This window comes from Streptomyces sp. NBC_00086 (genome assembly GCF_026343255.1).
In the GTDB taxonomy this organism is placed as follows: Bacteria; Actinomycetota; Actinomycetes; order Streptomycetales; family Streptomycetaceae; genus Streptomyces.
In genome coordinates, this window is sequence record NZ_JAPELZ010000001.1 from 343,935 (window position 1) to 399,547 (window position 55,613).

At 72.8% G+C, this 55,613-nt stretch carries 49 protein-coding genes (2 of these 49 cut by a window edge); 18 read left to right on the forward strand and 31 right to left on the reverse strand.

Annotated features, from left to right (window positions below; all coding sequences use genetic code 11):
- Positions 1-948: the 5' portion of a cytochrome P450 gene (locus OG276_RS01530; protein WP_266901885.1), read on the reverse strand. The gene continues 246 nt to the left of window position 1, outside the view; 948 of the gene's 1,194 nt are visible here — the first part of the coding sequence; its start codon is at positions 946-948; its stop codon lies off the left edge, out of view.
- Positions 949-1,061: 113 nt separating this feature from the next.
- Here OG276_RS01530 and OG276_RS01535 point away from each other — a divergent pair, with 113 nt between their 5' ends.
- A complete protein-coding gene (locus OG276_RS01535) occupies positions 1,062-1,826 on the forward strand; it encodes a dienelactone hydrolase family protein (RefSeq protein ID WP_266901887.1) in 765 nt (254 codons plus the stop codon).
- Between the two features lie 96 nt (positions 1,827-1,922).
- Here the strand turns inward: OG276_RS01535 and OG276_RS01540 are convergent, their stop codons facing one another.
- Both OG276_RS01540 and OG276_RS01545 read right to left on the reverse strand, forming a co-directional pair.
- Positions 1,923-3,668 (reverse strand): Ig-like domain-containing protein, encoded by a 1,746-nt coding sequence (locus OG276_RS01540; protein ID WP_266901889.1) that lies wholly within the window; start codon positions 3,666-3,668, stop codon positions 1,923-1,925.
- A gap of 47 nt (positions 3,669-3,715) precedes the next feature.
- A complete protein-coding gene (locus OG276_RS01545) occupies positions 3,716-4,795 on the reverse strand; it encodes a hypothetical protein (protein WP_266901891.1) in 1,080 nt (359 codons plus the stop codon).
- 258 nt (positions 4,796-5,053) lie between these two features.
- Here OG276_RS01545 and alc point away from each other — a divergent pair, with 258 nt between their 5' ends.
- Positions 5,054-6,226: an allantoicase gene (alc, locus tag OG276_RS01550; RefSeq protein WP_266901893.1), complete on the forward strand. Its 1,173-nt coding sequence runs from the start codon at positions 5,054-5,056 to the stop codon at positions 6,224-6,226.
- A 57-nt stretch (positions 6,227-6,283) separates the two neighbouring features.
- Here the strand turns inward: alc and OG276_RS01555 are convergent, their stop codons facing one another.
- On the reverse strand, positions 6,284-6,694 hold the full coding sequence (locus OG276_RS01555) for an organic hydroperoxide resistance protein (protein ID WP_266901895.1): 411 nt from the start codon (positions 6,692-6,694) through the stop codon (positions 6,284-6,286).
- Positions 6,695-6,821: 127 nt separating this feature from the next.
- On the opposite strand from OG276_RS01555, the gene OG276_RS01560 reads away from it, so the two are divergent.
- On the forward strand, positions 6,822-7,295 hold the full coding sequence (locus OG276_RS01560; RefSeq protein WP_266901897.1) for a MarR family winged helix-turn-helix transcriptional regulator: 474 nt from the start codon (positions 6,822-6,824) through the stop codon (positions 7,293-7,295).
- Here OG276_RS01560 and OG276_RS01565 read toward each other — a convergent pair.
- The 5 genes from OG276_RS01565 to OG276_RS01585 form a co-directional block, all read right to left on the reverse strand.
- On the reverse strand, positions 7,258-7,974 hold the full coding sequence (locus OG276_RS01565) for a cytochrome b/b6 domain-containing protein (RefSeq protein ID WP_266901899.1): 717 nt from the start codon (positions 7,972-7,974) through the stop codon (positions 7,258-7,260). The genes OG276_RS01560 and OG276_RS01565 overlap by 38 nt on opposite strands.
- Positions 7,958-8,623 (reverse strand): molybdopterin-dependent oxidoreductase, encoded by a 666-nt coding sequence (locus tag OG276_RS01570; protein ID WP_266912457.1) that lies wholly within the window; start codon positions 8,621-8,623, stop codon positions 7,958-7,960. The genes OG276_RS01565 and OG276_RS01570 overlap by 17 nt, the downstream gene beginning before the upstream one ends.
- 240 nt (positions 8,624-8,863) lie before the next feature.
- Complete coding sequence (locus OG276_RS01575) at positions 8,864-10,225, reverse strand: FAD-dependent oxidoreductase (RefSeq protein WP_266901901.1); 1,362 nt, start codon at positions 10,223-10,225, stop codon at positions 8,864-8,866.
- Positions 10,226-10,329: 104 nt separating this feature from the next.
- A complete protein-coding gene (locus tag OG276_RS01580) occupies positions 10,330-10,659 on the reverse strand; it encodes a hypothetical protein (RefSeq protein WP_266901903.1) in 330 nt (109 codons plus the stop codon).
- 71 nt (positions 10,660-10,730) lie between these two features.
- A complete protein-coding gene (locus OG276_RS01585) occupies positions 10,731-11,558 on the reverse strand; it encodes a hypothetical protein (RefSeq protein ID WP_266901905.1) in 828 nt (275 codons plus the stop codon).
- Between the two features lie 100 nt (positions 11,559-11,658).
- On the opposite strand from OG276_RS01585, the gene OG276_RS01590 reads away from it, so the two are divergent.
- Together OG276_RS01590 and OG276_RS01595 are read left to right on the forward strand one after the other, a co-directional pair.
- Positions 11,659-12,192 (forward strand): HAD domain-containing protein, encoded by a 534-nt coding sequence (locus OG276_RS01590; RefSeq protein WP_266901907.1) that lies wholly within the window; start codon positions 11,659-11,661, stop codon positions 12,190-12,192.
- A 196-nt stretch (positions 12,193-12,388) separates the two neighbouring features.
- Positions 12,389-13,111 (forward strand): HNH endonuclease family protein, encoded by a 723-nt coding sequence (locus OG276_RS01595; protein WP_266901909.1) that lies wholly within the window; start codon positions 12,389-12,391, stop codon positions 13,109-13,111.
- A gap of 33 nt (positions 13,112-13,144) precedes the next feature.
- Here OG276_RS01595 and OG276_RS01600 read toward each other — a convergent pair whose 3' ends face one another.
- The 4 genes from OG276_RS01600 to OG276_RS01615 form a co-directional block, all read right to left on the reverse strand.
- Complete coding sequence (locus OG276_RS01600) at positions 13,145-14,302, reverse strand: hypothetical protein (protein ID WP_266901911.1); 1,158 nt, start codon at positions 14,300-14,302, stop codon at positions 13,145-13,147.
- Positions 14,303-14,458: 156 nt separating this feature from the next.
- Positions 14,459-14,992 (reverse strand): GNAT family N-acetyltransferase, encoded by a 534-nt coding sequence (locus tag OG276_RS01605; RefSeq protein ID WP_266901913.1) that lies wholly within the window; start codon positions 14,990-14,992, stop codon positions 14,459-14,461.
- Positions 14,993-15,062: 70 nt separating this feature from the next.
- Positions 15,063-16,079, reverse strand: coding sequence for an isopenicillin N synthase family oxygenase (locus OG276_RS01610; protein ID WP_266901915.1), 1,017 nt, complete (start codon positions 16,077-16,079; stop codon positions 15,063-15,065).
- 62 nt (positions 16,080-16,141) lie between these two features.
- Positions 16,142-17,224, reverse strand: a complete 1,083-nt coding sequence (locus OG276_RS01615) for a GNAT family N-acetyltransferase (protein ID WP_266901917.1) — start codon at positions 17,222-17,224, stop codon at positions 16,142-16,144.
- A gap of 193 nt (positions 17,225-17,417) precedes the next feature.
- Between OG276_RS01615 and OG276_RS01620 the strand changes: the two genes are divergently transcribed.
- Positions 17,418-18,173: a VOC family protein gene (locus OG276_RS01620; RefSeq protein ID WP_266912459.1), complete on the forward strand. Its 756-nt coding sequence runs from the start codon at positions 17,418-17,420 to the stop codon at positions 18,171-18,173.
- A gap of 25 nt (positions 18,174-18,198) precedes the next feature.
- Here OG276_RS01620 and OG276_RS01625 read toward each other — a convergent pair whose 3' ends face one another.
- The 3 genes from OG276_RS01625 to OG276_RS01635 all read right to left on the reverse strand — a co-directional run bounded on the left by OG276_RS01625 (position 18,199) and on the right by OG276_RS01635 (position 21,886).
- Positions 18,199-19,401 (reverse strand): IS110 family transposase, encoded by a 1,203-nt coding sequence (locus tag OG276_RS01625; RefSeq protein ID WP_266912461.1) that lies wholly within the window; start codon positions 19,399-19,401, stop codon positions 18,199-18,201.
- 288 nt (positions 19,402-19,689) lie between these two features.
- Positions 19,690-20,733 carry a PHP domain-containing protein gene (locus tag OG276_RS01630; protein ID WP_266912463.1) on the reverse strand — a complete coding sequence of 348 codons (1,044 nt, stop codon included), beginning with the start codon at positions 20,731-20,733 and terminating at the stop codon, positions 19,690-19,692.
- A 76-nt stretch (positions 20,734-20,809) separates the two neighbouring features.
- The gene (locus tag OG276_RS01635; protein WP_266901919.1) at positions 20,810-21,886 is read right to left on the reverse strand and encodes a hypothetical protein; all 1,077 of its coding nucleotides are present in this window, start codon (positions 21,884-21,886) and stop codon (positions 20,810-20,812) included.
- 184 nt (positions 21,887-22,070) lie between these two features.
- On the opposite strand from OG276_RS01635, the gene OG276_RS01640 reads away from it, so the two are divergent.
- The 3 genes from OG276_RS01640 to OG276_RS01650 are packed head-to-tail and all read left to right on the forward strand — an operon-like array spanning position 22,071 to position 25,518.
- Positions 22,071-22,583, forward strand: a complete 513-nt coding sequence (locus tag OG276_RS01640) for a DinB family protein (protein WP_266901921.1) — start codon at positions 22,071-22,073, stop codon at positions 22,581-22,583.
- Entirely contained in the window at positions 22,583-24,379 is a 1,797-nt protein-coding gene (locus OG276_RS01645) for a carboxylesterase/lipase family protein (RefSeq protein WP_266901923.1), read from the forward strand. The genes OG276_RS01640 and OG276_RS01645 overlap by 1 nt, the downstream gene beginning before the upstream one ends.
- Positions 24,376-25,518, forward strand: a complete 1,143-nt coding sequence (locus OG276_RS01650) for a serine hydrolase (protein ID WP_266901925.1) — start codon at positions 24,376-24,378, stop codon at positions 25,516-25,518. The genes OG276_RS01645 and OG276_RS01650 overlap by 4 nt, the downstream gene beginning before the upstream one ends.
- Before the next feature lie 32 nt (positions 25,519-25,550).
- On the opposite strand, the gene OG276_RS01655 is transcribed toward OG276_RS01650, so the two are convergent.
- Positions 25,551-27,074: an MFS transporter gene (locus OG276_RS01655; RefSeq protein WP_266901927.1), complete on the reverse strand. Its 1,524-nt coding sequence runs from the start codon at positions 27,072-27,074 to the stop codon at positions 25,551-25,553.
- A gap of 57 nt (positions 27,075-27,131) precedes the next feature.
- Positions 27,132-27,689, reverse strand: coding sequence for a TetR/AcrR family transcriptional regulator (locus tag OG276_RS01660; RefSeq protein WP_266901929.1), 558 nt, complete (start codon positions 27,687-27,689; stop codon positions 27,132-27,134).
- Positions 27,690-27,851: 162 nt separating this feature from the next.
- Between OG276_RS01660 and OG276_RS01665 the strand changes: the two genes are divergently transcribed.
- On the forward strand, positions 27,852-28,025 hold the full coding sequence (locus tag OG276_RS01665) for a DUF6126 family protein (RefSeq protein WP_266901931.1): 174 nt from the start codon (positions 27,852-27,854) through the stop codon (positions 28,023-28,025).
- A 28-nt stretch (positions 28,026-28,053) separates the two neighbouring features.
- Here the strand turns inward: OG276_RS01665 and OG276_RS01670 are convergent, their stop codons facing one another.
- Complete coding sequence (locus OG276_RS01670; protein WP_266901933.1) at positions 28,054-28,314, reverse strand: DUF6158 family protein; 261 nt, start codon at positions 28,312-28,314, stop codon at positions 28,054-28,056.
- A gap of 113 nt (positions 28,315-28,427) precedes the next feature.
- Here OG276_RS01670 and OG276_RS01675 point away from each other — a divergent pair, with 113 nt between their 5' ends.
- The gene (locus OG276_RS01675; RefSeq protein ID WP_266901935.1) at positions 28,428-29,033 is read left to right on the forward strand and encodes a TetR/AcrR family transcriptional regulator; all 606 of its coding nucleotides are present in this window, start codon (positions 28,428-28,430) and stop codon (positions 29,031-29,033) included.
- 296 nt (positions 29,034-29,329) lie between these two features.
- On the opposite strand, the gene OG276_RS01680 is transcribed toward OG276_RS01675, so the two are convergent.
- Together OG276_RS01680 and OG276_RS01685 are read right to left on the reverse strand one after the other, a co-directional pair.
- Positions 29,330-30,244, reverse strand: coding sequence for a LysR family transcriptional regulator (locus OG276_RS01680; protein ID WP_266901937.1), 915 nt, complete (start codon positions 30,242-30,244; stop codon positions 29,330-29,332).
- A gap of 312 nt (positions 30,245-30,556) precedes the next feature.
- On the reverse strand, positions 30,557-32,797 hold the full coding sequence (locus tag OG276_RS01685; protein ID WP_266901939.1) for an MMPL family transporter: 2,241 nt from the start codon (positions 32,795-32,797) through the stop codon (positions 30,557-30,559).
- Between the two features lie 175 nt (positions 32,798-32,972).
- On the opposite strand from OG276_RS01685, the gene OG276_RS01690 reads away from it, so the two are divergent.
- Together OG276_RS01690 and OG276_RS01695 are read left to right on the forward strand one after the other, a co-directional pair.
- Positions 32,973-34,145, forward strand: a complete 1,173-nt coding sequence (locus tag OG276_RS01690) for a sensor histidine kinase (protein ID WP_266901941.1) — start codon at positions 32,973-32,975, stop codon at positions 34,143-34,145.
- A complete protein-coding gene (locus OG276_RS01695) occupies positions 34,120-34,782 on the forward strand; it encodes a response regulator transcription factor (RefSeq protein ID WP_266901943.1) in 663 nt (220 codons plus the stop codon). Before OG276_RS01690 ends, OG276_RS01695 begins: the two co-directional genes overlap by 26 nt.
- A 41-nt stretch (positions 34,783-34,823) precedes the next feature.
- On the opposite strand, the gene OG276_RS01700 is transcribed toward OG276_RS01695, so the two are convergent.
- Together OG276_RS01700 and OG276_RS01705 are read right to left on the reverse strand one after the other, a co-directional pair.
- Positions 34,824-35,225 (reverse strand): hypothetical protein, encoded by a 402-nt coding sequence (locus tag OG276_RS01700; RefSeq protein WP_266901945.1) that lies wholly within the window; start codon positions 35,223-35,225, stop codon positions 34,824-34,826.
- A gap of 336 nt (positions 35,226-35,561) precedes the next feature.
- Positions 35,562-38,762 carry a TIM-barrel domain-containing protein gene (locus tag OG276_RS01705; RefSeq protein WP_266901947.1) on the reverse strand — a complete coding sequence of 1,067 codons (3,201 nt, stop codon included), beginning with the start codon at positions 38,760-38,762 and terminating at the stop codon, positions 35,562-35,564.
- A gap of 236 nt (positions 38,763-38,998) precedes the next feature.
- Here OG276_RS01705 and OG276_RS01710 point away from each other — a divergent pair, with 236 nt between their 5' ends.
- From OG276_RS01710 to OG276_RS01720, 3 genes are all read left to right on the forward strand, one after another.
- Positions 38,999-40,333 (forward strand): chloride channel protein, encoded by a 1,335-nt coding sequence (locus OG276_RS01710; protein WP_266901949.1) that lies wholly within the window; start codon positions 38,999-39,001, stop codon positions 40,331-40,333.
- 298 nt (positions 40,334-40,631) lie between these two features.
- On the forward strand, positions 40,632-40,784 hold the full coding sequence (locus OG276_RS01715) for a hypothetical protein (protein WP_266901951.1): 153 nt from the start codon (positions 40,632-40,634) through the stop codon (positions 40,782-40,784).
- Between the two features lie 122 nt (positions 40,785-40,906).
- Positions 40,907-42,022: an esterase family protein gene (locus OG276_RS01720; protein WP_266901953.1), complete on the forward strand. Its 1,116-nt coding sequence runs from the start codon at positions 40,907-40,909 to the stop codon at positions 42,020-42,022.
- On the opposite strand, the gene OG276_RS01725 is transcribed toward OG276_RS01720, so the two are convergent.
- The 3 genes from OG276_RS01725 to OG276_RS01735 all read right to left on the reverse strand — a co-directional run bounded on the left by OG276_RS01725 (position 41,994) and on the right by OG276_RS01735 (position 44,431).
- On the reverse strand, positions 41,994-42,296 hold the full coding sequence (locus tag OG276_RS01725; protein ID WP_266901955.1) for a hypothetical protein: 303 nt from the start codon (positions 42,294-42,296) through the stop codon (positions 41,994-41,996). The genes OG276_RS01720 and OG276_RS01725 overlap by 29 nt on opposite strands.
- A gap of 153 nt (positions 42,297-42,449) precedes the next feature.
- Entirely contained in the window at positions 42,450-43,118 is a 669-nt protein-coding gene (locus OG276_RS01730) for a response regulator transcription factor (protein WP_266901957.1), read from the reverse strand.
- Positions 43,115-44,431 (reverse strand): sensor histidine kinase, encoded by a 1,317-nt coding sequence (locus tag OG276_RS01735; RefSeq protein WP_266901959.1) that lies wholly within the window; start codon positions 44,429-44,431, stop codon positions 43,115-43,117. Before OG276_RS01735 ends, OG276_RS01730 begins: the two co-directional genes overlap by 4 nt.
- Positions 44,432-44,642: 211 nt before the next feature.
- Here OG276_RS01735 and OG276_RS01740 point away from each other — a divergent pair, with 211 nt between their 5' ends.
- Positions 44,643-46,856 (forward strand): MMPL family transporter, encoded by a 2,214-nt coding sequence (locus tag OG276_RS01740; RefSeq protein WP_266901961.1) that lies wholly within the window; start codon positions 44,643-44,645, stop codon positions 46,854-46,856.
- Between the two features lie 75 nt (positions 46,857-46,931).
- On the opposite strand, the gene OG276_RS01745 is transcribed toward OG276_RS01740, so the two are convergent.
- The 5 genes from OG276_RS01745 to malX all read right to left on the reverse strand — a co-directional run bounded on the left by OG276_RS01745 (position 46,932) and on the right by malX (position 54,161).
- Positions 46,932-48,737: an ABC transporter permease/substrate binding protein gene (locus OG276_RS01745; protein ID WP_266901963.1), complete on the reverse strand. Its 1,806-nt coding sequence runs from the start codon at positions 48,735-48,737 to the stop codon at positions 46,932-46,934.
- Entirely contained in the window at positions 48,737-49,810 is a 1,074-nt protein-coding gene (locus OG276_RS01750; RefSeq protein ID WP_323182302.1) for a glycine betaine/L-proline ABC transporter ATP-binding protein, read from the reverse strand. Before OG276_RS01750 ends, OG276_RS01745 begins: the two co-directional genes overlap by 1 nt.
- Positions 49,811-49,992: 182 nt before the next feature.
- Entirely contained in the window at positions 49,993-51,090 is a 1,098-nt protein-coding gene (locus OG276_RS01755) for a SigB/SigF/SigG family RNA polymerase sigma factor (RefSeq protein WP_266901965.1), read from the reverse strand.
- Positions 51,091-51,278: 188 nt separating this feature from the next.
- A complete protein-coding gene (locus OG276_RS01760; protein WP_266901967.1) occupies positions 51,279-52,547 on the reverse strand; it encodes a MalY/PatB family protein in 1,269 nt (422 codons plus the stop codon).
- A gap of 3 nt (positions 52,548-52,550) precedes the next feature.
- Positions 52,551-54,161 (reverse strand): maltose/glucose-specific PTS transporter subunit IIBC, encoded by a 1,611-nt coding sequence (gene malX / locus OG276_RS01765; protein WP_266901969.1) that lies wholly within the window; start codon positions 54,159-54,161, stop codon positions 52,551-52,553.
- A 204-nt stretch (positions 54,162-54,365) separates the two neighbouring features.
- On the opposite strand from malX, the gene OG276_RS01770 reads away from it, so the two are divergent.
- Positions 54,366-55,613: the 5' portion of a S8 family peptidase gene (locus OG276_RS01770; RefSeq protein WP_266901971.1), read on the forward strand. It continues 309 nt past the right edge of the window; only the first 1,248 of its 1,557 coding nucleotides appear in the window; its start codon is at positions 54,366-54,368; its stop codon lies off the right edge, out of view.

The following is a 55,613-nucleotide window of genomic DNA, read 5'->3' on the forward strand; positions in this document are numbered from 1 at the left end:
GCGGTCGGCGCCGGCCAGGGAGACCAGCACGGTGGCCCCGGCCGGGATGGTGGTGCCGCCCAGGTCCAGGGCTTCGCGGGCGTAGCGGTACGTGGTGTGCTGCACGGGGCCGTCGTAGCGGAGCATCTCCTCGACCGCCCCGTCGAGCAGTCCGTCCAAGTCACTGCGCAGTGCGGCCAGTTGTTCCGGGTGGGCGAGCAGGGCCCGTACGCCGTTGGAGATGAGGTTGACGGTGGTCTCGTGGCCCGCGACCAGCAGCAGGAAGGCCATTCCGATGACCTCGTTCGAGGACAGCGAGTCGCCGTCCTCGTCGCTGGTCCGGATCAGCGCGCTGAGCAGGTCCTCGCCGGGTTCCTTGGCCTTGGCCTCGATGAGCTCCGCGAGGTAGATCCCCAGCTCCCGGTGCGCGGTGCTGTTCGAGTCGCCCGAGGTGGGGGCGACGATCTCGTTGGACCAGTACCGGAACCGGGCCCGGTCCAAGTCGGGGACGCCGAGGAGCTCGCAGATCACGGTCATCGGGAGCGGGAAGGCCAGGGAGTCGATCAGGTCGCCGCCGCGCTGCGGCCCGGCGGCCATCGCGTCGAGCAGCTCGTCGGTGATCTCCTGGACGCGCGCCCGCATGCCCTCCATCCGGCGCGCGGTGAACTCCCGTGCGACCAGGCGCCGCAGCCGGGTGTGGTGGGGCGGGTCGGATTCCAGCATGTTGGAGTTCACGGCATTGAGCTGGGCGTCCGGGAAGTTGCCCGAGGCGCGCCAGTCCTTGGACAGGGCCGGGTGGTTGAGGGCGCGGCGCGCTTCCTCGTGCCCGACGATCATCCAGCTCGGCTCGGCCTCGTCGGGGGCGAGGACGATCCGGTGGACGGGCCCCGCCGCACGCATCCTCTCGTAGAACGCATACGGGTCGGCATCGAACTCTTCCGCGCTGGCACTGATGTCCACTACTGGCATCGGACCACGGTACGCCCCCAGTTGGGGACGGGTGAGGGCGGTTTCCGGACACCCCGGGACAAGAGCCCGATCACGGTAGTCTGCGGCCTTCCATACGAAAGAGGGGGACGGCCATGACGACCGCATGCGAGGTAGTCCGGACGACGGTTGACGTCGTCACTCGGGACGGCACCGCCGATGCCTATCTGGCCCGGCCCGACGGCGAAGGCACGTACCCCGGGGTACTGCTGTACGTGAACGCCCTGGGGATCCGCCCGCACATCAAGTCGGTGGCGGACCGGATCGCGGCGGCCGGCTACGTCGTCCTGATGCCCAACCTCTTCTACCGCCACGGGCGCGCACCGGTGTTCGAGCTTCCGGAGTTCGTGGACTTCGTCCGGCAGCCCGAGCTCTTCGACCGGGTCGGCCCGGTCCTGGACTCGCTGACCGCCGAGCTGGCGATGCGCGATGCCGAGGCCTATCTGGAGCGGCTCGCGGGCCTCCCGGAGGTCGCCGCCGGGCCCGTGGCGATCACGGGGTACTGCCTGGGCGCCCGGCTGGCCCTGCTCACGGCGGGCACGTACCCGCAGCGGGTGGCGGCCGCGGCCGGTTTCCACGGCGGGTTCCTGGCCACGGACGCGGCGGACAGTCCGCACCTGGTGGCGCACCGGGTCACCGCCGAGCTGTACTTCGGCCACGCGGACCAGGATCCGACGCTGCCGGCCGAGGAGGTCGACCGGCTGGACAAGGCCCTCTCCGCGGCGGGCGTCCGTCACCGGGCGGAGGTCTACGAGGGCGCCGCGCACGGCTACACCCTGGCCGACACGAGCTCCTACGACGTGGCCTCGGACGAGCGGCACTGGTCCGCGCTGTTCGCGCTGCTGGACCGGACGTTCTGAGCGCCGCGGGCCCGGCGTGCTGCCGGGCCCGCGGTGCCACGGGCTGTGGTGCTACGAGCTGTGGTGCGATGTGGCTGCGGCGCTACGCGGCCGCGGTCACCGGCACTGGCCGGACCGGGGTCCGACGACGGTGGTACCGGTGACGCGCGGCGCCGGTTCGTTGGCCTCGCAGCGCAGCGGTCCGAAGACCTGGGCGCCCGAGAGCTCGACGCCTCCGGTGTTGGCTGCCAGGGTGACCGGACCGGTGAACGCGTTGCCGGAGCAGACCGGGGCCGCGCCCGCGTCCCCGGCGGAGCCGATCACCACGGAACCGCTGGTGTTCCGTACGCCGACCGGGCCGGTCAGCGTGGATCCGCAGAGGGACACGGCCAGCGCCCCGTCGGCGGAGAACGGACCGGTGACGCGGCCGTCCGACACGGACAGCGCGCCGCCGGGCCGGACGGTGAGCGGACCGCTCTGGCTTCCGCCGGAGGCGATGCAGAGCGATTCCCCGGCCGCCACGGTCAGCGGCCCCCCGTGGTCGGTCGTGATGCAGGGCCGGCTGAATCCGACGGTGATCTCGGCCGGTTCACCGGTGGAGCTGCCCGTGTGGTCGGCGTCCGGGGCGTACGTGGCGCTGATCCGGTGGGTGCCGGGGCGCAGGGCGCTCGTGGTGAAGCGGGCCTGTCCCCCGTCGAGTGCGACGGTGGCGAGCGGGGTCGTCCCCTCCGAGAAGGTGACGCTGCCGCCCGGGGCGGCGGCCTGGTTCTCGGAGCCCGTCACGGTCGCGGTCAGGGCGACGGCATGCCCGAACAGCGGTGTGGTGGTGTCCGTGGTGAGGGTGGTCGACGTCCCGTAGCGGAAGGAGACGACGGCCTTGCCGTCGCCGTGCTGGACGCCCGACTGCAGGGAGGCCTCGGAGACACCGAGCTCGGCCCCGGCCGCGTAGCCGCTGCCGCCACCGCCGCCCGCTCCGTAGAGGTTGCCGGGGTTGCCGCCGCCGGAGCCGCCGCCACCGCCGCGCCAGCCGCCGCCACCGCCTCCGCCGCCGTTGCCGCCGCGGCCGCCGTTGCCCCCGGTGCCGCCGGAGCCGGGGTTGGGCTGGCCGGTGTGCTGGTCGATGTCGCTCGCGTTGCCTCCCCCTGCGCCGATCGGGTTGGTACGGGTGCCGGTGCCGTGCTGGGTCTGGGTTCCGCCGGTGCCCCCGGCGCCGGATCCCTCGGGGCCGCCGCCCTCGCCGCCGTTCTCCCCGGCGGGCCCGCCGCCGTGGCCGCCGCGCAGCAGCGGGCCGCCGTTGCCGGCGCCGCCTCCGCCGCCGGCGACCAGGATCCGGCCGGCCGGGCCGAAGTCGCCGGTGCGCAGGTCGGAGGCGCCGCCGCCGGAGCCGCCGCCACCGTGGGCGCCGCCACCGCCGGTGCCGTGGCCGAAGCCGCCGGGCCGGGCGTACTCACCGCGCCGGGAGGTGCCGGAGCTGCCGACGCCTCCCCGGGTGAGCTGGATCGTCTGGCCGGCGGTGACGGCCAGGTTCGCGCGGGTCAGGCCGCCGAGGCCACCGGGTGCTCCCTCGTTCGGGGGGTTCGGGGTGACGAATCCGGCCGCGCTGCCGCCCTCGGCTCCGTAGAGGTCGACGGTGAGGAGGCTGACCCCGGCGGGCACGGTGAAGACGTCCGTGCCCGCGGTGGCGTACGTACAGGTGGGCGGCGCGCTGGTGAAGACGCCCGCCGGGCCGCAGGGGCCGGACGACGCGTCCGCCGGGTCGGCGGCCGCGGTGAGGGGTACCACCAGGGCGGCGAGGAGTGCGGCCGCTCCGAGGACGAGTGCGGTCCGGGAGGCGGGGAGGGAGTGGGATCTGATGCGGGTCATGGTCCTGATCGGTGTGGTGGTGATGGGGCGGGGGTCCCTCATGCCGCTCAGACGCCGTCGTCGGCGCACAGCGCCCAGGCTTCGGTGTAGGTGTTGGGGGAGCTTCCGCCGCCGGTGTGGGTGTAGGCCGTCCAGTAGGCGGCCGTGGTGGTCCCGTCGCCGACCAGGGTGCCGCCGGAGGTGCTGGGGTAGCTGCCGTTGAGGTGGTCGCCCGGCGAGCCCGGTCCGGTGAAGGCGGTGGTCGTCACGCTGCCGCCGCTGATGGCCGCTCCACCGCTGATCAGCTTGCCGTCGTCGCCGCCGCAGCCGACCGTCGCGGTCTGGCCCGACGTGGCCGCGGTCGGGCCGCTGACCTCGCTGTAGCGGACCTTGACCGTGGCGCCGCTGATGTCGATGTTGTTGCCGCTGCAGATCGCGTAGGCGTACGTCGTGTTGCCGGTGCCGCCGCCTCCGCCGTTCCAGCCGACCGCGGTCCAGGAGTCGGGGTTCGTCTCGCCGTCGGCCGCCGCCTTCTGGCCGTAGGCGTGCCCGGCGTCGTTGAAGGTGGGGAAGGACGCGATCGGCTTCAGGCTGCCGACGTCGGCCGGGGTGATCCGGGCGCCGCCGCCGAGGAGGCGGGTGTTGGCCGGGCAGGTGGCGGTGACGAGGCCCACCGTGGAGGACGCGGTGGGGCCGGCGACCTTGTTCATCACCACCTGGGTGTGGTTGATGAGGTTACTGGTGAAGCACATGGCGTAAGGGGTGCTGGAGAACGAGGCGTTGACCGCTCCCCCGCTGCCGCCGATGCCGAGCCAGTGCGTCACGTCGGTGCCGACGACGCCGGTGGAGCCGGTGTACTCGGTGCTGCCGTCGGGGCTGGGCGAAGTGCCGTTCACCTTGTTGCCGTTGGAGGACGTCCCGGTGCCGATGGCCTGGTTGATCCCGCCACCGGATATGAGCCCCGAGGAGCAGTCCGCGTGGGTGGAGATCTCGGAGAAGGCCGATGCGGGCCCGGAGGTGGCCCCCGGAGTCTTCACCGTCACACCGACGGTGTTGGCGTAGGCCGATCCCGGCACCAGAAGGGCCAGCAGGGTGCCGATGACCAGTGACTTTCCTGCGACGGCGCGCCGCAGAACTGTCTTTGGCATGTATTTTTCTCCCTCATCCAGAGTCGCGCATGCGGACTGTAACAGTCCTTTTGGCGAGCATCTACAGTGGGAACGAGCTGTCTCACCTAGCAGATAAGGGGTTTATCCAGACCGACCCCTCCGCCTGCACCTTTCAGTTCTTCTGAAGGGAATGATCGAAAACAATCGATGGACCTGAGCAATCCCGGTGGGCGAGAGTCGAGGCATCCCCCCAAGCCCCAACTCCCTTTCTCCACAACGGAAAGCAGGCTTCCGCGCATGCAGCTCCCGACCACCGACTCCTCGACCACCGACTTCGCCGCCGCGCCCTACGTGTCGGGCGACCCGTACGCCGACTACCGGGGCGGCACCTTCGAGTTCTCCCACCTGACCGACCTCGCCGACCGGCGGCTCGGCGCGGGGGTCATCGCCACCAACGACGAGTTCTTCGCCGAGCGGGAGAACCTCCTGCTCCGCACCCCGGCCGTCTTCGACGTGCACGACTACGGCAACAAGGGCAAGGTGATGGACGGTTGGGAGACCCGGCGGCGGCGCGGGGCGGGCGCGGACGAGCCGTTCCCGACGGACTCCGATCACGACTGGGCGCTGATCCGCCTCGGCTCCCCCGGTGTCATCCGCGGGATCGTCGTCGACACCGCACACTTCCGCGGCAACCACCCGCAGCAGGTCAGCGTGTGGGCGGCCGCCTTCGAAGGGACGCCCTCGACCGCCGAGCTCCTCGAACGGGCGGACGCCTGGGAGGAGATCGTGCCCCGCACTCCGGTGCGCGGCCACGCCGCGAACGGGTTCACGGTCGCGTCCGGGCGCCGCTGGACGCACCTGCGGATCAACCAGCACCCCGACGGCGGCATCGCGCGGCTGCGGGTGCACGGTGAGGTCCTGCCCGATCCGGAGTGGCTGGCCCTGCTCGGCACGGTGGACGTGGCCTGCGTGGTCAACGGCGGGGTCGTGGAGGAGGCCTCGGACGGCTTCTACTCCTCCCCCGGGAACACGATCATGCCCGGGCTGTCGCAGAAGCAGGACGACGGCTGGGAGACGCGCCGGCGCCGCGACAAGGGGAACGACTGGATCGCGTACCGGCTGGCCGGGCAGTGCGAGATCCGAGCGGTGGAGGTGGACACCGCGAACTTGAAGGGAAACGCGGCCGGCTGGGTGTCGCTGTCCGTCAAGGACGGCGCGGACGGCGCATGGACGCAGGTCATCCCGCGCACCCGGCTGGAGCCCGACAGCCCGCACCGGCTCCCCCTCGCCGCGCCGGTCCTGGCCACGCACGCCCGGATCGACGTCTACCCGGACGGGGGATTCGCCCGCCTGCGCCTGCACGGCCGCCTCACCGACGCAGGAGCGGCCGCCCTCACGGCCCGCGCGGCGCGGGCGGCAGGGACGGCAGGGACGGCAGGGACGGCAGGGGCGGCGCCGACGGAGCTCTGACGGCAGAGGGCGGCGGCCCCGGGATACCACCCGGAGCCGCCGCCCTCGATCACCGGACTACTCGACGACGAGCTCGACGGGGATGTTGCCGCGCGTGGCACGGGAGTAGGGGCAGACCTCGTGCGCCTGCTTGACCAGCAGGGTGCCGGTCTCGCCCATCAGGTTCTCGGGGAGCTCCACGCGCAGGACGACGGCCAGCCCGAAGCCCGCGCCGTCCTTGCCGATGGAGACCTCCGAGGTCACCGAGATCTCACTGGTGTCGACCTTGGCCTGGCGGCCGACCAGCCCGAGGGCGCTGGCGAAGCAGGCGGCATACCCGGCCGCGAAGAGCTGCTCGGGGTTGGTGCCCAGACCGTTGCCGCCGAGGGCCGGCGGCATGGCCAGCGCCAGGTCGATCTGACCGTCGGAGCTGACGGCGCGGCCTTCGCGGCCGTTGGCGGTGGCGACAGCGGTGTAGATCGCGTCCATCTCGGGGGTTCCTCTCAAGGGGCGGAGGCGGGGCCGTCGACCGACGACCTCGCTCCATCAATATGGCACACAATTCAGTTGTGCACAATTTAGTTGCCGACACGACACCCCGGGTACACTGGCCCCCATGACCGAGCAACCGACCGACGCCCTCCCCGACCAGGACTTCCTGCGCCTCGACGGCCAGATCTGCTTCGCCCTCGGCGCCGCGAACCGCGCCTTCGGCGGGCTCTACCGCGTCGTCCTGAAGGACCTCGGGCTCACCTACCCCCAGTACCTGGTGATGCTGGTGCTGTGGGAGCACGGCGAGATGCCGGTCAAACAGCTCGGGCAGCACCTGCGGCTCGACTCGGGCACGCTCTCCCCCCTCCTCAAGCGGCTGGAAGCGGCGGGCCTGCTCGTGCGCGAGCGCAGCGCCGCCGACGAACGGTCCGTGCACGTACGCCCCACCGAGGCCGGTACGGCCCTGCGCGCCCGGGCCGTCGAGGTGCCGCGGCGCATCGCGGTCGCGACCGGCTTCGAGCTCGGCGAGATCAGGGAGCTTCAGGACCGCCTGCGGCGGCTCACCGCCGCCCTGGACGCGGCGGTTCCGCCGGAGTAGGCCGTACGGCCCGCTCGGCGGATGATCCGTCCGGGCGCCACAGGGGGTGCTCGCGCCGGGCCCAGTCGGCGGCCACCGAGCCCGTGCGCATGCCGCGCCGGGCCTCCGGATCGCCGAGGGCCATCACGACGTGGCCCACGACGGCCACGGTCATCGCGAGGGCCAGCCAGTCGTGGACGAAGGTGGCCCCGGTCCGCCAGGGCAGCGGCGTCAGCCCGGTGAACCACATCAGCAGACCGGTGCCGAGCATCACGAGGGCGGCACCGGCGCTCCAGCTCGCGTAGAGCTTCTGCCCGGCGTTGAACTTGCCCGCCGGGCGCGCACCGGGCCGGTGGTCGCGGCGCAGGGCGGAGCGCAGCCAGGTGCGGTCGTGCGGGCCGAAGCGGTTCAACCGGCGCAGGTCCCCGCGGAAGGCCCGGGAGCCGAGCCCCAGCAGGGCGGGGGCCGGGATCAGCAGTCCGGACCACTCGTGGACGGTCACCACGAGGTGGCGGCGGCCGACGAGTTCGGCGAGGGGCGGCAGGTAGAGGCAGGCGGCGGTCGCCAGACACACCCCGGTCAGGAGGGCGGTGGCCAGGTGGACCAGTCGTGCGGCGGGGCCGAACCGGCCGACGCGGGCGGGATGTTCGGCTCCGGGATCCGCGGCCGCTCCGGCCGGGAGTTCAGACGGTCGGGGCATCGTCGCGTCCGTTCGACTTGCCGACCCAGGCGTCGACGTCGTAGCCGAGTTCCTCCCAGTAGCCGGGCTGCACGTCCCGGGTGAGGGTGATGCCCGACAGCCATTTCGCCGACTTGTAGAAGTACATGGGAGCCGCGTAGAGGCGGGCCGGACCCCCGTGGGCGTGGCTGAGGGGCTTGTCCTGCATCTTCAGGGCGACCATGACGTCCTCGCGGCGGGCCTGCGGGAGCGTGAGGCTCTCGGTGTAGGTGCCGTCGAAGCAGGTGAAACGGATCGCGCGGGCCTCGGGACGGACCCCGGCGGCGTCCAGGAGCCGGAAGAGCGGGATGCCCTCGAAGGGGGTCGCGGGGACGCGCCAGCCCGTCACGCACTGGACGTCGCGGACGATCCGGGTCTGCGGCAGGGCCCGTAGTGCGTCGAGGGTGTACGCGGCCGGGCGCTCGACCAGGCCGTCGACGGTCAGCCGGTAGTCGGCCGGGCCGCGTTCGGGGACCGAGGAGGCGACCGAGTAGTACCGGAACCCACCGCCACCCGGCAGCAGTCCGGTGAGCCCGGTGGGGTCCTTGCTCGCGGCCGCGCCCAGTACGGCGTCGAACCCCGACTGGAGCTTCGGCGCGAGGGCCAGCCCGAGGGCGCCGAGCCCCACCATGCCGAGGAGAACCCGCCGGCCCACGGGGGCACCGAGGCCGTCGGGGTCGGGAGCGGGGTCGGGGCCGGTTTGCTGATCTGCTGTGCTCACGTGCCGATTCGACCACCTGCACCGCCCCGGCGGCCAGGGTCCGGGCCCGCCCGTCAGACTTCCGTAAGACGCGCCCGCACGCCCAAGCCCGCACAGCCGTACGGCCGGTCCCGCGCCAGGCGGGACCGGCCGTACCGCGGGGGGACCCGACTAGGCCCCGCTCGCCTTGAGCATGTCCTCGCGCTCGACGAGCTTCACGCGCTCGCGGCCCTGCGGCTCGCCCAGCGCCTTCTCGGCGGCGTCGAGCTTGTACCAGCCCTCCCACGTCGTGAAGCGGACCTCCTTCTGCGCGAGGAAGGTCTCCACCGCCTCCGGCTCGGGAGCGGCCGGCGTCAGCAGGCGGCCGTCCGCGTGGTCGGCGAGCAGGTTCGCGACCGTCTCGTTGGCGTCGCCCTTGGTGTGGCCGATCAGGCCGATGGGCCCGCGGCGGATCCAGCCGGTGACGTACGTGGACGCCAGGTGCGCGCCGGCTTCGATGACGCGGCCGCCCTCGTCCGGAACCGTGCCGGAGTCGACGTCCCACGGCAGCTTGGGCAGCTCGTCGGAGAGGTAGCCGACGGCGCGGTAGACGGACTGGACGTCCCAGTCGGTGAACGTGCCGGTGCCCTTGACATTGCCGGTGCCGTCGAGCTCGGTGCGCTCGGTGCGCAGGCCCACGACCTTGCCGTCCTCGCCGAGGATCTCGGTGGGCGACTCGAAGAAGTGCAGGAAGAGCTTGTGCGGGCGCTCGCCTATGTCGCGGATCGCCCAGTTCTCCAGGGTCTTGGCGACCATGTCCGCCTGCTTGTTGGAGCGGCGGGTGGTGATCGAACCCTCGTCGTAGTCGATGTCCTCGGGGTTGACGATGACCTCGATGTTCGGCGAGTGGTCCAGCTCGCGCAGCTCCATGGGGCTGAACTTGGCCTGCGCGGGGCCGCGGCGGCCGAAGACGTGGACTTCGAGGGCCTTGTTGGCCTTGAGGCCGTCGTAGACGTTCGCCGGGATCTCGGTCGGCAGCAGCTCGTCGGCGGTCTTGGCGAGGATCCGGGCCACGTCGAGGGCCACGTTGCCGACGCCGAGGACGGCGACCTTCTCGGCCTCCAGCGGCCAGGTGCGCGGCACGTCGGGGTGGCCGTCGTACCAGGAGACGAAGTCGGCGGCGCCGTAGGAGCCGTCGAGGTCGACGCCCGGGATGGTGAGCGCGCGGTCCGCGGTGGCGCCGGTGGAGAAGATCACGGCGTCGTAGAAGGAGCGCAGCTCGTCGAGGCCGATGTCGTTCGGGTAGTCGACGTTGCCGAAGAGACGGACCTGCGGCTTGTCGAGCACCTGGTGCAGGGCGGTGATGATGCCCTTGATGCGGGGGTGGTCGGGAGCGACGCCGTAGCGGATCAGGCCGAAGGGGGCCGGCATCCGCTCGAAGATGTCGATGGACACACCCGGCTCGGAGGCCGCCTCGGACTTCAGCAGGGCGTCGGCGGCGTAGATGCCGGCGGGGCCGGCACCGACGATTGCTACCCGCAGGGGGCGAGGCATGGCTGGGTTCCCTTCGAACGACGAAAGACTCGATCAAGGGAACCCTAAGCTAAGGGCAGCCTAACCCGGCACCCACCCCTGGGTTATGCCCCCATAACCCGGCCTTATGACTTCCCCAAGCTCTGCTTGGAGTCGGCGTGGGCCTCGCGGGCCGTGAGCTGCCCCTGGACGAAAGCGTCCGTATCGGGCGAGTACGGACCACCGTGGTCGAAGAGCAACTCCGTGATGCGCCGCCATTCCGCGACGGCGGCACGGGTCGCGGCGTCGGCGCCCTCCAGGTCGCCCGAGGCCTCCACGGCGGCGGCCTCGGCGGCTTCGAGCGCCTCCTGGGTCTGGTGGTGGGTCAGGCCGGTGGCCTGCTCCCGCACCCGGGCGCGGGCCGCGCGCTCCGCGTCGGAGGGGATGTGCGGTTCGTTGGCGGCGTCGTCGGTCACGGCGGTTCTGCCTCTGCTTCCTGATTCGGGGATCGTGGTGAACGGGCCTTGCGGGCGGAGCCCGCCCGGGGTCACCAGGTGTCGGTGACGGTCACGGGGAACTCCCCGCGCGTACGAACCGTGACGTTGCCCGCATCCGTGCCCCCGTACACCTCGTGCCGCCAGGCCGCGAAGACCCGTACCACCCTGCGGGCGTCGTCGCCGCGGCCCTTGCCCACCGAGCGGGTGGTGAAGGTCACCTCCGCGACGCCCCTCCCGCGCTCCTTGCGGACGAGCACCTCGCCCATGCCGTCCGCGGGAATGAACGTGTCCTCGTCCGTGCGGTGCCGCGCGTAATAGGCGACGAAGTCCCGCTTCATGTCGAACCACCCGGCCGCGCCGCACGGACCCGCGCCATTGGTGGCGCGGCCGGGTCCGGAGCTGCCGTCGGTGGGCGGGTCGGGCGCGCCGGAGTCCTGATCCGTGGGCGGACCGGCAGGGCCGCCCGTCTCCTGATCGGTCGGAGGGCCGGCGTAACCGCCCGTCTCCTCGTCCGTGGGCGGGCCGGCGTAGGCGCCCGTCTCCTCATCGGTCGGGGGACCGGCATATCCGCCCGTCTCCTCATCGGTCGGGGGACCGGCGTAACCGCCCGTCTCCTCGTCCGTCGGCGGGTCCGCGTATCCGCCCGTCCGCTCCTCCGTCGGGACGTCGGGCGCGGCAGTGGCGCCGCCCGCGCCCGCGTCCGTACCCGTCGTCCCGTACAGATCGCAGCGCTCCGGGCCGGGAGCCGCCACGGGAGCGGCGGGCCCGGCCGCCTCCCCGGCCCGTACGGTGCCGCAGGCCGCGAGTCCGGCGCACAGGAGTACCGCCAGCCCTGCCAGGGCCGTCCGTCCGGTCCGGGATACCTCAGTCGTCGTCATGTCTTCTCCCCCTCCGCCCGTGTAGAGGGCTCCGCGCGGGGCCCGGTTCCCTCGGGGCCGCCGTTCCCGCAGATCCGGGGAGCTGGTATCGCTGTGCCGCATGACGAACCCTCCGGCTCCCCCGATCCCCCTCGCGGCGCGGCCCGTCCTCTTCCTCGACGTGGACGGACCCCTCATCCCCTTCGGGTCCGCGCGGAGCTACCCGGCCTACGAGTCCCCCGGCGCGCCGGCCGGGGCCGACGGGCACCCCCTCCTCTCCCGGCTCGATCCCGCCCTCGGGCCGCGACTCGCCGCTCTGCCGTGCGAGCTCGTCTGGGCCACGACCTGGATGGACGACGCCAACGCCTGCGTCGCCCCTCGGCTCGGGCTGCCGGACCTGCCGGTGGCGGACTGGCCCGAACCCTCGGCCGGGGACCTCCGGAGCGGCACCCACTGGAAGACCGCCGGCCTCGTCGCGTGGGCCGCGGGCCGGGCGTTCGCTTGGGTCGACGACGAGATCGGCGACGCGGACCGCCGTTGGGTGTCCGCCCACCACCCCGGCCCGGCCCTCCTCCACCGCGTCGACCCCCAAGTCGGCCTTGGCGAGCGCGACTTCGCCGCCCTCGACATCTGGCTGCGCGCCCACACCTCCTGAGCACGGGCGGCGGCCTCCGCCCCTCCCCTGAACCGGCCGCCCATCGCCGACCGCCGCGACACGTCACCGGGCGCACTCCCGGAGAGCGTTCGCCGCACGCCGGGCCAACATGCCTGGCATCGACGCCCGTCCGGCATGGGTAGTCTTCCCGGGACACAGAGTGCGGCGGGTTCGGGGTGGGGTCATGGAGCGTCAGATGCGTGTGCCCGGTGCGGTACTGGCGGCCGTGCTGCTGCTGGCCGCCGCCGGCTGTTCCGGGGCGGGCGGCGGGACCGGGGCGGGTCCCGGCGACGACCCGAAGCCGGGCGGCGCCACACCCCCCACGTCATCCGCTCCCGCCGACGGGAAGCCCCCCTCCGGCGACGTCCTTCCCGGCATGGTCGGCGCCTCGGTGGCCCGTACCCAGCTGGCCGCGCTGAAGGTGGCCGCGCCGGGAACCATGTCCGGCTACAGCCGGGACAAGTTCACGCACTGGGCGGAGCAGGGCGACAAGTGCGACACCCGTGAGGTCATCCTCCAGCGGGACGGCGCGAACGTCACCCGCGACTCCGAGTGCAAGGCCGTGTCCGGCACCTGGACGAGCCTGTACGACGGGGTCGTGGTCACCGAGGCCAAGAAGATCGACATCGACCACATGGTGCCCCTCGCCGAAGGCTGGCGCTCCGGTGCGGCCGGCTGGGACGCCGCGAAGCGCAAGGCCTTCGCGAACGATCTGACGCGCCCTCAACTGCTGGCGGTGACCGCCTCCTCGAACCGATCCAAGGGCGACCAGAGCCCCGATCTGTGGCAGCCGCCGTCGAAGGCGTCCTGGTGCCAGTACGGGCGGGCCTGGACGACGGTCAAGTCCACGTACGGCCTGACCGTCACCGAGCCCGAGAAGAAGATGCTCTCCACCATGCTGGACACGTGCGCGGGCTGACGCCGCTCACCCGACCGTTCACCTCGCGACCGTTCACCCCAGGACCGCGATGCCCAGGGGACGCGACCCCGCCGCGAGCCGTCGGCTGTCCCCGCTGTCGAGGTCCACGACCGTGATGCCGTTCCAGTAGCCGTCGCGGGTGAAGCCCCCGGTGACGTAGGCCGTCCGCCCGTCCCGGGACACGGCCACGTCCTCGTGCGGCCCGTCCAGCGGGTACACCCGCTCCGAGCCGTCCGGGGAGCGGACCGTGAGGGAGGGCCCCTTGCCCTCGCCCGGTTCCACCGCCCCCGTCCCGACCACCAGCAGCCGGCCGTCCGCCGTGACCGCGGCCCCGTGCTGGTGCGTGTCGGCGGTCATCTCCTCCACCGTGGTGCGGCCCGTCTTCGGATCCACCACCGCGAGCCGCTCGCCCTCGAAGGGGAGCAGCAGCATCCCGTCCGCCGGCCGTACGACGGCGTAGTGCGGCTTCAGCCAGGAACCGAGCCCGCCCTCCGTCCCGTACGGGGCGACCTCGATGCGGCGCGGCGGCGCCGATCCGGCAGGGCCGCCGGATCCGACCGGCACGACGGTGACGTCGAAGGAGTCGTGGCCGGTGACGTACACCTGTGAGCCGTCGGGCGAGACGTCCACGTCGAAGGGCCGCCGCCCCACCGGGACCACTGCCGTGACCGCGCTCTTCGCCGTGTCGACGACCTCCAGCACGCCGGTGGTCCCGGGCACGTTGACCCCGACGTACGCGTGCGCGCCGTCAGGCGAGAGCGCGATGCCCATGCCGCCGCCCCGGTACTCGCCGTCGGTCACGGGCCCGGTGCCGGTGGTGCGGTACGGGATCAGGGCCAGCCGGGTCCGCGTCCGCGTGTCCACGACGGCGACCCCCTCGGCCGTGGCCACCCAGGCCCGGCCGTCCGCGCCGACCGCCAGGCCGTACGGGGCCCTGCCGACCGGCACCGAGCCGACCGCGCCGCGCCGCGGGTCCACGAAGGTGACGGTGTCGGCCCCGAAGTCGGCGACCAGGAGGGTGCCGCCCGGAGTGGTCGCGGCCGTCGGAAGCGGGGAGGCCGCGGGGGCGGCGGCCGGAGGCGCCCCGGGGGTGGAGCAGGCCCCCAGCAGCAGGGCTGCGGCGAGGGCCGCGAGGGCGGTACGGGTTCCCCGTACGCGGCGGCGCGGGTGCGGGCGGTCGTGCTGCGGCATGGGCGTGGCCCCTCTCGGTTCCGGGGGCGGGGCCGGTGGTGCGCCCGCTCCCCCGTACCCATCCTCACCTCGCGGGGCCGCCTCGCCGCTCGGCCCGGCGGCCGACAGCGGGGTCGGCCGATCGGTCGATGCGGGGACGCGCCCGGCAGGGGCGGATCAGCCCTCGTACTCCGTCAGGTCGATCCCGTGGAGGTTGAGGAGCGCGTGGGTCTCCGGGTGGTTGATGTCCTTCTCCGCGGTCATGCCCAGCTTGCGGATCACGTTCTCGGACTCGTCGTTGCCCGCCCGGTTGATGGCGACGACCCGGTCGAGACCCCGCTCCTGCAGGGCGAACTCCAGGGTGGCGTGCGCGGCCTCGGAGCCGTAGCCCTGACCCCAGAAGGATCGGCCGAGCCGCCAGGTGATCTCGGCCGCGGGCAGGACCTCGGGCAGCCACCACGGCATGGAGAGGCCGACGGCTCCGATCAGCTCGCCGGAGGCCAGCAGCTCCACGGCGAAGATCCCGAAGCCCTCCTCGTCCCACTCGTCCTCCCACCGCTCGATGGTCTCGGCGGTCTCCTCCATGTCGAGGGTCTCGCCGTCGCCGATCCAGCGCATCACCTCGGGGTCGGCGAGGATCTCCGACAGGGGGACGAGGTCGTCCTCGGACCAGCGGCGGAGGAGGAGGCGGGGGGTGCGGATCTCGGTCATGCCTCCCATCCTGCCGAACGCGCCGGACATCGCGTAATCGGGTCCCCCGCCGGGCCACCGGCGGGCCCCGCTAGGCCTCCGGAACCGCCTGACCTGCCACCGGATCCCCCACCGGACCTCCCACCGGGACGGTGATCGCGTCGAGCTGCGCCCGCAGGTGGACGTGCGAGTCGACCGGCTCGTGCATGATCCGTCCCAGCGGCGCCGGGAGGGATTCCACCCGGGTGTGCGGATCGCACTCGTAGAAGTAGACGAGCGAGAGCAGCTCCTCGGCGGGCGCGTCGGAGGGCGGCGGCAGCACCCGGTGACGGCCGGCCCGCCACCGGTCGCCCGTCCAGCGCGCCATCAGGTCCCCGATGTTCACGGTGAGCGCGGCCGGATCGTACGGAGCGTCCTGCCAGCCCTCGGCGTCGGTGTGGATCTGGAGGCCGCCCGCGCCCTGCTGGCGGTCCAGGACGGTGACGGTGCCGAAGTCGGTGTGGGCGCCGATGCGGAACTGGCCCGGCAGCGGCGGCCCGACGATCTCGGTGCCGGGGTACCAGTTGACGTTGAACCCCCAGGTGGGGTGGCCGGTGTGGCGGGTGAAATGGTCCGCTCCCAGGCCCAGGGCGCCGGCCAGCAGCTCCAGCAACTCGTCGGAGAGGGCCCGCATCGCGGCCAGGTACTCCGCCACCAGCGGTCGCAGTGCGGGCACTTCGGCCGGCCACGCGTTCGACCGGAACCACTCGGCGTCCACCGAGGCGTTCCCGGTCGGCTCCTCCGCCGCCCAGGACCAGGATTCCTTGAGGTCCGGCGGCGAGGCCGCGCCCTCCGCGTAGCTGTTGGCCTCGGCGCCCGGGCCGAGCCAGCCGCGGCCGCCGACCGCGACGGCGTACGGGGCCTTGGCGGCGGCCGGGAGCCGGAAGAAGGTCCGCGCCGCCTCCCGGATCCGCCCCGGCAGCTGCGGATCCACTCCGTGCCCGGTCACCAGCAGGAACCCGGCCACTTGGAGCGCCTCATCGACGCGGGAGGCCACCTGCCGGCGCGCCTCGGGCCCGCCGGAGCGCCACGGGCCGAGATCGATCACGGGGACCTGCGAACTCACCACGGGGGGACCTGCTTTCCGGCTCGGGGCGCCCGTCCACGGCCCGGGGCGTCTCTCGGGCAGCACTAGGCCGGGCTCAGGGTGTACCGGACCGTGCCTTCCCCGGAGCCCGCCTCCGTGAAACCGGCCCGTCGCAGCACGCCCCGCGAGGGGGCGTTGGTGTCGTCCGCCTCGGCCGCCAGCAGGGTGCAGCCCGGCTGCGCGAAGGCCCAGCCGGAGAGCGCCTTCGCCGCCTCGGTGGCGTAGCCGTTGCCGCGCGCCGACGGGACGAGGTCGTAGCCCAGCTCGGCGCGGCCGTCGGCGTCCGGGGCGGCGTGGAAGCCCATCCCTCCGATCGCCCGCCGGTCGCCGGCCCGGATGATGGCGTACGGGCCCCAGCCCGGCCGGTACGTCCCTTCCTCGCGCGCCTCGGCCGTCCGGCCGGCGGCGTACCGCGTGCCCTCGCCGGGTCCGTCCTCGGCCCAGACGAAGCCTCCGGTGCCGCCCGCGTGCAGGTCGGCCGCCACGTTCGGGCTGATCTCACAGAGCAGTACGCGCTCGGCCCGGACGGGTTCGAAGTACCAGCGCCAGATCGTCTGCCGGGACCGGCCGGGCAGTTCGCCCCGGCCGGTGGCCCACAGCAGGGTGCGCCAGGAGTCGTCGGCGTCCCCGTGCGGGAGGTGCGGGAAAAGGCGGTCCAGGACCAGGGCGGGCAGCTCGGGGCCGGGCCGCCAGTCGTGCACGCCGAGGCCGCCGAGCACGTCGTGGGTGTGCAGCAGCGTCTCGATGACGCCCATCGCGGCGAAGCCGCCGGCGTCGGCCATTCCCGCCGGATGCCACGCGCGGACCTCCGGTCCGGCGAGGGGCACGACGGCGGACAGGAAGCGGCCGGAGGCGGTGATCATGTCGAGCACCCCGGCCGGGGTGGTTCCCTCGTCCGCCCGGACCTCCAGGGGGACCCACGTGTCGGTGGCGCGCACCGCGAGCTGCGCGGCGTAGGAGACCAGGTCCTCGGCCACGTGCACCGCGGTGTCGTAGCAGCTCCAGTCCAGCCCGGCGGCCGGGGTGCCCCAGTCGCGGTGCGCCACCGCACCCAGTGCTTCGGTGGCGAGCGACACCGCCAGCTCGATGTCGGCGGCGGTCGCGGGGGAACCCTTGTAGATCATCATCCGGCAAACCCTAGTGCTGTGGCCGGAAAGGGGATATCCGCGCCCCGGTGGCGCGCCTGCGCGGCCGCGCCGTGGCCGGGACGCTACTGCTTGTGCTCGGACGGCGCGCTGACCGCGCCCCGGTGAAGGGCGGAGCAAAACGGTGGAGATTTCGACGAGGGACGTCTTCGGGGCGCCGTGCTGGGTGAGCCTGATGGCCCGGGACCTGGGCGCCGCGCAGCGGTTCTACGGTGAGGTCGCGGGCTGGCGGTTCCGGCCCGCACGGCTCGGCGAGGCCTTCACCGTGGCCGAGCTGGACGGGATGCCGGTGGCCGGGATCGGGGCGCTGGCCGGGGATCTGGCGGTGGCCGTGGCCTGGACCCCGTACTTCGCGGTCGACGACGCCGACGTGGCGGTGGACCGGATCCGCGAGCGCAGCGGCACGATCGCCGTCGGCCCGGTCTCCTTCGAGTCGGGGGGCCGCGGGGCGCTGGTCGCGGACCGGGACGGGGCGGTGTTCGGGATCTGGGAGGGCCAGGTCTCCTCGGGCTGGCGGGTCGGGACGGGACAGGCTCCGGCCTGGCTGGAGCTGCGCACCCGGGACGCCTTCGAGTCGGCGATCTTCTACGGGGAGGTCCTGGAGTGGGCCACCGGCCGAGCCGGCTGCTGCGAGGTGGCGTACGAGGAGGACCGCGTCGTGCTGCGCCAGGACGGGGAGCCGGTGGCGCGCCTCGACAGCGGTCCGGTGGAGCCGGGCTCCTACAGTCCGTACACCCGGCCGCGCTGGCACGTGCACTTCCGGGTGCCCGCGCTGGAGCCGGCGGTGGCGGCGGCGGTCGCGCTGGGCGGCCGCACGGTGTCCGAGCCCGGGTCGAGCGAGACGGAGCGGTGGGTGGCGCTGCGCGATCCGGACGGGGCGCTGTTCACCCTCACCGCGTCCCGTACGGACGGCGGGGCCGACGGGGGCTGACGGGGGGGTGCCCCTATGGGTTTGGTCAAGCTGATGGGGCGGGTTGGGGTTCGTAGAAGGTGCCGTCTCGGAGCATCGCGAAGAGGACGTCGGCTCGTCGTCTGGCGAGGCAGAGGAGGGCTTGGGTGTGGTGTTTGCCCTGGCTGATCTTCTTGTCGTAGTAGGCCCGGGAGACCGGGTCGGCCAAGGCGGCGAACGCGGAGAGGAAGAAGGCCCGTTTGAGCTGCTTGTTTCCTCTCCGGGACGGTTGTTCGCCGCGGATCGAGGACCCTGAACTGCGGGTCGCCGGGGCGAGCCCGGCATAGGCGGCGAGGTGGGCGGCGGACGGGAAGCTGGATCCGTCGCCGACGTCGATGAGGATGCGGGCTCCGGTCCTGACGCCGATCCCCGGCATGGACGTCAGGACCTTGGAAAGAGGGTGGTTCTGCAGCAGTTCCTCGATCCGGGCGGCGATGAGTTTGCGCTGGTCAAGCACCGCTTGGAGCGAGCCGGCGAGGCTCGGGACGATCAGTGCGGCCGCGTCCGTGCCGGGCACGACGACGGTCTGTTCGTTCAGGGCGGTGAAGATGTCCTCGATCAGCCGCTCTGCCATCCGCGGTGCCTTCGGGCGTATCAAGGTCACGAGCCGGCGGCGTCCGGCCTTGCGGATCTGTGCCGGGGAACCGAACTGGTCGAGGAGCCTGAGCACGGCCGGGTGCTGGATGCGCGGGCCCAGGATCCGTTCCAGAGACGGGTGGATCTGCGTGAGCAGGCCCCGCAGCCGGTTGCTGATCCGGGTTGCCTCACCGGCCAGATCGTCGTCGAATCCGACGATCATCTCCAGCTCGGCGATGGTCTCGTCCTCGAGGTCCACCGAACGGAGCGTGTGAGGCATGACGCGGGCCGCGTCCGCGATGACGAACGCGTCGCGGGCATCGGTCTTGGCCTCGCCGGGATAGAGATCGGCGATCCGCCTCATCGTCAGTCCGGGCAGATAGGCGACCGGGCAGCCCATGTCCCTTGCGACCGCGAGCGGCAGGGCTCCGATGGAGGCCGGCTGGTCGACCACGACGAGCACGGTCCCGTGCTTGGCCTGCAGTTTCCCGAAAACCTCGCGGAGCTTGGGTTCGCTGTTGGGCAGCCGTTTGTCGAAGGCCTTCTTCCCGGCCGGCGTGACGGCGGTGGCGTGGTGTTCGCCCTTGCCGACGTCCAGGCCGAGGAAGGCGCCGATGCCGCTGATGTCGATCACACGCGTCCTCCGGTCGTCCTCTTCGCCCGGCCGTCCCACGGCACCGATCGCCACATCCACATTACGAAGAGCCTCCCGACCTGCGAAGAAGTCGGTGGTCATGCCCCTAATCAGCGGTCTGTCGATGCCTCCGGAGCCGGTGACACCACCCCCCAAGACATGAGATCGACAGGGGGAGAAAGTCATGCCAACTCCGGAGGCCGGGCGCCCCGTTGCGGGGCAAGCAAAACGGTAATGGGGGGACGGACAGATCTGCCGGGCCTGCCGGATCCACCGGGCCTGCCGGATCTACGGGGCCTGCGGCGTCCGGCGGGTCCGGGTCCAGTCGACGAGCTCGTCCTCGGACCAGGTGTTGACGACCCGGTCGGCGCTCACCCCGCATTCCAGGGCGCGTTCGCAGCCGAGCGTCTGCCAGTCGAGCTGTCCCGGGGCGTGCGCGTCGGTGTCGATCGCGAAGAGGGTGCCCGCGGCCACGGCGAGCCGCAGCAGCCGGCGCGGCGGGTCGAGCCGCTCGGGCCGGCTGTTGATCTCCACGGCGGCGCCCGACTCGGCGCAGGCCGCGAAGACGGCCTCGGCGTCGAACTCCGACTCCGGCCGGGTCTTGCCCGTCACCAGCCGCCCGGTGCAGTGGCCGAGGACGTCGAGGTGCGGGTTGCGCACGGCGGCGACCATCCGCCGGGTCATGGCGCGGGCGTCCATCCGGAGCTTGGAGTGGACGGAGCCGACCACCAGGTCCACCTCGGCCAGGAGTTCCGGTTCCTGGTCCAGCGACCCGTCGTCGAGGATGTCGCACTCGATGCCGGTGAGCAGTCGGAACGGGGCCCAGGTCGCGTTGAGTTCGGCGACCGTGCGCAGTTGCTCCCGCAGCCGCTCCGGGGAGAGTCCCCGGGCCACGGTCAGACGGGGCGAGTGGTCGGTGAGCACCGCCCAGTCGTGCCCGAGGGCGGCCGCGGCCCGGGCCATCGCCTCGATGGTGCTGCCGCCGTCCGACCAGTCGGAGTGCAGGTGGCAGTCGCCGCGCAGGGCGGCGCGCAGCGCGAGGGCTTCGGGGCTGGGCGGTGGGCCCACGGGGTGGGCCGCGGCCTTCTCCTCCAGCCCCTGCAAGTACGCGGGGGTCGTTCCGCCGAGGGCTTCGCGGACGACCTGGGCGGTCTTCGGGCCGATGCCCTTGACGGCTTCGAGGGTGCCCGCTCCGACCCGTTCGGCGAGCTCGCCCTCACCCATCCGGCCGATGGCGGCGGCCGCCGTGCGGAAGGCCTGGACCCGGTAGGTCGGCTCCTGGGCGCGTTCCAGCAGGAAGGCGATCCTGTCCAGCGCGGCCACCGGGTCCATCGCGTGTCCCTCCACGAAGCGGCGAAACGACGGAGAGGGGGCCGGGTCGCTGACCCGCGCCCCCTCTCCGCCCGGGTCAGGCGCCGTCGGCCGGGTCGGCCGCCGGACGGTACTGCAGGGCCAGTCCGGCGAGTACGGCGCCAGCCGCCGCGCTCAGCACCGCCGTGATGCCGGCCCACTCCAGGGAGCCGCCGACCGCGCCGCCGAGCGGGTCGAATCCGGCGACGCCGCCGGCCACGTGGAGCCCGGCCACACCGAGCGCGACCACCGCGCCGGCCCGCCACGCGCCGGCCGTGTCCCGTACCGCCAGCAGGGCGCCGGCGGTCAGGCAGAGCAGGGTGACGGCCAGGGCGAGCAGCCCGCCGGGGTCGCCGGAGCCGAGGGCCGCCAGATCACCGGGGACGTGCAGCGCACCGCAGAGCAGCAGTGCGAACGCCACCGGCCAGCGCAGTATGTGGCGCAGCGCGCCCTTGCCCGGCCGTGCCGCGCCCCGGGCCGGGGTCTGCGACGGGCCCCGGGCCGGTGCCTGGGCCTGGGGCTGCGGTGCGGGCGGGCGGACCGGGGTCCGTTCCCGCTCCGCCGGCTCGGGGCGGGACTGCGGGGGCTGTTCACCGGTGCCGAGGATGCTGACGAGCAGGGCCACGTCCTCGATGGGCCGGCCGAGGGCGGCGGCCCGCAGCGTGATGTCGGTTTCGACCCGCTCGTGCGGGGGCTCGCCCAGCAGGGTCACCATCTCGCGGACCTCGTGGACGGGCCGGGCCACGGCGGCCGCGCGCAGCGCGGCGTGCCCGGGGTTGGGGACCTGCCCGGATTCCTTGAGGAGGTTCACCAGGTCGGTGACCTCCCGGACCGGACGGCCGGTGGCGGCGGTCTCCAGCACGGTGCGGGCGGTCGCCCCCGCGGGCCGCGGTCCGGGGTCCGGGCCGGGTGCGGCGCCTGCCCCGTGACCGGCCTGGGCCTCGGGAGCGGTCCCGGACCGGGGGCCGGACTGGGCGCCGGACTGGGGAAGCGACTGGGGACCGGACTCGGGCTCCGGCTCGGGGCCGAAGTCGAGGCCGTCCGTGCCGGGGGCCGGCGGCCGGACGTCCGTGGGGTCGGGGAGCCGGCGCGGTTCTTCGTACTCCGTCGCGGCGAGCGTGATCGGGTCATTCATGGAAAGCTCCGTTCGCCGACGCGCGGGTCTACACATCGCGCGCCGGTCATCGTGCGTCATGGGAAGCGCACGCTTTGTTACATTCAGCGGCACCCGGCCGCGCTGCGCCATTCGGGGCGGGCAAACGGGGGTCCCCCGCGGTGCCGCGGGCCCTGCCGGCGCCCGCCGTGGGCATGGTGGGGGCATGAAGGGTACGGAGGTACTGGCCGACGCGTTCGGCCGGATCCGGGGCGTGGTGCACGAGGCCGTCGAGGGGCTGGAGCCCGGACAGCTCGATGCGCGGATCGACCCCGGCGCGAACTCGATCACCTGGCTCGTCTGGCACCTGACCAGGATCCAGGACGACCACGTGGCCGACGCGGCCGGCTGGGAACAGGTCTGGGACGCGCAGGGCTGGGAAGAGCGGTTCGGGCTGGCCCTGCCCCCCGGCTCGACCGGCTACGGGCACACCGCCCGCGAGGCGGGCGCCGTCCGGGTCGGCTCGGGGGAGCTCCTGCTGGGGTACTTCGACGCCGTCCACGCGCAGACGGAGCGGTTCCTGCGGGGGCTGTCCGCCGCCGACCTGGACCGGGTGGTCGACGAACGGTGGGATCCGCCGGTGACCCTCGGGGTGCGGCTGGTCAGCGTGATCGGCGACGACCTCCAGCACGCGGGGCAGGCGGCCTTCGTCCGGGGCGTGCTGACGAGGGGCCGCTGATGGTGTCCGCGGGAGCCCTGCTGCTGGCCCTCCTCCTCGCGGCCGCCGCCCCCGCTGCCACGCCCCCAACCGCCCCCTTCCCCTCCCCCTCCCCCGGCCCCGAAGCCGCAACCGGGGCCCGCGCCTGGGCCCGGGCCGGCTCCGCGCCGCTCGACCGAGCCCGGGCCGACGGGACCGGCCACCGCTCGGGTGCGGGTGTCGACGCCGGTACAGACGCCGACGCCGGCTCAGGAAGCGGCACCGGCACCGGCACCGCCGAACGGCCCGTCGTCGACACCGACCGGGGAGCGGTGCGCGGGCGGAAGGCCGCCGGGTACCTCACCTTCGAGGGCATCCCGTACGCCGCCCCGCCGACCGGGCCGCTGCGCTGGCGGCTCCCGGAGCCCGCCGCGCGCTGGACGAACGTACGGGACGCCGGTGCGCCCGGGGCCCGTTGCGTGCAGCTGCCCGCGGTGGGACCGGGCGGCCCGAGCGGCTCGGAGGACTGCCTGTTCCTCAACGTGACGGCTCCGGAGCCGGCGGCCCGGGACACCTCCGGCCGGCCCGTCATGGTCTGGTTCCACGGCGGCGGGTTCATGAACGGCGCCGGGGACCTGTACCGGCCGGGCCGGCTGGCTTCGGCGGGCGGGGCCGTGGTCGTCACGGTCAACTACCGGCTCGGGATCTTCGGGCTCTTCGGGCATCCCGCGCTCCACGGCGCCCCCGACTTCGCGCTCGCCGACCAGCAGGCCGCCCTGCGCTGGGTGCGGGCCAACGCCGCCCGCTTCGGCGGCGATCCCGGCAACGTCACCGTCTTCGGCGAGTCCGCCGGCGCCCTGAGCGTCTGCATGCACCTCGCTTCCCCGGCCTCGGCCGGTCTGTTCCACCGGGCGATCGTGCAGAGCGGCTCCTGCTCGCTCACCGTCCCGGCACACTCGTGGCTCCCCGCGCTGCCCGCCTACGAGCCGTTCGTGCCGGAGCCGCGCACCGTGGCCGAGGGGGTCGCCGCGGCGGCCCGGCTCGGCTGCGGCCGGCCGGCGGACGAGGAGGTACTGCGGTGCCTGCGCGGCCTCGCCCCCGAGGCCCTGGCCACACCCGAGCTCATGCTGCGCTTCTCCGCGGTGTCCCACGGCACCCCGCTGCTCCCCACCGAGCCCCGACGGGCCCTGGAACGCGGGGAGTTCCACCGGGTCCCGGTGATGCAGGGCTCGACCCGCGACGAGATGCGGATCTTCCTCGGGCAGACCCTGACCGCCTACCCGGTCGCCGATCCGCGGGCCTACCGGTCCCGGCTGCGCGCCGCGTTCGGGGCGCGGGCCGGGCTCGTCGAGGCCGCCTATCCGGTGACGGCCCATCCGACTCCCGCGCTGGCCTTCGCCGCCGTGCTGACGGACGCCTCCTTCGTCTGCCCGCAGCTGCGGGACAGCCGTGCGCTGGCGCGGCACGTGCCGACGTACGACTACGGGTTCGACGACCGGAGCGCACCTGACTTCGCCTCACTGCCGCCGGTGCCGGGCTTCCCCCTCGGGGCCTCTCACGGGTCCGAGCTGCCGTACCTCTTCGACAGCGGGCTCCCGCTGAGCTCCGCACAGCGGATGCTCGCGGAGCGGATGCTCGGCTACTGGACCCTGTTCGCGGCGACCGGCGATCCGAACGCCCCCGGGACGGGGCCCTGGTGGCCGCGCTCCCCCGCCGTGCTGTCCCTGGCGCCGGGGCCCTCGGGCGCGATCCGCCCGGTGGACGCGGCGGCCCGGCACCACTGCGGGCTGTGGGACTCCGCAGGACAGACTGTCGCTCTCGAAAGGGCGGGCTCGTGACCGGTTTGACGGACATCCTCCAGACGTACGTGGACGACGGGACCCTGCCGGGGGCGGTGGCCCTGGTGGACCGGGGCGACGGCGAGGAGCCCGAAGTGGCCGCCGTGGGCGGCGCGGACGCCGGGGGCGGGGCCCCGATGGTCCGCGACTCGATCTTCCGCATCGCCTCGCTCACCAAACCGGTCACGGCGGCGGCGGTCATGATGCTGGTGGAGGACGGCCGGTTCGCGCTGACCGACGCGGTCGCGCCCTGGCTGCCGGAGATCGCCCGACCGATGGTCGTACGGACGCCCGCGAGCCCGGTCGACGACGTGGTCCCGGCGAAGCGGCCGGTGACGGTGGCCGACCTGATGACCTTCCGCGCGGGGTGGGGCTTCCCCTCCGACTTCTCGCTCCCGGCGGTCGCACCGCTCTTCGGCGAGCTGCGCCAGGGCCCGCCCGGGCCGCAGGAGGTCCCGGGGCCGGACGAGTGGATGGCCGCGCTGGGCCGGATCCCGATGCTGCACCAGCCGGGCGAGGCCTGGCTGTACAACACCTGTTCGGACGTGCTGGGCGTGCTGATCGCCCGGGTGGCGGGGTGCTCGCTGCCGGAGTTCCTGGCGGAGCGGATCTTCGAGCCGCTGGACATGCCCGACACCGGGTTCACCGTGCCGGCCGGGCAGTCGGGCCGGTTCACGCACTCCTACCGGGCCGGCCCGGACGGGGGCCTCGACCTCGTGGACGGCCCCGACGGGCAGTGGAGCACCGCGCCCGCCTTCCCGTCCGGTGCGGGCGGCCTGGTCTCCACGGCCGACGACTACCACCGCTTCGCCCGGATGCTGCTCGACGGGGGCGGCCCGCTGCTCTCGGCCGATTCGGTGCGGCGGATGACCACCGACTGGCTGACCCCGGACCAGCGGGCCGGGGCCGCGCTGTTCCTGGAGGGCCAGGGCTGGGGGTTCGGCGGGTCGGTCGACGTTGTGCCGGCCGACCCGTGGAACGTACCCGGCCGCTACGGCTGGATCGGCGGCACCGGCACCGCCGCCCACATCGTGCCCGCGACGGGGGCCGTCACCATCCTGCTGACGCAGCGGGAACTGACCGGCCCGTCGCCCTTGCCGGAGCCGATGCGCGCGGTGTGGGCGTACGCGGCCGCCTAGGAGGCCGGTGCGCCCACACTCCCTGTTCCCCCTCAGTGGTTCTCGGTCGGCCTCAGGTCGCGCGGGATCAGCGTCCAGGTGGTCGCCGCGGCGGCGATCGCGAGGACACCGGCCATCAGGAACGCCGAGGTGATCGCGAGGGTGTAGGCCTGCGAGGCGGCGTCGAGCAGGGTCCGGCCGACGCCGCCGCCGAGCTGTTCGGCGGTGTGGGCGGCCTCGCCCACGGAGTCCCGTACGGCGGCCAGGGTGGTGGAGTCCAGGTCCAGTGCCGGGAGGTTGCCCCGGTAGAGCGTGGCGGCGGTGGAGCCGAGGATGGCGACGCCCATGGCCGAGCCGAGTTCGTAGCAGGTCTCCTCGATGGCGGCGGCGCTGGAGACCTGGTCGGCCGGCGCCGCGGAGATGAGGGTGACCGAGGCGACGGTGGTCGCGATGCCCGTGCCCACGCCCATGATGGTCAGCGCGACGGCGAAGGCGGGGTAGCCGAGGCCGGTGAACTGCTGGAGGGTCCAGGGCAGGGCCATGCCCGCGGCGAGGACCACCAGGCCGCCGCCGAGCACGTGGCGGATCGCGAAGCGCTGCATGAGGGTCGGGGCGACCATCGAGGCGCAGATCAGCGCGAGCGGGGCCGGGAGCAGGCGCAGGCCCGCCTCCAGCGGGGTGTACCCCTGGCCGTACTGGAACCACTGGGTGACCAGGAACAGGATCGCGCCCATGCCCACCATGGGCAGGAAGATCGCGGTGGCGGCCACGCTGAAGGCGGGCTTGGTGAAGAGCCGGACCTGGAGCAGCGGGTTGTCCACGCGGAGCTGGCGGCGGACGAACAGGGTCAGCGCGACGGCGGCGAGGACCAGCAGGGCCCAGGGCAGCGGGTCGGCGACGCCGCTCTTGCCGAGCTGCTTGATGCCGCCCGCGAGGGCGAGCATGCCGACGATCGACTGGCCGACGCCGGTCCAGTCCCACTTGCCGGTGGAGCGCGGGGAGCGGGATTCGGGGAGGTAGCGCAGGCCGGCCGCGACGATCACGGCGGTGACGGGCAGGTTGAGGAGGAAGGCGGAGTGCCAGCCGTAGTCCTGGACGAGCAGACCGCCGACGACGGGGCCGAAGGCCATGCCGCCGCCGAACACGGCGGCCCAGACGGCGAGGGCGAAGGCGCGCTCCTTGGCGTCGGTGAAGACGCTGCGCAGGATCGACAGGGTGGAGGGCATGATCGCGGCGCCGCCGACGCCGAGGAGGGCGCGGGCCGCGATGACGTGCCAGGCCTCGGTGGAGAAGACGGCTATGAGCGAGGCGAGGGCGAAGATGCCGAAGCCCGCCATGAGCAGCCGCTTGCGGCCCCAGCGGTCGCCGAGGGCGCCCGCGGTGACCAGCAGCCCGGAGAGGGCGAGTGCGTAGATGTCGATGATCCACAACTGCTGTACGGCGCCCGGCTGGAGGTCGCCGACGAGCGAGGGGAAGGCCACGTTGAGGATCGTGGTGTCCATCGAGATGAGCAGGAGACTGCCGGAGAGGATCGTGAGCACGATCCAGCGGCGCGGGTCCTGCGTGGGGGTGTGCATGGGGGTTCCGTTCACGGTTGTTTCACGGTCGTACGCGGGAGGTTCGGGGGGCGCGGGTCACGCGGCCGGGGACGGCCGGGTTCCGCTGAGGAAGGAGGCGAGGACGAGCCGGCCGATGTCGCGGCGGGCGAGGTGGCCGTCGCGGACGCCCTCGGCGGCGGCGTCGAGGAGCCCCCAGAGCGAGTACCAGATCCAGTACGCGGGGAGGTCGACGCGGAGCCGGCCGAGGCGCTGGCCGAGCGCGAGGAAGGCGAGGGCCCGCTGGTCCTGGCGCTGGATCCCGGCCCGGAACTCGGGGTCGGCGAGCACGGTGGCATCGCGCGAGGTGAACCCGTACAGGTGCGCGGCGGGCAGCAACCCGGTGACGAGCAGCTCCAGCGCGGCGTCGAACTCCGCTCCGTCGGCGTCGGCGGCCAGGTCGGCGGGGGCGAGGCACCCGTCGACCACGTCGATGGCCCGGACGGCGACGGCCTTGAGGAGCGCCTCGCGGGTGGCGTAGCGCCGGCTGAGCGTGGCGCGGCTGGTCCCGATGCCTGCGGCGATGTGCGCCATGGAGGCACTGTGATCGCCGGCGAGCACGCGTGCGGCGCCGTCCAGCAGCTCTTCTTCGTTCATCAGGCGATCCTCCTTCGTATCAAACGATACAAATTTGTCTCACATGATGCAAGTCTGTTGCGCGACAGGCGTACGCCGCGGCCTTTGGCATGATCGGAGAGCCGATCTCGATCCACCCGTACGCCGTCTGATCCCGGGCGGATCCGCCAGTACGCTGTTCGGGTGACGACGGACGAGAAGCAGGGCTCCGAGCAGGCCCTCGCGGCGGCGGCGAAGTACGAGAAGTGGAAGGAGAACGGCGTGCTGCTGCGCGCGTTCTTCTACATCGCCGGCACGCACCTCTTCGCCGGGTTCGTCTGGCTGCTGTTCCTGCTGGGCGAGCACGCCGAGAAGTAGACGCCCGCCCGCACATCCCTCCGGGGGGTCAGCCCTGTTCTTCCGTTCCCGTGCGGGCGCGGGCGCCCGAGCGGGTGCGGCCCGTGGTCTGGGCGCGTTCCGGGTGGCGGCGTACGTACTCGCGCTCCAGCTCCGCCATCCGCCGGGTGTGCGTGACCAGCGCGTCCTCCGATCCGTGCAGCAGGGTCTCGTGACGCGTGCGGTGGATGGCTTCGAGCTCCTTCATCAGGCGGCCCTCTTCCAGCCCGCCCGCCGACGGCCCGGCCTCGCGGGCTTCGCGCTCCGCCATGGCAGGTCACCTCTCCCTCGGCCGGGCCGGGCCTCTCGCCCGGCCGTGCTCATCCCATCATCACCGAGGGGAAGAGATAGACACTGTCTACCGAACGGTGCTAGACACTGCCCATGGATCAGGACAGCGGGCTGCGCGAGCGGCTCATCGACGTCGGTGTGGAGCTCGTGACGAGCGAAGGGACCGCCGCGCTCGGGCTGCGCGAGATCGCCCGCCGCGCCGGGGTGTCCCACGGGGCTCCCCGGCGGTACTTCGCCACCCACCACGCCCTGCTGTCCGCCATCGCCCGGCGCGGGTTCGAGGAACTCGACTCCCGCATCCCCGCCGCGATGGCGGGCCCGGGGGCGGACGACCCGCGCGGGCAGGTGCGGGCGCTGGGGCGGGCGTACGTCGGCTACGCGCTGGAGCACCGCGGCATGTTCGAGCTGATGTTCCGCCACGACCTGCTGGACGGCAGCGGGCAGGACGGGCCGCCGCAGGCCCGGCTCCGGGACTCCACGCTGCCGCTGTTCGAGCTGCTCGTCTCCCTGGTCGCCCGGTGCGGAACCGCCGAAGCCCCCCGCATCACCGCCGCCGCGTACTGGGCCAATCTGCACGGCGTGGCGCAGCTGTGGGCCTGGGGCCGTCTGCCGCTCGTCCTCGACGGCGATCCGGAGGCCTCCGTCGACCGGGTGGTCGACGCCGCCCTGGACGCCCACCTGCCGGTGCGCCGCCCGTGAGGCCCGGCTCGCGCTCTGCGTCAGCGCCGCCTGCGCGATGCTCGTCGCCCGACCTTGGCGCGAGGCTGGGTCTGCTGAGCCTGGCCGCCTTCCTGGTCCTCGCCGGCCGGCTGGGCGACCGGTACGGGCACACCCGGCTGCTGTTCACCGGCGTCCTCGGCCTCGCGGCGGCGCCGGGGACCGGGGCTTCGGTCACGGCGCTGACCGCACCGGCCGCCGCAGGGCTGCTGCCCGCATCACGACTGCCGTCGTCACGGCTCCCCTCGTCACGGCTGCCCGCATCACGACTGCCGTCGTCAGGGCTGCCCGGGGACGGTCGCGCGGGCCACGCAGCTGCGGGCCACCTCGTCGGCGAAGGCGCGGGCGAGCGGGGAGAGGGCGGACCAGCGCCGGACGGCCCAGCCGACGGCGAGCGGCGGCAGCGCGGGGACCGGCACGAGGCGCAGCGGTCCGTCTGATCCGGGGACCTGCCAGCCGGGCAGCGCCGGTACGACGGCGTGGCCGAGGCCCAGTTCGGCGAGGAGGAGGGCGGTGTCCCAGTCGGCGGCGCTGGTGTCGGAGCTGATCCGGATGCCCGCTTCGGCGAGGGCGGCGTCGAGCTGGGCGCGGGAGGTGGAGTTCTCCGGCAGCCGGATGTGGCGGACGGCGCCGAGGTCGGCCGGCTCCAGCCGGGAGCGGGCGGCCAGGGGGTCGTCGGCGCGGACCGCCAGAACCCAGGGCAGCCGCATGACGGGGCGCTGTTCGATGCCCCGCACGGGGCCGCCGATGGTGATCCACGCGAGGTCGAGGTCCTCGGCGGAGAGGGCTTCGAAGCAGCTACGGCTGGAGTTCTCGGTCTGGAACTCCAGGCTGGCCCGGGGGTGGCCGCGCCGGAAGGCGACGATCGCCTCGGCCATGAAGTGCCGCACGGTGGTGGCCCCGGTGGTGACGCGGACCGAGCCGCCGTCGCCCCGTACCAGGTCGTCGAGCCGGCGCAGGGCTCCGTCGAGCCCGGCGATGCCGTCGGCGGCGGCCGCCCGGAGGATCAGACCGGCCCCGGTGGGCGACACCCCGCGCGGATGGCGCTCCAGGAGCGCGGTGCCGGTCTCCTTCTCCAGACGGCGGATGTGCTGGCTGACGGCGGACTGGGTGCGGCCGAGGTCGCGGGCGACGGCACTGAGGCTGCCGGCCCGGCAGACGGCGACGAAGACGCGGAGATCATCGAGGGTCACAACCCCCAAGATATCCCTGGGGGGTTAAGAGAAATCCGGAGGATTGACTTGGATGTCCGGCTGTCCGACGATCAGTTCACGGCCCAGGGCGGCAACCCGGCCCCGCCATCGCGAGGGCGGAACCGGGTGCCGACCCGCCGCCACGAGGGCGCGCATCGAGTCGTGCTCAACGTGCGGGATGCGCCTTCACGGCACGGTCCGGCCCGATAGCCGGCCTTACGCGACGCGAGTACGAGTGCAACTGACCCATCCGGACGGGGAGTTCATCGAGCCGTACCTGCCGATCGGCCGACCGGCCGTGGACGCGGGGTCTCACCCCGCGGGTTCCGCGTCGGTGTCGTCGGTGCCGACCGGGCCGCGGGGAAGCATCCGGTCCAGCCACTTCGGCAGCCACCAGTTGGCCCGGCCGAGGAGCGTCATGGTCGCCGGTACCAGCACCATGCGAACGACCGTGGCGTCGATGAAGATCGCGGTGGCCAGGCCGAGTCCGAACATTTTGATGGAGGGGTCGTCGGCGACGGCGAAGGACAGGAAGACCGCCACCATGATGAGGGCGGCCGAGGTGATGATCCGGGCGGTGCCCGAGACGCCCTCGACGATCGCCGTGCCGTTGTCGCCGGTGCGCAGGTACTCCTCGCGTACGCGGGAGAGGAGGAACACCTCGTAGTCCATCGACAGGCCGAACAGGATGGCGAAGAGGAACATCGGGATGAACGACACGATCGGAACCGTCGCTTCCAGCCCGATGAGTGCGCCTCCCCAGCCCCACTGGAAGACCGCGACCATGATGCCGTAGGCCGCGCCGATGCTCAGCAGATTCAGCAGTACCGCCTTGAGCGGTACGAGTATCGAGCGGAAGACCAGCATCAGCAGCAGGAACGACACCGCCAGCACGGTGGCGACGAACACCGGCAGGCGTTGGCTGGTGCGTCGGCCCACATCGGACAGGCTCGCGGTGGCGCCGCCGACGTGGGCCCTGGCCGGGCCGGGCCCGATCGCCGTGGGCAGCACGTCGGCGCGCAGCCGGGCCGTGGTGTCGGCCGTGGCCTCGTCCTGAGGGCTGGTGGTCGGGAACACCACGAGGGTCGCGATGCCGGTGGCCCGATCGATGTGCGTCGGCGCGACGGATGCGATGCCCGGATCCGCCGCGACCGCCCCGACGAGTCGGTCCAGCACTCCCGGATCACCGGTGGGGTCCACGGCGATGACGAGGGGGCCGTTGGTGCCCGGGCCGAATCCCTCGGCGACGAGGTCGTAGGCGCGGCGCTCGGTACGGCTGTGGGGCAGTGAGCCGTCGTCGGGCAGGCCGACGCGCAGGCCGAGCACGGGCAGCGTCGCGGTCAGCAGCAGCGCCGCGGCGCCGATCGCGTACGGCACCGGGTGCCGGCTGACGTGCCCGATCCAGCGCCGCCAACCGGCGGCGGGAGCGGCGCCCGCCACCGCGTCCCGCTGCCGTGCGAACCGGCCCGGCTTCCCGGTCCGCAGAGCCCGGCCGATCCGGCCGGCCCGGGCCAGGCGCGGGCCCGCCGCACCGAGGAAGGCCGGCAGCAGCGTCACCGACGCGAGCACCATCGTCAGGACGACGATCGAGACGGCAACCCCGCCCACCGTCATGAACGGCACGTCCGCGACCGCCAGGCCGAGGATCGATACGACGACGGTGCCGCCGGCGAAGACCACAGGCCGCCCCGCCGTTGCCACCGCGCGTCCGGCCGCCGTCTGCGGATCGAGCCCGCGCGCGAGGTACTCCCGGTGCCTCGCGAGCACGAACAGCGCGTAGTCGATGCCCACTCCGAGCCCGACCATGCTGCCCAGGACGGGGGCGAAGGTGGGGACTTCCGTCACCCCCGCCAGTACCGTCATCGTGGCGACCCCGATGGTCAGCCCGAAGACCGCCATGCCGATCGGCAGCGCGGCGGCGACCAGCGAACCGAACGCCAGGAACAGGATCGCGGCCGCGGCGAGGAGGCCGATCAGCTCGCTCGTGCCGCCGTCGGGGTCGGAGAAGGCGTAGAAGAGGTTTCCGCCCATCTCGATGCGCAGCGGCAGCTCGGGGCGCAGCCGGTCGCCGAGTTCGACGAGGGCGTCGAGGTCTTCGGCCGACAGCCGGCTCTGGTCGGGGTACTGCACCCGGACGACCGCGATCCGCCCGTCGGCCGAGACGAGGCCTCCGCGCACGGCGGTGTCCCCGCGTGCGTCGAGTGCCCCCGCCGGGTCGCTCGTGCCGAGCACGTGCGGCAGCCGCTTCACCTCGGTCTGCAGCCGCGTGAGAGCGGTGCGCGCGCTGCCGTGGTCGAAGAACGTCGCACCGCCGTCGAGGGGCGTGACGACCACTTGGGCGGTCATCCCCTCCTGCCCGGTGCCGGCCCGCTCGATCAGTTCCGCGGCCCGTTGGGAGTCCAGCCCCGGAGCGGTCATCGAGTCCGCGGTCCGCCCGCCGAAGGCGACCGCGGCGAGGACGGCGAGGGTGGCGGCGATCAGCCATGCCGTGATCACCCGCCAGGGATGGCGGGCGGCACTTGTACCCAGGCGCAACAGGGCTTTCGAGAGCATCGGGTCCTCCAACCACCTCGTCGGCCGTCCTTGTACGGCCGACGATGCCGAGGCTCGTCGCCACGGCGCTCCGCGGCATCGGCCCGCGGGCCGCGGATCCGTCGGCCCCGGGGAGGAGTGACGACCCGTCCTTTCGGCCGATGCGCGGCACGCCGCGGTCTCTAGGCTGAGAACCGTGCTCCGAGACGACCTGCGAACCCTGTGGACCGAACCCCGGCCGCCCGACGCGCCCGCCCGGGTGCGGCGGGACTGGGCGCTGCTCACCGCGGGCCTTGCCGGTGTGGCGCTGGAGGCCACCCTGCGCGAGAACGTCGTGTGGCGGCCGGTGGCGGTGGTGCTCGCCGTATGGCTGTGCCTGCTGCCCCTGTGGCGCCGGACCCGCCCGCTGGCGGTGGTGACGCTGGCGTTCGGCTCGGTGGTCCTGCTTCCGGTGGCCTCGCTCGTTGCCGCACCGCAGGAGTCCGTCGGCCTGTACACCGGCACGGTCGTGCTCGTGCTGGTGTACGCGCTGCCCCGGTGGGGATCGGGACGGGAGATCGTGCTGGGCGGTGCGGTGATCATCGCGGTCGGCGCGCTGTGTGTCGTCACGGACGCGACCCCGGTGGTCGAAAAGGTCGTGGGCTTCGTCTTCCTGCTGCTGCCCGGCGTGGTCGGGGCTGCCGTGCGGTTCCGTGTGACCGCTCAGGAGCGGCAGTTGGAGCAGGTGCGCTCCCGCGAGCGCGAGCAGCTCGCCCGGGAACTGCACGACACGGTGGCCCACCACGTGTCGGCCATGGTGATCATCGCTCAGGCGGGCCGAGTGCTCGCGGGTACCGACCCGTCCGCCGCCGTCGAGGCGCTGGACGGGGTCGAGGAGGAAGGGGCGCGCACGCTGGAGGAAATGCGCGCCATGGTCGCCGCGCTGCGCCACCGCGGGGTCGGCGCCGAGCTGGCGCCGCCTGCGGGTGTCGCGGATCTGGAGCGCCTGGTGCGCACCCCGGGTGGTCGCCTCAGGATCGACCTGGGGCTCGCCGGCGAGCTGGACGCACTGCCCCCGGCCGTGGACGCGGCCGTCTACCGGATCGTGCAGGAGTCGGTGACCAACGCGATGCGCCATGCGGTCGACGCGACCGAGGTCGTCGTCCGGGTCGCCGCGGAACGGCACATGGTGCGGGTGAGCGTGCGCGACAACGGCCGGCGCACCGGCCGGGGTCGCGACGGATACGGACTTACCGGATTGCGCGAGCGCGCGACGCTGCTCGGCGGCACACTACGAGCCGGCCCGGGTACCGACCGGGGCTGGCACGTCGACGCCGAACTGCCGAGAGCGAGGAGCGAGAGCGGTGTCCATTCGCGTCCTCGTCGCTGACGACCAGACGATCATCCGCACCGGGTTGCGGATCATGCTGAACGCCCAGCCCGGCATCGAGGTGGTCGGCGAGGCCGCCGACGGGCGGGAGGCGGTACGTCTGGCCCGCGAACTGCGCCCCGACGTCTGCCTGTTCGACATCCGCATGCCCGTACTCGACGGGCTCGAGGCCACCCGGCTGGTCGCCGGCCCGGGCGTCGCCGACCCGCTGGCCGTGGTCGTCATCACCACGTTCGACCTCGACGAGTACGTCTACGGCGCGCTGCGTGCCGGCGCCCGCGGATTCCTCCTCAAGGACACGGGACCGGACCTCTTGGCCCAGGCCGTACGGTCGGCGGCCGGCGGTGAGGCGCTCATTGCGCCCAGCGTCACCGTCCGTCTGCTCGAGGCATTCGCGGACCTGCCCGCCGGCCGGCCCGTGACCCAGCCGGTCTCCCCCGTCACCGCCCGCGAGGAGCAGGTGCTCCTCGCCGTCGCTCGCGGGCTGACCAACACCGAGATCGCCGATGCACTGCACATCAGCCTCAGCACGGTGAAGACGCACCTGGCCAGCCTGATGGCCAAACTCGGCGCCCGCAACCGGGTCGAGATCGCGATGTGGGCCTACGAAACGCGCCGCATCCTCCCCGGAACCTGAACCGGCTGCCGCGCCATGTCCCATGAGTCCCAAGAAGAGGGCTAGGGGACCACGGGGTCGCCGGTCAGCTTGGTCATCACGGCGTCGCGCAGGACCTGGTACTCCGTGCGCAGGCGGCGCCATTCGCTCTCCGGCGGGCGGGGGACGACCATGCCCTCGGTGATCTTCTCCTCCGGGCCGAACTGCTCGCGGGTGAGGTCGATTTCGATGCCCATGCCCAGGCGGTTCCACCAGTGGTAGTCCACGCGCTCGCCGTCGACGAGGACCTCGCCGCGGATCAGTTCGCCGCCCAGCAGGTCGTTGAGGAGCATGGCGGTCACACCGCACTGGTCACGGGCCGGGTTCTCCCGGGTCCACCGGTCGCGGTACTCGGGTGTGCACGTCTGCTCGCTCCAACTGCTGCGGACGGCACGATCGATGTCGGTCAGAAGGAAAGGCGTCATGCCGCTCATCCTCGCAACCGGCACTGACAGAGATCCATACCTCGGCCGACCGTCCGGTCGGGTCAGTCGCGTTCCTGTCAGTCCGGGCGCCGATCGGTCGCGTTTGTGCCAGTCCCGCGCCGGTTCGGCCGCGAGGAGTTCGCCGAGCGGGCATGAGCACCTTCCTGAAAGGTCCGAGGGGTCGCGGCCCCCACTGCCGTGCCCCGGCACGCCGGAGCCCGGCCCGGCTGGGTGCCGGGCCGGGCTCTGTGGGGGGTGTCAGGCGGCTCTCATCGCGATGCCGGGAACCTCACGGGGCGCATACCCTCGGGGTCGCGAGGGCCCGGGCCCACGGGCTCACGGGGTGAAGGTCCAGCGCTGGGCCGCGGTCGTCGCGCACGCGACCCGGGTGAGCTTGGTGCCGTTGGCCGTGGCGGAGCCGGCCGGGGTCAGACACTGGCCGGAGTTGCGCAGGCTGCCGTCCGGGCCGGTCTGCCAGCTCTGGCCCGCGCTGCCGTTGCAGGTCTGGATCGCGACGGCGGTGGGGGTGGCCGCGTCCAGGCAGACTCCGCCGAGGCCGGTGAGCCGGCCGTCGCCCTGCAGGGTCCAGCGCTGGTTGGGGCCGCCGTGGCAGCTGTAGAGGGTGGGCTGGGTGCCGGGGGTGGTGGCGCTGCCCGGGAGGTCGATGCAGGTGGCCGATGCCCCGTTGACCAGGGTGGCGGCCGCGGGCAGCGGGGTCGGGCGACCGGTGAGGGTGATCTCGGCGGCGCTGCTCCAGGGACCGCGGCCGCCCGCCTCGGTCAGTGCCTTGAGGCGGAGGTAGCGGCCCGCTTTGGCGGACAGGGAGACCGGCTTGAGGGCCGCCGTGTCGGCGAAGGTGCCGGTGGCCACCGGGGAACCCCAGTCGGTGGTGGTGTCCGAGACGTACACCTCGTAGCCGCCGATCCGGCCGTTGACCCCGCCGTCCTGGCGGGGCAGGTAGCCGAGGCCGTCGGCCGTGTAGCGGGCGCCGAGGTCGATCTGGATCTCGTGCGGGAGCGGCGCGGGTGCGGAACCGGACCAGGCGGTGTGCCAGATGGTCCCGGTGTTCCCGTCGAAGGCGTTGCGGGCCGCGCCGTTCTCGCCGCCGGTCTCCTGGCTGTCGGCGGAGACCAGGGTCCAGGCCGTCTGCGGGACGGGGCTGGAGGTGACCGGGATGGGGTCGGCGGCCGGGACGGAGGTGCCGGTGGCCGAGACGCCGAACGCGCCCGACTTCGTACCCGTCTTGGTCCACAGGATGCCGCCGCGGTCGGCGGCGTCGAAGAACCAGCCGGTCGCGGCCGCGTCGTAGGCGGCCTTGCCGCTCAGCCGGGTGAGGGCCGCGCCGTCCACGGTGACCGCGGTGGGGGCGGTGGCCACGTGGAGGCTGAACTCGTAGCCCCGCGAGGCCGGTTTGCCGGTGTAGCTGCCGGCCGGGGCCGAGACGGACACGTTGACCGTGCCGGAGCCGGAGGCCGGGGCGGTGACGTCGACCTGCTGGCGGGCGAAGGCTCCGCTCTGGTGGGCGCGGGTGATCCCGTCGTCCTCGTAGAGGCTGAAGGAGGTGGCGCCGCGCGGGTGGATGTCGTAGGTGAGGGTGGAGACGGGCTTCTCCCCCGTGTAGTTCATCTGCGGCCACATCGGGACGATGGCGCCGCCCTTGACGAACAGGGGCAGGGTGTCGAGGGGTGCCTGGTAGCCGTTGAGCCAGCCCGGTCCGGCGTAGGTCTTGCCCGTCCAGTAGTCCGTCCACGTGCCGGCCGGGAGGTAGATGCCGTCCCGTACGGAGGTGTCGGAGACCACGGGCGCGACGAGGAAGGAATCGCCGGCCATGAACTGGCCGCTGGTCAGGTTGCCGCGCGCCACCGGGTCCTCGGGGTACTCCAGGACCATCGCGCGGGTGCTCGGGACGCCGGTCTCGTGCGCGGTCCGGCTCATCGTGTACAGGTACGGCATCAGCCGCATCTTCAGCTGGAGGTACTTGCGGTTGATCGAGAGGTACGGCTCCGCGAACCGCCAGGGCTGCTTGTCCTGGTACCCGGCGGTCGGACCGGTCGCGCCCCAGCCGGACATGGTCATGAAGGCCGGGGTGAACGCCTTCCACTGGAGGTCGCGGGCGTACGTCTTGGGGCTGCCGGCGAAGATGCCGTCGACGTCGCCGGTGGCGTAGTTGAGGCCGGAGAGGCCCGCGCCGGTGATGGCGGGGACGTGCCAGCGCATGTCGTCCCAGGTGCCGTTGGTGTCACCGGTCCAGACGACGGCGTTGCGCTGGGTGCCGGCCCAGCCGTCGACGGTCCAGACGTAGCGCCGGGCGTCGGAGTTCTTCTCGATGCCGTCGACGGCCTGCTGGACACCGGCGAAGGCCGTCTTGTAACCGCCGCCGATCCAGGCGACGTCGGTCTTCACTCCCCGCGAACCGGCCGCCCCCACTTCCTCGTTGATGTTGCCGAGGCCCGTCGAGGTCCACAGTCCGGTCTGGAAGCCCTTGGCCTTCAGGGCGTCGACCGTGGACTTCAGTGGCGCGGTGTAGCCGCAGCCGTAGCCGTCGTTGGGCAGGAACCAGCCCGAGGGCATGTCGGCGGCGCGGGCGTCCGTGGCGTAGCCGACGACGTCCGGGGTGGTCTGGTGGCGGAGCCGGTTGTGATCGCCCTGGTAGGCCGGGTTGGAGGCGTTGAAGCAGTCGGCGTTGCCGAGTTCGAAGCCCCACGCCGGAGCCATGAAGGGCTTGCCGCTGACGTCGGTGTAGGCGTCCAGGACGGTCTTGAGGGAATTGCCGGTGAAGTACCAGGCGTCGAAGCGCTTCTCGTCATGGGTGAGCGTGGTGGGAGCGTTGAAACCGTACGAGCCCGGGGCCCAGGTATTGCGCATCACGCCGTAGTTGTTGGTCGACACGTAGAAGGGCGCGGGGCTGGCGTTGTTGTTCTCGCGCCACTTGTTGTCGACCGCGATGGGGACGGTCTTGCCGCGCAGCGCCCATTCGCCCAGGCGCAGGCCCGTTCCGTAGAACTGCTCGTCCGCCGCGCGCGCGAGGTACTGGGTGGTCTGGCTGCTGGTCCAGGAGGTGGGCTGCATCTCCTGCCAGACGAGGGTGGAGTTGTCGGCCCGGTAGACGGAGAACTGCAGCGGGGTCTTGTTGACCCGGATGGACAGGGAACCGGTGGTGATCTTGTAATACGTGCCCGCGTCGGTCCAGGCGGCGCTCACGGGGCCGAAATCGGTGGTGGGGGCGAGGTCGGTACCGGCCGGATCGCTGGTGAAGGTGCCGTCGGGCGAGAGCCAGAGCCGGAAGATGTCGGCGCGGGCGACGACCACCCGGGCCTTGGCTCCGCCGGAGGTTGCGATCGTGAAGGTGTTCCCCGACTGGGTGACGCCGGTGGCGTTGCCCGCCGTGGCCGGGGCCGGCGCCTCGGCGGCCGCCGAGGCCGGTGAGGAGAGGGGGCCGGCCATGGCCAGACCGGCCACGGCGAGGACCGCGGCGAGCAGCGCGGCGGCCGGGGCGCGTCGCCGCCGTGGGCTTCTGCGGATGCTGATGAGTCTCATGGGGCGGCTCCTCGTGCGGTCCGGACTGCGGACACACCTTTTGGCATGCACCGGGCAACATAGCGGTCCGGAGGCCCCATTTGAAGGAAGATGCTCGCAATGGCTGGTCAACGAGCATCTTTGAGCATGCGGAGGCGCGGTGATCCCTCACTCGGATGGCCCACCCGCCCTGCGCGACGCGCCCCGCGCCCCGACCCTGAGACGAACCACGGACGATTCTGGAGGGCCCGGCACTCATGGCACAGGCGCAACAGCCCGCATCGCTCCGTCAGCTCCTCCTCGCCCCCGGGACCCTGCGACTGCTCGTCCTCTCGGCGCTCATCGGCATCCCGGTCTCGCTGTTCGCCTTCGGTTTCGTCAGCCTCGAACACGAGCTCCAGCACTGGGTCTGGCACACCGCACCCGACCTGCTCGGCTACTCGCGCGCCCCCTGGTGGTGGGGCCTGCCGACGCTCGCCCTCGCCGGACTGCTGGCCGCGCCGATCATCACGCGGATGGCCGGCGCGGGCGGACACGTCCCCGCCTACGGCTTCGGCGGTCCGCCGACCATGCCGCGCGAGACCCTGAGCGTGGTCCTGGCCGCGCTGGCCTGCCTGCCCCTCGGCGTGATGCTGGGACCCGAGGCGCCCCTGATGGCCATGGGCAGCGGCCTCGCCCTGCTCAGCATCCGCGCCGCCAAGCGTGCCGCGGAGCCCGAGCTGGCCACGGTGCTGGGCATGGCCGGATCCACCGCCGCCATCAGCACCATCTTCGGCAGTCCGCTGATCCCGGTGGTGATGGTGCTGGAGGGCGCCGCCCTCGTGGCCGGAGGCGCCCGCATCCTCGTACTGATCCTGCCCGCCCTGGTCGCCAGCGGGGTCGGCGCCCTGGTCTTCACCGGCTTCGGGCACTGGACCGGCCTCGGCATCGGCGCGCTGACCCTCCCCCAGGAACCGGCCGCGGGCCTGCCCGACGCGGGCGACTTCCTGTGGGGCATCCCGATGGCCGCCCTGATCGGCGTCGTGGTCGCCCTGGGCAAGTCCGGGGGCCTGCGCGTGCACGCCTGGACGGGGACCTCCGCGCGGCGGATCGTCCTGTGCGCGGTGGCCGTAGGCGTCTGCGTCACCGGCTACGCGCTGATCACCGGGCGCTCCCCCGAGGAGGTGGCCCTGTCCGGCCAGGCAACCGTCGGCATGCTGGCCGCCGAGCCCTCGTCCTGGGCGGTGGGCGCGCTGATCGCCCTCTCGGCCTTCAAACTGATCGGCTGGAGCATCGCCCTGGGCAGCCTCCGGGGTGGTCCCATCTTCCCGTCCATCATGATCGGGGCATCGATCGGCGTCGCCTTCGGCAGCCTGCCCGGATTCGGCATGGGTCCCGCCCTGGCGGCCGGCATCTGCGCGGCCGGGGTGGCCGGTACCCGGCTCCCGGTGACCGGCGTGGTCCTGGCCGCCGCCCTGCTGGGCAAGGAGGCACCCACCCTGATGCCGCTGCTGGTGCTCTCGGCGGTGACGGCCCTGCTGGCCTCGGCCCTGATCGACCGCCAGCGCCCCGCCGACCCGGCCCACCTCCAGCCCGCTTCCACGGACGCCTGAGCCCTTCGGCACCTGAGCCCGCCGAGCCCCGAGCCCGCCTACGCCCGAGCCCGAAGACGTACCGGCGGGCTCAGGCCGGGCCGACGGGCAGGGCACCACCCCTCCGGCCCGGTGGCGATCCACGTCTTCGAGGCCTTCGGCCGGCAGGTGTACGCGCTGGACGTGCCCGCGAGCAGCTGGTTCACCGCGACGTCCGCGCTGGTGCACTACGTCCTCGGCGCCGCCGGCCAGAACGCCGCGAACCTCGTGCGCGCCCGGCCTCGGCCCGGAGGCCGACCGCGGCGCCCACCTCGACACCATGGCGCAGGCCTGGAAACGACTCGGCCCCGAGGAGTGCCCCTTCACCCGGGCGCTCGCGGACCAGGGGCTCGACCACGACGACCGCGTGCAGTTCCTCGCCGGCGTCGACCTCATCGTCACGGGCATGACGGCCCGCCCGCCCGCCGCGTAGCGGATGACCCCGCCTTTGCCCTTTTCATAGGCTTTGGTGGCGAACCGTTCCTTTCGTTGTGCACTCTCACTCCCCGGCAGCCGCACCGGCCGCCTCCGTACAGGGCTCAGGAGTCACGCACGATGAAGCACGGCAAACGCCGGGAGGCGCAGCACCGCCACGGCCGGGACCGGGGACCGGGCGGCGGCCGGCCGCGGCGGCGCTGGATCGGCGAGGCCGTCGCGCTGGCGGCCGTGGCGGGCGTGATCGCCGGGGCGGTCGGCTACTTCGACCCGTTCGACGACACCGGCGACATCGTGCACCTCGACGAGCCCCGCACCACGGCCCGGGGAGACTCCGGTGGCACGTCCGGGGACCCGCTGACCCTGATGCCCACCGGCCCGGCGCCCGAGCTGAAGGTGTCGGGCACCATCCCGGAGGACGGCAGCAAGGTGATGGTGACCACCCTCGCCGGGAAGAAGTCCCACTTCACGGGCAAGGTCTGGCTCTGGGTGCCGCCGCAGTACCACGACCCGAAGTACGCGCGCAGCGGCTTCCCCGTGATGATCGCGCTGCCCGGCGGGCCCGGCTTCGACGAGAACTACTGGAGCGGGAGCAATCTCAAGCTGGAGGCCGACATCTCCAAGTGGTCCGAGGAGGGCGCCAGCCTCCCCTTCATCCTCGCCATGCCCGTCCTGAACCCAGCGTCCGACAAGGACGGCCTGTACTGGGACGGCAGCGACATCCCCGGCCAGCCGAAGATGGGCACCTGGCTCACCGAGGACGTTCCCGACCTGGTCCGCGCGACGTTCCGTACGATCAAGTCCCGCGACGGCTGGGCCTTCATGGGCAGCTCCTCCGGCGGGTTCGCCGGGCTCAAGGCGGTACTGCAGAAGCCCGACCGGTTCCGGGCGGTGATCGCCGGCGGGCCCGACATCGTCCCCGACTCCCGGCTGTGGGACGGCCACCCCGAGGAGAAGGCGCAGAACAGTCCGCCCCAGCTCGCGCAGAAGCTGATCGACCGGGGCGGACCCGAGGTGGACCTCGCCTTCCAGGTCGGCACCAAGGGCAGCGACGTCCAGAACCGGCCGCCGATCGAGAAGTTCATCAAGGACTACGGCAAGGGGCCCGTGAAGACGATGTTCCACGTCGACGAGGGCGGCGGCCACGACGCCTACACCTACGTCCCCGGCATGTACGACGGCGGGCTCATCCAGTGGGTCAGCAAGCTCATGCGAGGGCCCGTCCCCAGCCCGTGACGGGCAGCGGGCTCACGGCCAGGACCGGCGCCGCCGGCGAGCCGTGCCGGTGCCCGCAGGGATCGAAGACCAGAACCACCGGCTGCCCCGGACGCTGACGCCAGGAGATGCGTTCCGGGGCTTCCTCGCAGACCGGGCAGCACGGCAGCGGGCCCGGCTGAGGCGCCGGGCTCAACGTGCCCGTCGAACTCGACGTCCCCGTCGAACTCAGCGGGCGCGGCTCCGGCCGGTACCCGGGGGCGGCCGCGAGCTGCGTGGAGTGCTGATCGCTCATGGAGACTCCCTGGTCGTGCGGTTGGGCTGATCGCACTGTGCCATGGAGGACCCCCTGTCCGCACGGGTGAATCCTCCAGGATTCCAGTGAGGTTCCGGCAGGTCAGGGGTGTGCGCCCCGGGCTCCTGGCGCCCCTCCCCGCGGACTTGGCGCTCAGCGCGGCCCCTCGGCGACCTCCACCACGCCCGATTCGTACGCGGCGATGACCGCTTGGGCCCGGTCGCGGACGCCCAGCTTGCCGAAGATGCCGGTGATGTGGTTCTTGACCGTGGAGACGCTGATGTCCAGGTCTGCGGCGATCTCCGCGTTGTCGAGTCCGGTGGCCAGCAGCCGCCAGATCTCCCGCTCCCTCGGTGTGAGTCCGGCCGGAACTCCGGCCGTCTGGCGGGCGGGCCTCGCGGGGGCCCGTACGTACGTGGAGATCAGCCGGGTCAGCAGGCGCGGCGCCACCGCGGCCTCACCGGTGTGGACGGTGCGGATCGCGGCCGTCAGCTCCTCCGGGGAGACGTCCTTGGGCAGGAACCCGTAGGCTCCGGCGCGCAGGGCGGCGACCACGTACTCGTCCATGTCGAAGGTGCTCAGCGCCAGGACCCGGCACTCCGGCAGCCGTGCGGACAGTTCCCCGGTGGCCTCGACCCCGTCCAGGACCGGCATCCGGATGTCCATGACGACCACGTCGGGTCGCAGCCGCTCCGCGAGGGCGACCGCCTCGGCACCGTCCCCGGCCTCGCCGACGACCTCGAAGTCCGGATCGGGGGCCAGGATCAGGGCCAGGCCCCGGCGGACGAGCGGCTGGTCGTCGGCAATGAGCACACGGATCATCCGCGTTCTTCCTCTCCCTCTCCCCCGGGCGCATCCGGACCGTGCGGCACCGGCATGCGCGCCGCCACCCGGAATCCGCCGCCGTCGAGGGCGGCCGCCTCCAGGGTGCCGCCCTGCAGGGCGACCCGTTCGCGCATTCCGATCAGACCGTATCCGGAAACCGGGGCCGCCCGCGAAGGCTCCGCCCGCTCCCCCGCCCCGTCGTCGCGGACCTCCACCGTCACCGCGTCCGGACGATACGTCAGCCGTACGTGGGCCCGGGCCCGCCGCCCGGCGTGCTTGCGGGTGTTGGTCAGCGCCTCCTGCACGATGCGGAACACCGTCAGGCCGAGGGCCGGCGGCAGCGGGCGGACCGGCCCCTCCACGGTGAAGCCGGTGTCCAGGCCGCCGAGCCTGGCTTCGGCGATGATCCGGTCCAGGTCGGCGGTACCGGGCTGCGGGGCCGGCGGGGTGCGTTCCGGCTCCTCCCCCGCCCGGAGCACGTCGAGCAGCTGTCGCATCTCGCGCAGCGCCATCCGCCCGGACCCCTCCAGGGTGACCAGGGCCTCGCGGGCCGTCTCGGGGTCGTGCGCGAGGTTGGCCCGTGCCCCGCCGGACATCAGCTGCATGGTGGTGATGTGGTGGGCCACGATGTCGTGCAGTTCGCGGGCGATGCGGCGGCGCTCCTCGGCCACCGCGCGTTCGGCCAGCAGGATGCGCCTGGCCTCGGTCTCCTGCTGCCAGCGGCGCGTCAGCAGCGCGGCGGCGACGACGAGGACGACGGCGACCGTGTTGCCGAGCAGGCCCATGAACCCGCTCGTCCCGCCGTAGCCACCGCTGCCGATCACCGTCAGCGGCACGGCCGCCAGGGCGGCCGCCGCCGTGACGGCCGGGCCGCGCACGCGGGCCACGGAGAAGAGCGCGACGGTCACTCCCGCGGAGAAGTGCGGGCCCTGTGACGTGATCAGGTTCAGTGCCACGCCGAGGGCGAGGACGGCGCCGAGCACGGCTACCGGCCTGACCCGCCGGGCCAGCAGGCAGGGCGCGGTCAGGACCACCAGGGCGAGGGCGGACGCCGTGAGGGGCCGGCCGTTCTCGGCCGCGCCGAACGAATAGCCAACCAGGTCCACGACAACGGCGGCGATGGCGACGAGCGCGTCGTTGCGGGTCCAGTTCAGGGCCCGGATCCCGTTCGAGATCCGGGCGCCGCTCAAGGCCCGGGCGCCCTTCGGGCTCGGGTCCGGGTCCTCGCACCGGACCGGGTTCTCGGTCCGGGCGCCGTTCGCGCCCTGAACGGGCGCGCTCCCGCCCGCCCCGTCGTCCGTTCTGATCATCGGCATGCTCCATCTTCCCATCGGGCGACCCCCGGACCGCGGGTCCCGAGGAGGAGTGCGGACCAGGACCGGAGTCCTGGTCGGGGGCCCGCACCGGCCCCTGGTCCCGGGTGCGAGCTCCTCCCGGGACCTGACGTTTCGGGGTGCGGCCGGTGATGAGCTGGTGAGCAGGCCGGGGACCCCCGGCCGCCGCCCCGTTACGGAGGACTCCTTGATCCGCGCCCTGACCGCCTTCGCCACCCGAAGTCCATGGAAGGTCATAGCCCTCTGGGCGGTACTGGGCATCGCCCTGACGATCTTCGGCCAGGCGCTGGTCTTCCGCGCCACGCAGACGAGCACCGGCGAGTTCCTTCCGGCCTCCTACGATTCGGCGGCCGCGCTGAAGGTCGCCGAGGAACACTTCGGGGTCGAGCCCGATGCCAACCCGCTGACCGTGCTGGTGGCCCGTGACGACGGTGCGCCGCTGACCGACGCCGACGAGCGGCGGATCGACGCCGAGGCGGCGGAGTTGGCCCAGCAGCGGATCGTCATGCCGCGGCCCGAGGACACCCCGCCCTTCCTGGTGCAGGACCGTTCCCAGCAGCCCCGGATCAGCCCGGCGATGACGGCCCCGGACCGGAGCTTCCGGCTGCTGTCGGTCGAGTTGACCGGCAATCCCATGGACCCCGGGATGCAGGACCTGTACCGGGCGTTCCGGGACCACACCCGGGCCGGGTTCGCGGAGGCGGGCCTGCGGACCGGGTTCACCGCCGGGCTCGCGGACACCGTGGACACCGCCGACGCGGAGGAGACCCGGTCGAAGATCGTGGGCGCCGTGATGCTCGCGGTGATCGTACTGCTGCACGTGCTGGTGTTCCGCAGCGTTCTGGCGGCGTTGCTGCCGCTGATCGCCGTCAGCATCATCGGCGGAGCCGCGGCCGGTGTCGTGGTCGGCACCGCACTGCTGACCGGGATCGAACTCGACGGATCCACGCCCCAGTTGATCAGTGTGGTGCTGGTGGGCATCGGCATCGACTACTTCCTCTTCCTGCTCTTCCGCTTCCGCGAGCAGTTGCGGCGCCACCCGGAGCAGTCGGGCCGGGCAGCGGCGGCCGAGGTCGCCGGCCGGGTCGGTACGGCCATCACCTGTGCGGCGCTGACCATCGTCGCCGCGTTCTCCACCCTCGCGGTGGCCACCTTCGGTCAGTTCCGGGTGCTGGGCCCGGCCATCGCCGTGTCGGTCCTGGTGATGCTGCTCGGCAGCCTGACCCTGATGCCGGCCATCCTCGCGGTCGCCGGCCGCAGGATGTTCTGGCCCTCGCGGGCGCTGAAGCGGGAGCCCCGCGCGGGCGTGGCCGCGCGAACGGGTGGGCTGGTGGCACGGCGGCCGCTGACCCTGGTGCTCGCCTCGGTGGCCCTGCTGGGGGCGCTGGCCGCGGGCATGGCCGGGATGCGGATGGACTACGGGCAGAGCCGCGCGGGCGTTGAGCGTACGGCCTCGGCGGCGACGGCGGCGGAGATCGCCCGCGCGCTGCCCGCCGGGGTATCGGATCCGGCGAGCGTGTTCGTGACCGCCTCCGGCGGGGGCACGCTGACGGCCGAGCGCCTCGGCGGACTCTCCCGCGCGCTGGCTTCGGTCGGCGGGGTGGGCCAGGTGGCACCGACGGTGCTGAGCGAGGACCGCCGGGCGGCCCGCATCGACCTGTTCCCGACCGCCGATCCGCACGGGCAGGAGGCCCGCGACCTGGTCGCCGGACCGGTTCGGGAGGCGGTGGCCGCGCACCGGCCGGACGGAACCGAGGCCCATGTCGGTGGTACGGCGGCGATCTTCTCCGACATCGCGTCCGCCGTGGACAAGGACCTGAAGGTGGTCTTCCCGGTGGCGGCGGCGCTGATCGCGCTGATCCTGTTCCTGCTGCTGCGGAGCCTGCTCGCGCCGGTGGTCCTGATGCTCTCGGTGGGCCTGGGCTTCGCGGCGACGCTGGGTGCCTCGACGCTGGTGTTCCAGCACGCGGCGGGTCGGCCGGGCGTGGACTTCTCGCTGCCGCTGGTGCTGTTCCTGTTCGTGGTCGCGCTGGGCACCGACTACAACATCCTGATCACGGACCGGATCAGGGAGGAGATGGACCGGCCCGGTCCGGCCCGTGCGGCCGTGGCCCGGGCGGTGCGCCACACGGCGCCCGCCATCGCGACCGCGGGCCTGGTGCTGGCGTTGTCCTTCGGGAGCCTGGCCGCGAGTCAGGGCTCGGCGACCCAGCAGATCGGCTTCGCCACGGGGCTCGGGATCCTGCTCTCCGCGTTCGTGCTGTCGATCGTGCTGGTGCCGGCCCTGGCCGCGCTCATGGGCCGGTCCCTGTGGTGGCCGCTCCGGCAGCGCCCGGGCGCCGGGGAGTCGGTGGCGGGCGGCGGCGGGCACCGTGAGCCCGAGCGGGTCACGGCCCGCTGAGCCTCCGGCCCGGCGGTGCGGGGGCGGGTGCGCGAAGCTCCGTAGAACGGAGTTCGCGCACCCGCCCCCGTACGCTCAGGCCAGTGTGTCGACCTCGGGGTGTTCGGCCAGCCAGGCGCGGACGGCCTGCTGTTCCTTGCCCTTGCCGGATTCCTGGATCTTGGCCTCCAGGCCGGTGAGCTGGGCCTCCGTCAGCTTGAAGGAGCTCAGCCACTGGGCGACCTTCGGCTCGTCGGCCGCGAAGTCCTTGCGGGCGACGTTGTGGATGCCGTCACCCTTGCCCCAGGCCTCCTGGGGGTCGGCGAGCTTGGTCAGCTCGTAGGAGGCGTACGCCCAGTGCGGCGACCAGAGCACGACCGCGACGGGCTCCTTCTTCTCGTAGGCCCGCTTGAGTTCGGCGAGCATGCCCGGGGTCGATCCGTCGACGACCTTGTACTCGCCGTCGAGCCCGTACTGGGGCAGCACCTTGTCCTTGAGGAGGCCCATCGCGCCGGCGCTGGGCTCGATGCCGATGATCCGGCCCTTGAACTCCCCCGCCTTGCCCTTCAGGTCGGCGAGGGTCTTGACGTCCTTCATGTACGAGGGGACGGCCAGCTCGATGGAGGTCGGCCCGTACCAGGAGCCGAGGTCGTCGAGCTTGTTGCCGTACTTCTTCCAGTACTCGGCCTGCGTCGAAGGGAGCCAGGCGTCGGTCTGGAAGTCGACCTGGCCGCCCGCGAGCCCGGTGAAGAGCGCGCCGAGTTCCAGCTGCTTGGCCTCGACCTGGTACCCGCGGCGCTCCAGGAGCTCCTTCCAGAGGAAGGTGGAGGCGATGCCCTCGTCCCACGGGATGTAGCCGATGCTGAGCTTGCGGCCCTTGCCGATGTTCGCGACGCCGGCCCCGCCGACCGCGTTGACCTGCGACTTCCCGGAGTCTCCGAAGATTCCGAGGCCGCCCGCGACCAGGGACAGCACCACGGCCGAGGCCACGGCGAAGACGGGCTGGGGGCGGTGGCTCCACACCTTGGCGGTGCCGGTGGCGGCGGAGCGGGCCTTCGCGAGGGCGCGGCGGCCGAGCGGGGAAACCTGGCGGCCCAGGGCCCCGGTCATCCGGTCCAGGTACATGGCGAGGATGACGATGGAGATGCCGGCCTCGAAGCCGAGGCCGATGTCCACGCTGCCGATGGCCCGGTAGACGGCGCCGCCGAGGCCGCCGCCGCCGACCATGCCGGCGATGACCACCATGGACAGGCCGAGCATGATCACCTGGTTGATGCCCGCCATGATGGTGGGCAGCGCCAGCGGAAGCTGGACCCGTACGAGGGTGTCGCGCGGGGTGGTGCCGAAGGCCTCGGCGGCTTCGACGAGTTCGGCGTCGACCTGGCGGATGCCGAGCTCGGTCATCCGCACGCCGGGCGCCAGCGAGAAGATGATGGTGGCGATGATGCCGGGCACCACGCCCACCCCGAAGAAGATGATGCCGGGGATGAGGTAGACCATCGCCGGCATGGTCTGCATGAAGTCCAGGACGGGCTTCAGCGTGGTGCTGACCTTGTCGGAGCGCGAGGCCCAGATGCCCAGCGGGATCGCGAAGAGCAGGGTGACCAGGGTCGCGACCACGACCAGCGCGAGCGTGGACATGGCCTCGGGCCACAGGGCCACGGAGTCGACCAGGGCGAAGCCGGCGAAGGCGAGCAGGGCGGCGAGCAGACCGCGCAGCCACCAGGCGGCGACGGCGAGGATGCCGGCCAGCAGCAGGGGGTTCGGCGCGGACAGGACGGCTTCGATGCCGTCGTAGAGCCCGGTGACGAGCGCGGCGATGGCGTCGAACAGCCAGGACAGGTGGCTCTGGAGGAAGTCGACACCGCTGTCGACCCAGGATCCGAGGTTCAGGCGGGGCATCACGCAGCCACCTCCGCGCAGTCCAGGGGGGCGCGCTTCTCGTCGCCGATGAAGGCGACGAGGCGGCCCTGCGGGACGGAGCCGACGACGGTGCCGTCCTCGGCGGTGACGCAGACGTCGTGCGGGACCCGGGCGCTGACGGCGCACACGTCGGCGAGCGGGGTGCCGGCGGAGACGGTGGGGCAGCCGCAGTCCGGCCGGCCTCCGGGGTCCCCGGTCATGACGGCGTCGGCCGTCAGCACCCGCGAGCGGTCCACGTCCTGGATGAAGGAGGCGACGTAGTCGTCGGCGGGGCGGGTGAGGATGTCCTCGGCCGTGCCCTGCTGGACGATGCGGCCGTCGCGCATGACGGCGATGGAGTCGCCGAGCCGCATGGCCTCGTTGAGGTCGTGGGTGATGAAGACGATGGTCTTGCCGAGGCTCTTCTGGAGTTCGAGCAGCTGGTCCTGCATGTCGCGGCGGATCAGCGGGTCGAGCGCGCTGAAGGACTCGTCCATCAGCAGCAGGTCGGCGTCGGTGGCCAGGGCGCGGGCGAGGCCCACGCGCTGCTGCATGCCGCCGGACAGCTCGTCGGGCCAGGACTTCTCCCAACCGCCGAGCCCGCAGAGGGTCAGCGCTTCGCCGGCCCGCCGTTCGCGCTCGGCCCGGGGGACGCCCTGGACCTCCAGGCCGTATCCGGCGTTCTCCAGCACGTTGCGGTGCGGGAACAGCGCGAAGTGCTGGAAGACCATGCTGATCTTGGTGGAGCGTACGCGGCGCAGTTCGGCCGGCGAGAGGGCCGTGAGGTCCTCGCCGTCGATCAGGATGCGTCCCGCGGTGGGCTCCAGCAGACCGTTGAGCATGCGCAGCAAGGTGGACTTGCCCGAGCCCGACAGACCCATCACGACGAAGATCTGGCCGGGCTCGACGCGGAACGAGGCGTCGATCACCGCCGCCGTCGTTCCCTCGGCGCGCAGCTCGTCGCGGTCGGTCTCGCCGCTTTCGAGCGCGCGGACCGCCTTCGCGACGGCCGCGCCGTTGTCGGGTCCTCTACCGAACACCTTGTACACGTGCTCGGCTGTGAGCGTGGACACATACACCCCAAGGGTCGTACCGGAGACGGCCCACCGGCGTGTGTGCGGCCGGCGGGCCGTGGAGCGGGACGGGATCCGCCCGTCACCCGCGCCCCGGCCGCTGTCGGCCGGCGGACGGGTCCGCTCCAGCAGCGCTACTGCCCCCACTTAACCTCTGCAAACGGTGAAGTGAGTCATGTCACTTACACTGCGTCGCCGGCCGTACCCGTGGCCGCACCCGTGCACGTGGATTCCGCTTGCTCCGGCGATCCGGCTTCGGGCAGCTCCGGGTCGGCGAGCATCGAGGCCCGCAGATGCGCGAGCACCCGGGTCAGGAGACGCGAGACCTGCATCTGCGAGATGCCGAGGGCTGCGCCGATCTGGGCCTGGGTGAGCTCCTCGCCGAAGCGCATGGCCAGCATGCGGCGCTCGCGGTCGCTGAGGCGTTCCAGCAGCGGCGCCAGGGTCTGGATGTCCTCGACGCGCTCCAGCGCCGGCTCCTCGGCCCCCATCGTCTCGGCGAGGCTGTGGCCCTCGGTGCGGCCGTCGGCGTAGTCGGAGCCCGGGGCGTCGAGGGAGCCGCTGGTGTGGCCGTTGGCGGCGACGAGCCCCTCGATGACCTCTTCGTCGGTGAGGGAGAGGTGCGCGGCGAGGTCGGCGACCGTCGGCGGCCGGTCGAGGAGCGCGGTCAGGTCCTCCTTCGCCTTGGCCAGGTCGATGCGCAGTTCCTGGAGCCGGCGCGGGACGCGGACCGCCCAACTGGTGTCGCGGAAGTGCCGCTTGACCTCCCCGGTGATGTACGGCATGGCGAGGGAGGCGAACTCCACCTCGCGGGCCGGGTCGAACCGGTCGATGGCCTTGATCAGGCCTATGGTGCCGACCTGGAGGAGGTCCTCCAGGTCGCCTCCGTCTCCGCGGCCGCGGAAGGGGCGGATGGCGAACCGGACGAGCGAGCAGTTCATCTCGATGAGGGTCTCGCGGACGTACCGGTACTCGGCGGTGCCCTCGTCGAGCTCGTGGAGCCGGCGGAAGAAGAGCCGCGTCAGCTCGCGCGCGTCCGCGGGGGCCACCTCGCGGGGCTCCTCGATCCGGGGCGGGAGCACGGTGCCCGCGGGCTCTCTGCCGACGGCCGGGCTCGGGGCTCTGCCGGAGCCGGGGCCCGGGGCGGGACCGGCGAGCCGGCCGGCGCAGGGGCCGGGGCGGGTACCGGTGCGGGGGCCGGGAACGGAGCCGGAAAGGGATCCGGTCCGGGGGCCGGGAAGGGGGCCGGCGGTATGGGAGAACGGGTTGGGCATCGGCACGGGGTCGCTCCTTGGGCTGGTCGGCTTGCGGCGCATGACCTTGATGGGCGTTCACCCTAGCCGGTTCCGGATCCGTTCCCCAGTTCCCTTCCTCCTAGATCAACCAGCCGGATCCCTGCCGCATTTGCGGCAGGGATCCGTTCCGGTCGCACATCGTCCGTCCGGCCGCAGTTCCCTCGGCCGTCCGGTCAATTCCCGGCGGCGGCGCGCCCGGTGGCGGAGGGGGAAGCGACCCCGGGGACGGCTGAGGAGGCGGCTCCCGAGGTGGTGCGCAGGGCCCGGATCAAGGCCTCGACGCCGGCCTCGGCCTTGGAGCGCGGGCAGCCCACGTTGAGGCGTACGAAGCCCGCGCCCTCGGGGCCGTAGGCGGTTCCGGGCATGATCGCCACCTTCTCGGTATGAATCAGCTCACGTTGGAGCACCTCGTCGGGAACTCCGAGGGGCCGGAGATCGATCCAGGCGAGGTAGCCGGCCCGGGGCGGATGCCAGTCCAGCTCGGGGAAGGCCTCGGCGAGGCGGTCTCCGACCATGCGCAGGTTGTCCGCCACGTAGGCGTTGAGTGCGTCGAGCCACGGTCCGCCCTCGCGGTAGGCGGCGATGTGCCCGGCGATGGAGAGGACCGCCGGGGAGGACAGTCCGTCGGCGTCCTTGAGGAGGGTGAGATAGCGCTCACAGGACTCCGCATCGCCGAAGATGCCGTAACTGCCGGTCAGCGCCGGGATGTTGAAGGACTTCGAGGCGGAGGTCACGATGGCCCAGCGGCTGCCGGGGCGGCCGTGCAGTGCCCAGGGGCGGTGCGGGGTGTGCGCGAGGTCGGAGTGGATCTCGTCGCTGATCACCGCGACCCCGTGGCGCTCGCACAGCTCGGCCGTCCGCTCCAGCTCGGCCCCGCTCCACACGTGGCCGGTCGGATTGTGCGGGGAGCAGAGCAGCAGCACGGTGGTGTCGGGGCGGGCCAACTCCCTTTCCAGGGCGTCCCAGTCGTGGAGCGGGACCCCGCGCATGTCCCGGTCGCGGGCGGCGAGGAGACGGGGGAAGGCGTCGTAGGCCGGGGTGTGGACCACGACCCCGTCGCCGGGCGAGGACCAGAGGTCCAGGATCCGGCCGACCTGGTAGAGGACGGCGGGGGCGTAGGCGATGCGGTCCTGCTCGACGGGGGTGTCGTAGCGGGTCGCGTACCAGTGCCGGACGGCGGAGAGGAAGTCCTCGTGGCGCCAGCGGGAGTAGCCGAGGACCCCGTGCTCCAGGCGGCCGCGCAGGGCGGCGAGGACCTCGGGGGCGGTCTCGAAGTCCATGTCGGAGATCGTGAAGGGGAGCAGGCCGGCGGCGCCGAAGCGGTCCTCGACGTAGTCCCACTGGGTGCACCAGGTGCCGTGCCGGTCGACCGGCACGTCGAAGTCGCAGATTTCGTGGAAGCCGTGGAGGCCCTGGAGGCCGTCGGAGTCTGGGTGGGTCATGGTTCAGCCGACCGGGGTGAGCTTGGCGATGGCGTCCTTCACGGACTGGACCTGGGGGCCGATGATGACCTGCACGTTGTGCTCGTCGAGCCGGACCACGGCGATGGCTCCGAGCTTCTTCAGCCGGGCGTCGTCCAGCAGCGCGGCGTCGCCGACGGTCATGCGCAGGCGGGTGATGCAGTTGTCGAGGGCGTGGATGTTGGCCGGGCCGCCGAGGGCTTCGAGGAGGGCGACCGGGTCGTACTTGCCGGCGACCAGCTCGGCCTTGGGGGCATCGGCATCGGCCCCGGTGTCCACCGCCCCGGTGTCCGCGAGTTCGGGGCCGGTGGGCTCGTCGTCGCGTCCGGGGGTCTTCAGGTTGAACTTGGTGATCGCCCAGCGGAAGAGGAAGTAGTAGACGGCGAACCAGATCGCGGCGATCACCGGGACCAGGTACCACTTGGTGGTCGTGCCCTGGAGGACTCCGAAGACCAGCAGGTCGATGACGTTGCCGTCGGTGTTGCCGATGTACACGCCGAGGACGGCGGCGACCAGGAAGCCGAGTCCCACCAGGACCGCGTGGATCAGGTACAGCCACGGGGCGATGAAGAGGAAGAGGAATTCGAGGGGCTCGGTGACCCCGCCGACCACGCAGGCCACGACACCGGAGATGAGCAGCGCCTTGATCTCCGGGCGCATCGTGCGCTTCGCGCAGTGGTACATGGCCAGCGCGGCGCCCGGCAGACCACCGAGGTACGCCGCCATCTTGCCCTGGGAGAGGAACTGCGTCGCGGTGTGCGCCGCGCCCGAGGGGGTGGTGCAGGAGAGCTGCGCGTAGAAGAGGTTCAGGGCGCCGCTGACGTTCTCCCCGCAGACCGTCCCGGCGCCGCCGGCGTCGGTGAAGCGGAACAGCGCGACGAGGATGTGGTGCAGGCCGATCGGGCGGAGCAGCACCTCGCCCATGCCGAAGAAGAACGGGCCGAAGACTCCGGCGTGCGCGATGCCCGTGCCGACGGAGGCGATCCAGCTTCCGAGGGTGGGCCAGACGAGCGGGACGAGGAGTCCGACGATGCTCATGGCCAGGGCGGAGACGATCGGGACGAAGCGCAGGCCGCCGAAGAAGGCGAGCGCGTCGGGCATCTGCTTGGTCCGGTAGCGCTTGTGCAGCAGGGCCACGATGACACCGACGGCGACCGCGCCGAGCAGTCCGGTGTCGATGGACTTCACGCCGAGCACGTCGGCGATGCCGTAGTGCGCGATCTCGCCCTTGTCCTCGAAGTCCACGCCGCGCGTGGTGAGGAAGAAGTTGACGGCGAGGTTCATCGAGGCGAATCCGACGAATCCGGAGAAGGCGGCGACGCCCTTGTCCTCACGCGCCAGGCCCAGCGGAATCGCCATCGCGAAGAGGACCGGAAGGAATTTGAAGGCCACCAGTCCGGTGTTGGACATCCAGGTGAAGGCCAGCTGGAGGGGTTCGTTGTCCAGGAAGGAGAGGTTCTGCAGGACGGCCGGGCTGGAGAGCGAGGAGCCGACGCCGAGCATGATGCCGCAGAAAGCCAGGAGCGCTACGGGCAGCATGAAGGTCTTGCCCAGGCCCTGGAGGAATTCCCAGAGCGCTGCCTTCGTCTTCTTCATGGTGGATCTTTCGTCCGGAATCGGAGGGGGTCAAGGGGGTCGCACATAAAGATTCCGTTCTGTGAACGTCTGGCACTAAGAGGAGAAGGGCCCCTATCCGTAAGGCCTGATTGCTCCCGCGCGGGCCCGGCGCGGGCCTCTTGTGCGGAGCTTGTGAAGGCAGCACTCTGAGCGGACGACTCAGGGGGGTCACATTTAATGATCATGCGATCACGCTTATTGCGGCGCTACGGAGCCGCGCTCGCACTCGCCTCGGCGCTCGCGCTCGGGTTGGACACCGGGGCCTCGGCCGCGGCCCCGCCGGAGGGGGAGGTCCTGTACGCCGGAGCTCCCGGAGCCGTCGCCGACAGCTACCTCGTCCTGCTGGACCCGGCGCGCGCCGGCTCCCGTACGGACCGGGGCCGGGCCGTGGTCGAGCGGTCCGGCGGCACGGTCGGCCGGACGTACGACTCGGCGGTCAACGGGTTCTCCGTCAAGATGACGCAGAAGCAGGCGCGGCGGCTCGCCGCCGATCCGGCGGTGACGGCGGTCGCGCAGAACCGGAAGCTGCGGCTGGACACCACCCAGCCGAGCCCGCCGTCCTGGGGCCTGGACCGGATCGACCAGCGCAGGCTGCCGCTGAACAACTCCTACACCTACGCGACTTCGGCCGGCGCGGGCGTCACCGCCTACGTCATCGACACCGGGGTCAACATCAGCCACCAGGACTTCGGCGGGCGCGCCCGGTACGGGTACGACGCGATCGACAACGACTTCGAGGCCGACGACCTGCACGGGCACGGTACGCACGTGGCCGGAACGGTCGGGGGCACCACCTTCGGCGTGGCCAAGAAGGCGAACATCGTGGCCGTCCGGGTCCTCGACTGGAACGGCGAAGGCACCACGGAGCAGGTGGTCGCGGGCATCGACTGGGTCACCCGCAACGCCGTGAAGCCGGCCGTCGCGAACATGAGCCTGGGCGGGGACCCGGACACCGTGCTGGACGCGGCGGTCAGGGGCTCCATCGCCTCGGGCATCACCTACGCGGTGGCCGCCGGCAACCAGTCCAAGGACGCCTCCACGCATTCGCCGGCCAGGGTTTCCCAGGCGCTGACCGTCGGGGCGACGAGCGTCCACGACGCACGCTCCTCGTACTCCAACTACGGTCCGCTGGTGGACCTCTTCGCTCCCGGGGACTCCATCACCTCGGCGGCCTACTGGAGCGAGGACACGAGCACCGTGATGTCGGGCACCTCGATGGCCAGCCCGCACGTGGCGGGCGCGGCGGCGCTCTACCTGTCCACCCACCGCACCTCCACCCCGGCCCAGGTGATGAGCTACCTGAAGGCCGCCGCCACCACCTGGGCGGTCCTCGGCGCCGGGACGGGCTCCCCGAACCGCTCCCTCTACGTGGGCGGCGTACCGAACAAGGTGCCCGGCAAGCGGTTCGCCAACGGCACGAACTACGCCGTC

What these genes read in the sequence shown, in the direction of transcription:
- OG276_RS01700 (WP_266901945.1), bottom strand. Translation starts at nt 35,225, where the DNA reads ATGACGCCTTTCCTTCTGACCGACATCGATCGTGCCGTCCGCAGCAGT.
- OG276_RS01730 (WP_266901957.1), bottom strand. Translation starts at nt 43,118, where the DNA reads ATGATCCGTGTGCTCATTGCCGACGACCAGCCGCTCGTCCGCCGGGGC.
- OG276_RS01585 (WP_266901905.1), bottom strand. Translation starts at nt 11,558, where the DNA reads ATGACGACGACTGAGGTATCCCGGACCGGACGGACGGCCCTGGCAGGG.
- OG276_RS01600 (WP_266901911.1), bottom strand. Translation starts at nt 14,302, where the DNA reads ATGCCGCAGCACGACCGCCCGCACCCGCGCCGCCGCGTACGGGGAACC.
- alc (WP_266901893.1), top strand. Translation starts at nt 5,054, where the DNA reads ATGCAGCTCCCGACCACCGACTCCTCGACCACCGACTTCGCCGCCGCG.
- OG276_RS01535 (WP_266901887.1), top strand. Translation starts at nt 1,062, where the DNA reads ATGACGACCGCATGCGAGGTAGTCCGGACGACGGTTGACGTCGTCACT.
- OG276_RS01540 (WP_266901889.1), bottom strand. Translation starts at nt 3,668, where the DNA reads ATGACCCGCATCAGATCCCACTCCCTCCCCGCCTCCCGGACCGCACTC.
- OG276_RS01620 (WP_266912459.1), top strand. Translation starts at nt 17,418, where the DNA reads ATGGCCCGGGACCTGGGCGCCGCGCAGCGGTTCTACGGTGAGGTCGCG.
- OG276_RS01710 (WP_266901949.1), top strand. Translation starts at nt 38,999, where the DNA reads ATGGCACAGGCGCAACAGCCCGCATCGCTCCGTCAGCTCCTCCTCGCC.
- OG276_RS01735 (WP_266901959.1), bottom strand. Translation starts at nt 44,431, where the DNA reads ATGATCAGAACGGACGACGGGGCGGGCGGGAGCGCGCCCGTTCAGGGC.
- OG276_RS01545 (WP_266901891.1), bottom strand. Translation starts at nt 4,795, where the DNA reads ATGCCAAAGACAGTTCTGCGGCGCGCCGTCGCAGGAAAGTCACTGGTC.
- OG276_RS01615 (WP_266901917.1), bottom strand. Translation starts at nt 17,224, where the DNA reads ATGATGATCTACAAGGGTTCCCCCGCGACCGCCGCCGACATCGAGCTG.
- OG276_RS01725 (WP_266901955.1), bottom strand. Translation starts at nt 42,296, where the DNA reads ATGAGCGATCAGCACTCCACGCAGCTCGCGGCCGCCCCCGGGTACCGG.
- OG276_RS01560 (WP_266901897.1), top strand. Translation starts at nt 6,822, where the DNA reads ATGACCGAGCAACCGACCGACGCCCTCCCCGACCAGGACTTCCTGCGC.
- OG276_RS01555 (WP_266901895.1), bottom strand. Translation starts at nt 6,694, where the DNA reads ATGGACGCGATCTACACCGCTGTCGCCACCGCCAACGGCCGCGAAGGC.
- OG276_RS01660 (WP_266901929.1), bottom strand. Translation starts at nt 27,689, where the DNA reads ATGAACGAAGAAGAGCTGCTGGACGGCGCCGCACGCGTGCTCGCCGGC.
- OG276_RS01645 (WP_266901923.1), top strand. Translation starts at nt 22,583, where the DNA reads ATGGTGTCCGCGGGAGCCCTGCTGCTGGCCCTCCTCCTCGCGGCCGCC.
- malX (WP_266901969.1), bottom strand. Translation starts at nt 54,161, where the DNA reads ATGAAGAAGACGAAGGCAGCGCTCTGGGAATTCCTCCAGGGCCTGGGC.
- OG276_RS01670 (WP_266901933.1), bottom strand. Translation starts at nt 28,314, where the DNA reads ATGGCGGAGCGCGAAGCCCGCGAGGCCGGGCCGTCGGCGGGCGGGCTG.
- OG276_RS01570 (WP_266912457.1), bottom strand. Translation starts at nt 8,623, where the DNA reads ATGGTGGGGCTCGGCGCCCTCGGGCTGGCCCTCGCGCCGAAGCTCCAG.
- OG276_RS01760 (WP_266901967.1), bottom strand. Translation starts at nt 52,547, where the DNA reads ATGACCCACCCAGACTCCGACGGCCTCCAGGGCCTCCACGGCTTCCAC.
- OG276_RS01675 (WP_266901935.1), top strand. Translation starts at nt 28,428, where the DNA reads ATGGATCAGGACAGCGGGCTGCGCGAGCGGCTCATCGACGTCGGTGTG.
- OG276_RS01745 (WP_266901963.1), bottom strand. Translation starts at nt 48,737, where the DNA reads ATGCCCCGCCTGAACCTCGGATCCTGGGTCGACAGCGGTGTCGACTTC.
- OG276_RS01605 (WP_266901913.1), bottom strand. Translation starts at nt 14,992, where the DNA reads ATGACCGAGATCCGCACCCCCCGCCTCCTCCTCCGCCGCTGGTCCGAG.
- OG276_RS01655 (WP_266901927.1), bottom strand. Translation starts at nt 27,074, where the DNA reads ATGCACACCCCCACGCAGGACCCGCGCCGCTGGATCGTGCTCACGATC.
- OG276_RS01720 (WP_266901953.1), top strand. Translation starts at nt 40,907, where the DNA reads ATGAAGCACGGCAAACGCCGGGAGGCGCAGCACCGCCACGGCCGGGAC.
- OG276_RS01705 (WP_266901947.1), bottom strand. Translation starts at nt 38,762, where the DNA reads ATGAGACTCATCAGCATCCGCAGAAGCCCACGGCGGCGACGCGCCCCG.
- OG276_RS01685 (WP_266901939.1), bottom strand. Translation starts at nt 32,797, where the DNA reads ATGCTCTCGAAAGCCCTGTTGCGCCTGGGTACAAGTGCCGCCCGCCAT.
- OG276_RS01630 (WP_266912463.1), bottom strand. Translation starts at nt 20,733, where the DNA reads ATGGACCCGGTGGCCGCGCTGGACAGGATCGCCTTCCTGCTGGAACGC.
- OG276_RS01590 (WP_266901907.1), top strand. Translation starts at nt 11,659, where the DNA reads ATGACGAACCCTCCGGCTCCCCCGATCCCCCTCGCGGCGCGGCCCGTC.
- OG276_RS01575 (WP_266901901.1), bottom strand. Translation starts at nt 10,225, where the DNA reads ATGCCTCGCCCCCTGCGGGTAGCAATCGTCGGTGCCGGCCCCGCCGGC.
- OG276_RS01640 (WP_266901921.1), top strand. Translation starts at nt 22,071, where the DNA reads ATGAAGGGTACGGAGGTACTGGCCGACGCGTTCGGCCGGATCCGGGGC.
- OG276_RS01595 (WP_266901909.1), top strand. Translation starts at nt 12,389, where the DNA reads ATGCGTGTGCCCGGTGCGGTACTGGCGGCCGTGCTGCTGCTGGCCGCC.
- OG276_RS01635 (WP_266901919.1), bottom strand. Translation starts at nt 21,886, where the DNA reads ATGAATGACCCGATCACGCTCGCCGCGACGGAGTACGAAGAACCGCGC.
- OG276_RS01565 (WP_266901899.1), bottom strand. Translation starts at nt 7,974, where the DNA reads ATGCCCCGACCGTCTGAACTCCCGGCCGGAGCGGCCGCGGATCCCGGA.
- OG276_RS01715 (WP_266901951.1), top strand. Translation starts at nt 40,632, where the DNA reads ATGGCGCAGGCCTGGAAACGACTCGGCCCCGAGGAGTGCCCCTTCACC.